Origin of the sequence: Collinsella sp. CLA-AP-H1 (assembly GCF_040092945.1) — a bacterium.
Classification (GTDB): domain Bacteria; phylum Actinomycetota; class Coriobacteriia; order Coriobacteriales; family Coriobacteriaceae; genus Collinsella.
Genome location: NZ_JBBNKO010000017.1, coordinates 1 through 47639 on the forward strand (window position 1 = coordinate 1; position 47639 = coordinate 47639).

A 47639-nucleotide genomic window follows, 5' to 3' on the forward strand; every position below is an offset into this window, starting at 1 on the left:
CCAGAGCATGGGGGGCACGCCCGGTCCCGTTCCGAACCCGGAAGCTAAGCCCCATCGCGCCGAGAGTACTGCGGGGTCAGCCCGTGGGAGGCCAGGGCGCCGCTGACCGGTGGACGGCACCGAGCCGCCATCGAACTGAGAAGGGGGAGGCCTCGCGGCCTCCCCCTTTTTTGCGTTAACACTTCACAATGTAGTTGCATTTCACCCGTGACCCGGTTGGGCTTATGGGAAACGAGCCTTTATTTAAAGACAATAAATCGAATCACAAGGGCAACTGCTATGACCACAATGATCAATAGCAGTAATTGGAGTCGATGCTGCTTACGTCGTTTACTTGATGAGACGAAGATGGTTTTCCCTTGTTTTGGCGCCTCGAGATAACGAGCCGAATGCGTTAAGGTTTGCTTAGGTCGAGGACCTCTTTGCTGCCGAGTTTTGGGCGTTTTCGTTGGGTCGTCATTGATTGCGCTGTTTTTTGATAACGGTGCATCTTTCAGATATACGGGATCGCTCGATGCGACGCCCATGTGCTTACGTCCCGTTTGGGCATCCTCGAGCGTTTGATATCGATTTCTCGTCACATACTCGGGCTCTGGATCATTAATGGGCTCTTGCGAGATGTGGGGGCGATGGAACCGTGACGGCTGCGTGGAAATATCTTCCCCCTGCGTCGGCATAAACATATTGTTCTGGTTTTTGTCGTCCATGATGCCCTTTAGCTCGTTACCAACAACGTGTACGCGCTCATTGTAAGCCCCTTGTTATTTCTAGCTGTGGACATACTCGTTATTTGAGCTCTGGTTCAAAGAACCTTAACCTTCCTAAAACCTAAGTCATACGCACTTAGATATGCTTATAGTATTGGACTCAAAAAACTTTATAGTCGATGTATATATGAGTACTGGGTGGGCATATATAAGAGCGTCAAAAGAAGTCCCAGTCACCTAGAAGATGACTCGGCAGTCCTATAAAGGAGTGGTAAACATGGCAAGCATGGTTCCTTATCGTTCGGTTTTTGGCGTTCGTCCCTCTGCAAGCTCGCTGTTCGATCTGTTTGATGATATGAGCGACCTAGCGAACAACTCGATTGCCTCTAAGGCGTTCCCCGTTGACGTTGAGGATAAGGGCGATGGCTATGAGGTCAAGGCTTATCTGACCGGTGTTGCCAAGGACGATATCGATGTCGAGCTTAACGAGGGCCGTCTGTCCATTAGCGTGAATGTCGAGGAAGACGAGGAGAACGAGGGCAAGAACTTCCTGCAGAAGGAGTTCAGCTCGTACAGCGCGACGCGTGGCGTGTATCTTAAGGACGCTTCGAGCGAGGGCCTCTCGGCTAAGTACGCTGACGGCATCCTGACCGTTACGGTTCCCAAGATCGTCGAGAAGAAGAACGTTACGAAGATTTCCATCGACTAACTTCGTTGGTGTTCTGCGCTATTAAAAGACAGCAAAAGGGGCTGGGAAGCGATTCCCGGCCCCTTTTGCTGTCTAGGACAGTCTATTGAAAGGTTGCTGGCCGATACTGGCTTGCGGGGCGTATCGAGAGTTTTCGCGATCCTTGGAGAAGGGTGGCGGAGCTGCCGACCTCGTCATCCAGGGTTGCGGCTAGAGCTTTGGCATAGCTTTTGACGGTAAGGCTCGGACGATTGTTATCTTGGCTGATATGCATGGCAATGAGCTGTTCGGTGCGATCGGTAACAAGTTCGCGCGCGGCTTCGGCGGCTTGGCCATTGGAGAGGTGTCCCCTTGCAGACAGGATGCGCTCCTGAAGAAAGCGGGGATATTCTCCCTCGCGCAGCATGGTCACATCGTGGTTGCTTTCGAGCGCGAGGACTCGACAATCTTTGAGGGTGTTCATGGCTTGGCTCGATAGCTCTCCGGTGTCGGTGGCAAACCCAATGGAATCATCGAGAGCATTGAATCGATAGCCGACCGGATTGATGACATCGTGTGATGTTGAGTAGGTTTGCACGTGGATGCCGGCAATGGATAGGTCGTCGCCGGGATCGAATTCCTCGACAGGCAGATGCGAAAGATTTTCTTTGTTCGAAAGAGTGCCCCTGCTGGCAAAGAGGGGGCCGTGCCAGTGCTTGCACCAGACATCGAGGCCCTTGATGTGATCACTGTGCTCATGAGTAATGAGAAGAGCCGAGACGTTGTCTGCCGAGAGCCCCAGTTCTGCCATGCGCTTTAATGTCTCGCGGCGAGACAGTCCGTTATCGACCATAATGAGCCCCTGCGGGCCCTCGATGAGTGCGCAGTTGCCTTTAGAGCCACTGCCGAGGATATGAAGGTGCAGACGAGACATAAGATTCCAAAGGATACAATGGGTGCGGACGAATAGAGGAGGAAGCAAATGCCTACGGTATCTCAGCATTATGGACACCATGCCGTGCCTGGGGCAGTCGATGAGACCCGGACGAGGCAGCAGGCTGCTCCTGTCGTGCTCATGGTATCAGGCGGCGCGGACTCGACGGCACTGCTTCTTATGGCGTGCACATCAAAGCTGGATATCCAAGACGGACGCGGTGTTGCCCCCATTGCTCGCGAGCGCCTGCATGTGCTGCATGTAAACCATCATCTGCGCGGCAAGGCGTCCGATGGCGACGAGGCCTTTGTGCGTGAGCTCTGCGCGAAATATGGTTTACCGCTGTGCGTGGAGCACGCTTATTTTGATGGGGAGTCGGGCAATATTGAGGCCGCGGCCCGCGAGGTGCGCTATGCCGCGGCGCGGAGGTATGTTCGCGAGCTCTGCGCCCAGACGGGGGCACCGCGAACGGCGGCTCGTATCTGCACCGCGCACACGTCTTCGGATCGCGCGGAAACGTTTTTGATGAACGCGATTAAGGGTTCGGGGCCCGCTGGCCTATCGAGCATTCCTCGCCGGAGGAATATCGTGGTGCGTCCCTTGCTCGACCTAACTCATGGCGAGCTCGTGGGTTATCTACAGGTACATGGTCAGCCGTGGCGTGAAGACGAGAGCAATGAGGATATCTCGTATCTGCGAAACTACGTGCGCCATCGAGTAATGCCAGTGGTGGCGCAGCGCAACGCGAGCGTCTGCAAGACGATTGGCACCGCCTGCGAGATCTTAGGCGATGAGGACGCGTTTTTGTCTCAGCTTTCGGCACAGGCGTTTCGAAGCTGTTTGCGCAAAGAGGCAGCGGGTGCGCTGGTGCTCGATGCCAGGCGCCTGGCTGCGGCCGAGGTGGTAATCGCGCGGCGCATCGTGCGACTGGCGATCAAACGCATCGATCCGGACGCTCGTCCCGAGATGCGACATGTGGAGCGAGTCCTTTCCTGCGTTGCCGAGGGCACCGGCTCGGTCACGCTTCCGGCGGGGATTGACGCACGCATTGAGTTTGGCATGCTGGCGTTTAAGGCGCCGGCGGCTCGCGAGGGCCTGGTCGCGGACTGGGTTACCGTACCCGGTCGTTTGCCGTTGGGCGGGGGACGCATGCTGGTCACAGAACCGATGGCTGTTGAGCCGGGATGCGATATCGTGCGCCGCGCCCGTGAGCTTGCGGCTGCCGGGGAAGTGACAGCTTTGGTAGACGCGGCTGCCCTGGGTTTTGCCGACAGCGATAGTGAGCGGATCCTGGCGGGCTCGCGTGGCGAGATCCCTGCCGAGGCGCGATTGGCGCGCCTGTGGGTGGACGGTCCCGCGCCGGGAGACGTGATGTGCCCGTTAGGGATGAGTGGCCGAAGCAAGAAAGTATCCGATTTGCTAGGCGAGGCTCGCATTCCCGTTTCCGAGCGCGCCGGCGTGCCCATGGTGAGGACGGCGCCGGGGGGTGCCGTGGTGTGGGTCGCCGGAGTTCGCGCGGACGAGCGTTTTAAGTGCACGGCCGCAACGCGCGTGGCATATCTGCTCCGCGTGGTCGATGCGGAATAGCGTCCCACGCCTGCTATTCTGTGCGACGTTGACGGTATTCCCGCGCTGATGGCGCACGGGCTGGTAAATTTACCCCGTGCGCTGCTAGAATGTGTAGTTCGCGTCCATACGGCGGTGTGTGGGCGATAAGCACAAGAAAGGGTTGTCATGGCTTCTCAACATCCGGATATCGAGAAGGTTCTGTTCACGCAGGAGGATATCGACGGTATCGTCTCTCGCCTGGGCGAGGAGATTACGCGCGACTACGCGGGTAAGGATCTGGTGCTGATTGCGGTCCTGCGCGGCGCCGTGGTCTTTATGGGCGACCTGATGCGTAAGATCGAGCTGCCGACCAACATCGATTTCATGGCTGTTTCGAGCTACGGCGACGGTGTGAAGTCCTCGGGTATCGTGCGTATCATTAAGGACCTGGATATCGACATCCGCGGTCGCGACGTGCTGATCGTCGAGGACATTCTGGACTCGGGCCTGACGCTCAAGTATCTGATGAAGAACCTCGAGAGCCGCAAGCCCGCTTCTCTGGAGGTCGCCGCCTTCCTGTGGAAGGACGTTGAGGACCGCGTCTCGGCCATCACGCCCAAGTATGTTGGAACCCATTGCCCCGATGCCTTTGTGGTGGGCTACGGCCTCGACTATGCCGAGCGCTATCGCAACCTTCCGTATCTGGGCATTTTGAAACCGGAGGTTTATTCGTAAGATGCCCGACGACCGTAACGACAACAATTCCCAGACTCCCCGGGACCCAAAGATCCCGGGGATGCCCGGAGGCAAGAAGCCCACGCGTACGGGCTGGCTGTATTTTATTTTGGCTTGCGCGCTTCTGGGCTACGCCTTCTTTAACATGGGCTCCGGCTTTGCCAGCTCCAGCAATACCGTTAAGCTCGCGACGAGCGAGATGGTCAGCGCCATCAAGCAGGATCGCGTCGAAGATCTGACCTATACGGTTCAAGACGGAAGCGTGACGGGTCATTACTGGAAGACGAAGAAGGACAAGGGCGATACGAGCGAGCTCAAGAGCTTCTCCTCGACCTATGTCGGCTCCGATTCGCTTGCCGAGCTCATGGCGGAGCACCCCGATACCAAGTACATCGTCAACACCAACGATCCCGATTTTTGGGGCGACTTGGCGATGAGTGTGCTTCCGACGATCGCCCTTATCGCCATCATGTTCTACTTTATGCGCCAGATGATGGGTGCCAACAACAGGAACATGCAGTTTGGCAAGACCAACGCCAAGACCAACGAGGCCACGCGCCCCAAGGTCAAGTTTGAAGACGTTGCCGGCGTGGACGAGGCAGTCGAGGAGCTCGAGGAGATCCGTGACTTTTTGAGCGATCCGGATCGCTATCGCAAGCTGGGCGCCAAGATCCCGCGTGGCGTGTTGCTGGTTGGCCCTCCGGGCACCGGTAAAACGCTGCTGGCCAAGGCCGTTGCCGGCGAGGCGGGCGTGCCGTTCTTTAGCATCTCGGGCTCTGACTTTGTGGAGATGTTCGTGGGCGTCGGCGCCAGCCGCGTGCGCGACCTCTTTAAGGAGGCCAAGTCTCAGGCCCCGTCGATCATCTTCATCGATGAGATCGATGTCGTGGGACGTCAGCGCGGAGCTGGCTTGGGCGGCGGTCACGACGAGCGCGAGCAGACGCTCAACCAGCTGCTGGTCGAGATGGACGGTTTTGAGGAGAGCGAGTCAGTCATCCTGATCGCTGCGACCAACCGTCCCGACATCCTGGATCCGGCGTTGCTGCGTCCCGGTCGTTTTGACCGTCAGGTTACGGTCGACCGTCCGGATGTGAAGGGCCGCGAGCAGATCTTGCGCGTGCATGCCGAGAACAAGCCGATGGACGAGGACGTTAAGTTTGAGAAACTCGCCCAGATGACCGTTGGCTTTACTGGCGCCGATTTGGCGAACCTGCTCAACGAGTCTGCGCTGCTGGCTGCCCGCCGCCATCGTTCCGTGATCTCGATGGACGAGGTCGAGGAATCGATGGAGCGTGTGATTGCCGGACCGCAGCGCAAGGGTCGCGTGATGACCGAGGCCGAGCGCACCACGATTGCCTACCACGAGAGCGGTCACGCTTTGGTGGGCCACATCCTGGAGCACTCCGATCCGGTCCACAAGATCTCGATCGTCAGCCGCGGTCAGGCTCTGGGCTACACGCTGCAGCTTCCGCAGGAGGACCACTTCCTCAAGACCAAGAACGAGATGCTCGACGAGCTCGCCGTGTTCTTGGGCGGTCGCGTTGCCGAGGAGCTCATGTGCGATGACATTACGTCGGGCGCGAGCAACGATCTGGAGCGCGCAACCAAGATGGCGCGCGAGATGGTCACGCGCTTGGGCATGAGCGAGGAGCTGGGCACGCAAGTGTTTGGCGAGGCGCAACATCAGGTGTTCCTTGGTCGCGATTACGCCGATCACCAGGATTACTCCGAGGAGACGGCGCGCCGCATCGATATCGAGGTTCAGCGCATTATGCGTGAGGCCCATCGTCGTGCGGTCGAGATCCTGGACGCCCGTCGCGATCAGCTCGATCTGATGGCGAAGGTGCTGCTTGAGCGCGAGACCGTCGAAGGCGACGCCGTGAACGCCCTGCTCGACAACGAGTGGGATGCCTACCTTGAGCGCGAGGGTGATATCCTGGCGGCCAAGGAGGAGCGCAATGCCAAGGCGGCCGGCATGCCGACCAAGAAGCGCGCGCCTCGTATGAGCGAGGAGGAGCTGGCGGCTGATGCCGCGGCCTTTGCGCAGGCGGCCATGCAGGAGGATGCCGAAGCCGCATCCGATGGTGCTGACGATGACCATGCCGTCAATGCCGGTGCCGACACTGACGCCGACAAATAGTCCTTGTAACAAAAGCCTCCGCGGGGAAACTTGTGGAGGCTTTTTCTTTTGAGCGATATGGGGCCGTCTGTTGATTGGGGACAGACTTAAATGAGCGTTTTCACGCATTTAAGTCTGTCCCCAATTAACATTGCTGCGGCACTTTGCTCGGCTAAAGCGTACAATAGCGCCTATGCGAAAGGGGAACAGATGATCAACGAAACTATGTATGCTCGCGGCGCGGAAAGCTCCATCATCCGTGAGATTTTTAGCTATGGCCTTGAGCGCAAGGCGCAGATCGGTGCGGAAAACGTATTCGATTTTTCGCTGGGCAATCCGAGCGTTCCGGCGCCCGCTGCTGTGGCTGAGTCGATTAAGAAGGCCCTGGAGCTGCCGAGCGACCAGCTGCACGGCTACACGCCCGCACCGGGCCTGCCGCAATGTCGTGCCGCTGTGGCCGAATCGCTCAACCGCCGCTTTGGCACGAGCTATGAGGGCAAAGACGTATTTATGACGGTGGGTGCCGCGGCTTCGCTCACCTGCACGCTCAACGCCGTTACGAACCCGGGCGACGAGGTTATTGTTATCGCCCCGTACTTTCCGGAGTATCGCGTTTGGATTGAGAAGGCCGGCTGTACGTGTGTTGAGGCGCTCGCCGATGAAGATACGTTCCAGCTGAGCGTGGACAACGTGCTCAAGGCGATCAGCGATAAGACGGCGGCCGTCATCATTGACTCTCCCAACAATCCGACCGGTGCCGTATATACATGCGACACGCTGACGCGACTGGCCAATGTTCTGCGCGAGGCCAACGCTCAGCGCGATCCCGAGAATCCGATTATGCTCATCTCGGATGAGCCGTACCGCGAGATTGTGTACGGTGCCGAGGTGCCTTGGGTGCCCTCGATCTACGAGCACACCATCGTGTGCTACTCGTATTCCAAGTCGCTGTCGCTGCCGGGCGAGCGCGTGGGGTGGATCTTGGTTCCCAACACCAATCCGCAGGCTGCCCGTCTGATGCCGGCTGTTGCGGGTGCTGCCCGTACGCTAGGTTTTGTATGCGCACCGGCACTCTTCCAGCGCGTAATCATCGATTGCATCGATGAGCCGAGCGATGTCGAGGCCTATGCGCGCAACCGCACCGCGCTTACCGACGCACTAGCGGAGTACGGCTACACCTATGTTGAGCCGGATGGTGCATTCTACCTGTGGGTGAAGGCGCTGGAACCCGATGCGAATGCGTTTTGCGAGCGTGCAAAGAAGTATGAGTTGCTTGCGGTTCCCTCGGACAGCTTTGGTATGCCGGGTTGGTTCCGCCTGGGCTATTGCGTGAGTTACGAAACGATTATCAATTCGCTACCCGCTTGGAAACAGTTGGCGGACGAGTATCGTTAAAAGTAAAGCGCTCTGCCTACAATGTTTTACGTGAAACGGGGTTTGGTGTTAAGCCAGACCCCGTTGTCATGGACGTTGTGTCTTTGGGATGGAGTGGTTTTACGACTATCGAAGGCTATGCGTACAATGAATATAAGCGACGGCCGTGCCAGATAAGGAGACCTGATGCCCTACCTGCTTTCTTGTGACATTCATACCCATACGATATTCTCTGCGCATGCATATTCGACCATTGAGGAGAATGTGTACTGGGCGGCAGAGCGTGGCCTGCAGGTGCTCGGATCTGCCGACCATCTGAGCTCTATGGTTACGGCTTGCCCCAATGACCTGCGCAGTTACCAATTCTTTATCAACCAGGATATCTGGCCGCGCATTTGGAGCGGCGTGCTGGTGCTGCGTGGTGCCGAGGCCGATATCGTTTCGCTGGACGGAAGCCTGTTTGGCGAGGACACTCCTGTCACGCTCGATATTGCCGGTGATTCGTACAGCCGTCAGCATTCGCTGTTCGATTTGGTTACGCGAAATTTGGATTATTTGGTTGCGAGCGTGCATAATCCGCAGATTGCTGAAGGCGCGACGCTGGCCCAGACGACCGAGATGTATATCAATGCCCTGGAGTACCCCAAGGTGTTCATGCTGGGTCACACGGGGCGTTCGGGCGTGCCGTTCGATATCGACGAGGTGCTGTTGGCGGCTAAGGCCAAGCACAAGATTATCGAGATCAACAACCATAGTCTTGAACACGGTGTCGACACTGAGCATTGGGCCGTATGCCGCAAGATCGCCGAGCGCTGCGCCGAGCTGGGCGTGGGCATTGGCGTGTCAACCGATGCCCACATTGGCATGGCCATTGGCAAGCTCGATCACGCGCGCAAGATGCTCGACGAGATTCACTTCCCGCTAGATTTGATCGTGACGCGCGACCGCGAGACGCTGCTGCGCGAGATGGCGGCAGCCGGCGTGTGCGATCTGCGCAATGGGATGTAGCGGAGTTTATAAACCAAGCGAAGGGGGCGGCCCAGGCGGGTCGCCCCCTTTCTTGTCCCAAAAATCTACTGAGGTCGGTTAGCGGCGTTCGAGGACCGCTACGGTTTCGGTGTGGTCGGTGTGAGGGAACATGTCGACGGGCGTGATCTTGAGCAGGCAATAGCCTCCGTCGAGGAGCTGATGCAGGTCGCGCTCTTGAGTTACGGGGTTGCAGCTGATATAGGTGATGCGGCGCGGCTTAAGCGCGCAGGCAGCTTCGAGGAACTCGGGCGTGGAGCCGGCGCGCGGCGGATCGATGGAAAGGACATCGACCCGCTCGTTGTTATCGGCGGCATCCAGGATGTAATCGGTGGCGTCGTCGACCATAAACCAAGCGCTGCGGGTGAGGCCGTTGAGCTCGGCATTGCGGCGTGCGTCGGCAATGCCCGCCGGGTTGCGCTCCACGCCGAGCAGCATAATGCCGATATCCTTGTTCTGGGCATCTTTAGCTGCGCAAAGACCGATGGTACCGCTGCCACAGTAGGCATCCATGAGCACATCGCCCTGGTGCAAATCCATGCCGTCGATAGCGAGCTGATAGAGCAGCTCGGTCTGTTGCGGGTTGGTCTGATAAAACGCGGTGGGGGAGATGTCGAATTCGCAGCCGAGCAGCTGGTCGCGCATGCATTCGGCGCCATAGACGATACGAGTCTCCTCACCCAAGATGGCGTTACCGGGACGTCCATTGATATTTTGGGCAACGGTGACGATATGCGGATCGAGCGCCGCGACGGCCTCAAAGAGCTCCTGTGCATGCGGTAAGTCACGCTGGGCGGTCACGAGCGTAACCATGACCTGGTCGGTACGCCAACCGCAGCGGATGACGGCATAGCGGAGCAAACCAAGATGCTTGTCCTCGTTAAAGGCGGGAATATGCAACCGCTCAGCTTCGCGTGCGATGCCGTTGAGAATCTGACGAGCGCCCGACGCCTCGACGGGGCATTCGGGTACGGCAACGATCTTGTGTGTGCCGCGCTCAAAGAAACCGCAACGGACAGCGCCCTCCTTACCGGGAGCAAAGGGAGTGGCAGCCTTATGACGAAAGCCACGCGGCGCAGGATATTTACCCGGGTCGCCAAGGGTGACGCCCATACCGCGAATAGGATCGACAGCAATGCTCTCGCGCTCACAAAGCTCGGCAAACAGCTCCTCCATAGCAGCCTGCTTAGCCGCCAACTGCTTCTTATAAGGACGATTGAGCGCCGTGCACCCACCGCAAGATTTCATGATCGAACAGGGAGACTTGGGGTCCACGGCCTTACGCGCAGACGAAACTCGATCTTTATGCGAGCGCTTGGAGCGAGTCTGAGATGCCTTATCCTCGTTCCGACGAGAGCCGGGACGCTTGGCCTTAGCCTTGCCCTTGGCCGACTTACCCTTCGCGTCCTGAGACGACTTGGATTTCTTAGAAGATTTTATCTCCTCTGACCCCTCAGCCGCCTCGATCAAAGCACGACGAGCCTTACGCTCCGCACGAGATTCTGCCATGAATTAACCCCACTAATTTACAAATTGAAATCTGAAAGCATTGTACCGTGCCAAGTTAGCAGACGATATGCAAGCGCCCATTTCATGTCAGCGATAAGTCCAACGATGTTTGCCCGGCGTGGGCGGGGAGCGGCGCGTAATTAAGTTTATCGCGAGTTCCGCACGCAAAGGAAAGCACTTAATGTGCTTTCCGTCTTGCGCAGGACTGTAGAGCAGGAAACTTAATTACGCGCCGCTCCCCGCCCACGCCGGGCAACCTCTCCCTTGTACTTTATCAAGGTAGAGTGTATGATTCTGGACGTTACACGACTCACTTTACTTAACTAAAGTGCCATCAAGGGGGAATACCATGAACACCGATATGTCTCGTCGTCAGTTTGTTGGTCTAGCCGGCTCGCTCGCCACGGTTCTAGGCCTTGGCCTGGTTGGTTGTGGCGGCGGTGCCGATAAGGGCTCTGCTGCCGGTTCTGCCGCAGCCAAGGATGTGAAGGGCGCTGCGGAGTCCAAGAAGCTCGTGGTGGGCTTTGATAAGTCCTATCCTCCGTACGGCTTTGTGGGCGACGACGGCGAGTACACTGGTTTTGACCTCGATCTGGCCAAGGCTGTCGCTGATAAGCAGGGCTGGGAGGTCAAATACGAGGCCATCGACTGGGACGCCAAGGATACGCTGCTTAACTCGGGCGCCATCAACTGCATCTGGAACGGCTTTACCATGGAGGGCCGTGAGGATGACTATACGTTCTCCGAGCCGTACATGCTCAACGAGCAGGTGCTGGTGGTAAAGAAGGATGCGGGCATCAAGAGCTGGGACGATCTTGCTGGCAAGACCGTGATCACTCAGACCGATTCCGCTGCGCAGGATGTGCTCGAGGGTGACCAGAAGGATCTGGCGGCGACGTTTGCCACGCTCGACACGATCGGCGAGTACAACACGGCCTTTATGCAGCTCGAGAGCGGCGCGGTCGATGCCGTGGCTTGCGACCTTTCGATTGCCCAGTATCAGCTTGCCGCCAAGCCCGATGCTTATACGCAGCTTGATGAGCCGCTGTCCAGCGAGCACTACGCCGTCGGCTTTAAGAAGGGCGACACCAAGTCGGCCGACGCCGTGACCGAGTCGCTCAAGGCACTCTACGAGGACGGCACGGTCAAGGACCTGTGCGACAAGTATGCGGATTACGGTCTTTCCTTCGACAACTGGGTTCTGAAATAGCGGCTTTCCCAGGCACCCGATGTTGCCGTTCAAACCGTCGCTTGCGTACATTTAGTACGCGGCGCTCCTCTTTCACGGCAAACTCGAGCACCTGGAAAACCCGCTTTAGCATTGGGTTTGCTGTTCTGTTGTCGCGAAAGAGAGCTTAGGTTGTCTATCCAAGTCATGATGCAGATGCTCGGCCAGGGATTCTTGGTCAGTTTGCAGTTGTTTGTGCTGACACTGCTGGGATCGATTCCGCTGGGAATCCCCGTGGCGTTTATGCGCATGAGCAAAATCGCGCCGCTTCGCTGGATTGCGCGCATCTATATCTCGGTCATGCGTGGCACGCCGCTCATGCTGCAGATGTTTGCCATCTACTTTGCCCCGTACTACGTGTTTGGCATTTCGCTCACGCCCGATTCCAAGTGGACGGCGTGCGTCGTAGCGTTCATCATCAACTACGCCGGTTACTTTGCCGAGATCTATCGCTCGGGCCTGCAGTCCATTCCGCGCGGTCAATACGAGGCAGCCGAGGTACTGGGCTATTCGCGCATGCAGACGTTTCTGTATATCGTGATGCCGCAGGTTGCCAAGCGCATTTTGCCGGCGATGGGCAACGAGATCATCACGCTGGTCAAGGATACGTCGCTGGCGTTTGCCATCGGCGTGGGGGAGATGTTCTCGACGGCCAAGGCGCTGGTCGCCTCGCAAGTGAGCATGGTGCCGTTTGCGATTGCGGCGTTGATCTACTGGGTCTTTAACTTTGTGGTCGAGATGCTGCTGGGCGCCGCCGAGAAAAAATTGGATTACTACCATGATTAATTCGGTAATGAATATAGCGAACGCGCGCAAGGCGTTTGGCGGCAATGAGGTGCTCAGGGATATCTCGCTCGAGGTCAAGCGTGGCGAGGTCGTGGCGATTATCGGGCCTTCGGGTGGCGGCAAGTCCACGCTGCTGCGGTGTGCCACGCTACTCGAGACACTCGACGGTGGCTCGCTCTCGTTTGGTGACCTTGCCGTTGCGACGGATGCGGGTTCGGGCGCGGTCTATGCGAAGGGCGATGTGCCCAAACAGGCGCGCTCGCGATTCGGCCTGGTGTTCCAAAATTACAACCTGTTCCCGCACTATACCGTGATGAAAAACATCATCGACGCGCCGATTCGCGTGCTTAAGCGCCCGCGCGAGCAGGCGGAAGCTCGTGCGCATGAATTGATTGCTCAGATGGGGCTTGTGGGCAACGAGAACAAGGTGCCGTGTGAGCTTTCGGGCGGCCAGCAGCAGCGCGTGAGTATCGCCCGCGCCTTGGCGCTCGACCCGGAGATCCTGTTCTTTGACGAGCCGACCTCGGCGCTCGATCCCGAGCTAACGGCCGAGGTGCTGCGTGTCATTAAAGACCTTGCCGCGCAGAATATGACGATGGTGATCGTGACCCACGCGATGCAGTTTGCGCGCGATGTTGCCGATCGCGTGGTCTTTATGGACGGAGGCCGCATTGTCGAGGAGGGTCCGGCCGAGCAGGTTATCAATCACCCGCGTGAGCAACGTACCCGTGAGTTCTTGAGCCGTATCGAGGGGTAGGCTCAGGTATTTATTCAACTATTAATTGAGGCGAAGCCGCCGCAGGTCTTACGGTCTGTGGCGGCTTTTTGTTTGCATCGACTGGGTTCAATAATCGCCTCACACGCTTGTCTCTTCCTCTCGCCGCCTGTATTCATACGTGCGCCGAAAGGTATGCATGGACAGCCGCCCGTGAGGGTAGGGTGGTGGCATAGGACATTTGGAGGGTGAGTCGGCTCGGCTGCCGACCATGCTGCTCCCGGGATGGCACCGACCGCGAACTCTCCCCGTTGGCGTCGCGCATTGCGCGCGGCCCTGCAAGGAGGTCATCATGGGTGCTCCCAAGACCGGTAACGTAAGGAACGTGGTGCTCGTAGGCCAAGGCGGGGTGGGCAAGACTTCACTCGCCGAGGCCATGCTCCACCTTTCCGGCAAGACCGCCCGCCTGGGCGGCCACGACGGCACCAAGCCCACGCTCGACTATGACCCCGAAGAGGTCAAGCGTGCATTTTCCATCTCGACGACCATCGCGCCGATCGACTGGAAGGGCGCGCGCATCAATGTGCTCGATGCCCCGTGCTACCCCGATTTTATCGGCGACGCCTTTGCCGCGATGAGCGTCTGCGAGACGGCTCTGTTTGTGGTCGACGCCGAGGCCGGCCCGCAGCCTACGACGGTTAAGCTCTGGTATGCCGCCGAGGACCTGCGCCTGGCGCGTGCGGTGTTCGTAAACCGCCTGTCGCGCTCCGAGGCCAGCTTTGCGACCACGATGGATCTGCTGCAAGAGCGCTTTGGCACGCGCCTGGGCGCCGTGACCCTTCCCTGGGGCGAGGGCGAGGACTTTGACGGCATCATCGACCTGGTGCGCATGAAGGCGCGCCATTGCAACGGCACCGAAGCCGTTGAGTCGGAGATTCCCGAGGAGTATCGTGCCCAGGCCGAGGAAGCCCATGACCATCTGTGCGAGCTGGTGGCCGAGGCTGACGACGAACTGATGATGAAGTACTTGGAAGGCGAGGAGACGCTGACGCAGGAGGAGCTTGAAGGCCTGCTGTCGAAGGCGATTGCCGAGCGCATCTTTGTGCCGGTCTTTGCGGGCGATTGCATTAAGGAGCAGGGCGTCAACTCGCTGATGGACGACATTGCCACATACTTCCCGGCGCCGACGGACTACGGCGAGATGCCGCTCATCGACGGCGATTCGCTCAAGATTTCGAGCGACGATGATCGTCCGGTGGCGTTTGTGTTTAAGACGTTGGCCGATCCGCAGCAGGGTCGCATCAGCTTTATCAAGGTGCTGACGGGTACGCTTGAGCCGGGCCTTGAGCTGGTCAACGCGCGCACGCGCAAGGGCGACCGTCTGGCTCACCTGTATGTGATGTGCGGCCGCGATATGACTGAGGTTGGCCATGCCTATGCCGGCGACATCATCGTGGCGCCCAAGCTGGCTGCCGAGACGGGTGACACGCTCTCGATTACCGGCAAGGTCGAGGCTGCGGCGTTTAAGTTCCCCAACTCGCAGTACCGCATTGCCATCGAGGCCGAGAATCGCGGGGACGAAGAGAAGCTCTACACGTTTATCGAGAAGGCATGCAAGGCCGATCCGACCATGAGCATCGATCGTGACGAGGAGACGGGCCAGACTATCATCTCCGCCGTGGGTGAGGCGCAGGTTTCGGTGCTGCTCAACCGTTTGGAGGATCGCACCAAGGTCGTGGCCAAGAGCGTGCCGATCCGCATTCCGTATCGCGAGACCATCCGCCGCACGGCGAGCGCCCAGGGTCGCCACAAGAAGCAGACCGGTGGCGCCGGTCAGTACGGCGACTGCTGGCTGCGCGTGGAGCCGCTTATTGGGCCCGACGGCACGAGCGACGGCTACGAGTTTGTGGATGAGGTCGTGGGCGGCCGCATTCCGCGCTCGCTGATCCCCGCCGTGGACAAGGGCGTCCAGGAGACTATGAAGGACGGTATTATTGCCGGCTACCCGCTTACGGGCATTCGCGTGGCTGTGTACGACGGTTCGTATCACAGCGTCGACTCCAACGAGATGGCGTTTCGCGCGGCGGCTCGCATCGGCCTGCGCAAGGCATGCGCCGATGCCGATCCGGTGGTGCTGGAGCCCATCGAGGAAATCACGGTGACTATCCCCGAGAGCTACGCCGGCGCCGTGATGGGCGACATCTCGGCATCGCGCGGTCGCGTGACGGGCATGGAGACCGATGAGCGCGGTGACACCGTGGTTATCGCGCAGGCGCCTCTCGCCGAGCTGACGGATTACTCGACGCGTCTGCGCTCTATCACGCGCGGCACGGGTGACTTTACCATGAAGCCCGCTGGCTACGAGCAGGTGCCTTATGACGTTCAGGCCAAGCTGGTCGAGCGCTATGAGGAGGGTCGCGCCAAGTAGCGTGCGATTTTGTCTGCAATGTAGGTGCTGACGAAAAGGCCACCCTGGGTAACCGGGGCGGCCTTATTTGATTCCTTGGGGACGGAGAAAAACGGATCATTTTAGGCTTTGGGGCAGCTTGGTCGGTCCTAGTCTCCCGAGGCCTGGTTGCGGCCGGTAGCGTAGTCGATCTGCACGTGCGGCTGCAGGTTGTAGCAGTACACGTGGAAGCAGAGGGTCTTGCCGTGGTCCTCGACCGATTGCGCCTCAAGGCGCACGCCGCGGCAGACAAGCTCCTCTTCGTTATACATGGGCGTAACGCGATAGAGCACGTGGTTGCCCGTATCGCGAATATAGTTGAGAATCTGCTCTTCAAACGGTAGCATGCCCGTCTCGTTGAGATAACGCGTGCCGGTGAGGAGATTTTTGCGGTTGGCGTTTTCGCCGCAGAGCGACCAGGCGATAAGGTGGCAGCGATTGTAGAGGCTCTGGCCCGGAATAAAGTCGTAGCGCTGCTGGTGCCAACCGGCAGGATGGATACGCGAGATATCGCCGCGCTCGCCTTGACCGAGTGATTCGGGGCCCACGCAGGCGAGCGCTTTGCGGGTGCGGCCCAGGCTGTCAAGCTTGGAGAACTTCTTAAAGCAACCCTCTCCTGTAGCGCGCTCGTATTCATCGAGCGTGAATGATGGTGTGCCGAGCGGGTGCGTGCTGTCGGCGCGCAGGGCAACGTAGGGGTTGCCGGCGTAGTCGGGAATGCTGCTGAGATAAACACCGCGGGCGCGGTTGAGGTCGGGGTTTTCGACCTCGTCGATGGGGGTGGTGGAGCTGTCCTCGGAAGCGGCATCACCGGTGTCGGGTGCGGCGGATTCGGAGCCATCGCCGGAGTCCTGGCTGTTTTGAGAGTCCGAGGAGATCGCTGTCCCCGATTCGAGTCGGGCAACCAGATCTGCCTCGTTGTCGGTGCGGCTGGGACTCTCGTTTTGCTTCTCGGCCAGAGCTACCGCCTGTTCATCGCTTTGCGGCGACAGCAGCTTGGGAGCTCCGTCGAGCGATCCCGTAAACAGCGCAAACCCCAGCACCACGGCGGTGCCGATGGAAAGGACTTGCTTGTAGGCGGACTTGCGCGACATTGAGGCTCCTGGATGGACGGTTGGGAATCTACCAGTCTAGCAGGAGCCGGCAGGGGCCGTTCTATCGAACAAATACTTAAGATTTGGGACAAACACTACTGATTAATTTGTCCCGCGGTCTAGATCGAGGTGGAGTCGAGCCAGTTGAGCTTGCACTCGAGAATGCGCTGCTCGCCGGGTTCGCTGCTGCCGTCAAGTAGGGCGAGTAGCATCTCGGCTGCTTCGCGACCTTCCTGGTCGACGGGCTCGATGATGGTGGAGACAGTCGGCGTGGTGAGATTAGTCCAGTCTTCGCAGTTGAGTCCCAAAAGGCCGATTTGCTGCGGAAGCAGATGGGCCATGGGCTGAAGCGCCTTGTAGACGCGGGGGAGCGCCCATTGGTTTTGGACAAAGATGAGCGTACGCTTGGCGGGATTGAACTTGAATTTAAAGTATTCGGTGAGCTCGTTGATTGACGGCTTGTTGTGATCGATGGGAATCGCTTTGTAGAGTTGTCCGTTCGCTGCCAGTGCCTCGGCATACCCCTGAAAACGCTCCATGCGGGTGCGCATCTCGGTCATGTTGGCGGCAATGGAAAAGAAGTCTTCGTAGCCGGCGTCGAGGAGTGCCTGTGTGGCGTTGTACACGCCGTCGTAAAGGTTGGTTTTGATCCAGCTGGTACCTGGGCTATAGATGGCCGCATCGAAAAAGACGACCGGCTTGCCGGCGCGTCTAATGCGGTCGTGCACGGCTTTGAAGTTTGCCGTGGGCTGGATGATAAAGCCATCGACGCCCAGCGAGAGCATCTTGTCGACGTACATGAGCTCGGTCTCGGGGTTAAAGTTGCTCGTGCAAACGACCGTCTGGTAGCCCGCGGGGAGCATGACCTGCTCCATGCCATTGAGAACGAGCCCCGCCCATTTGTTGGTGTTATCCAAAATGATGATGGCGATGACGTGGGTTTGTTTGCCGGTGAGCGTTTGCGCCTGGGCATTGGGAACGTATCCGAGTTCCTTAATTACGCGCGCGATTTTGTTCTGCGTCTTCTCGCTAAGCTTTTCTCGTTTGTCGTTGAGGTAATACGAGACGCTTGCCGTCGAGGTTCCCGCCTCTCGAGCGACGTCTGCGATCGTAACGCGCTGTTTTGCCACAGCGACTCCTTCCGACAGATGAGCATTTTCCAACATGATGACTTTGAGTCTTGGTGGGGGATACGCTTCGGTGAGCGACCTTTTCCTTTCATATGAGTATGCAACAAATGCGGTATACGGGTGGGGTCGAAATTTGTGACCGGCATGCGCATCTGCCGTCTACCGAGAAAATCAAATACTTCTTGACTTTTGAAATCGAGGGTAAAATAGCAGGATTCATTTTTGGTTAAACGCATAACTAAATCGCATAACCAACGCTCTGACCTGCGCGTTTACCGAAATAAGCTGGCATTAAGAAAAACGAGCACCTATATTGGTCTTGTCGAAAAGACAGCAAGTCCAAACGGCAGGGGATGCTCCGGAGGCCTCCGCAAACGGTGTCTTGCGCACGCAACTCTATGAAAAGAGGGAAGCAATGAAGATCGTAGGCGTTGCCGCCTGTACCGTGGGTATCGCCCACACGTATATGGCCCAGAAGGCGATTCAGGATGAATGCGCCGCCCGTGGCATCGAGTGCAAGGTCGAGGCTCAGGGTGGCCTGGGTATCGAGAATGAGCTCACGCAGGAAGACGTGGACTCCGCCGACCTGGTCTTGGAGTCCGTCGACGTGGGTGTCGAGAACGAGGACCGTTTTGAGCAGAAGATGGCCGAGGGCAAGTTCCTCAAGGTCGGTACTTCCGATGTGATCGCCGATCCGGTCAAGATCATCGACCAGGCTGTTGAGATTATCAAGGCGACGGGTGGCGCCGTTGACGCGCCCAAGGCCGAGGCCAAGGCAGAGAAGAAGGCCGTCTCCGCTGCCCCGCAGGCCCCGACACCGGCGTCCAAGCAGTCTATCTTTGCCGATCCTGGCAAGACGCTGCTCAATGCATTCAATACAGGCGTTTCCTATTTTATCCCCATTGTCGTTATCGGTGGCGTGTTCCTCGCCTTCTCGTTGGCATCCGGTACCGCCGGCGCCAACGGCATGGAGGTTACGAATCCGCTGATGGTGAGCCTTAACACCATCGGCATGGCCGGCATCTCCATGATGATCCCGGTGCTTGCGGCTTACATCTCCTACTCGATGGCCGGCAAGCCCGCGCTCGCCCCCGGTTTTGTCCTGGGCTACCTGGTCAACAACGCAGTCGTTACCCCTAACGGCAACAGCGTTTCGACCGGCTTCTTGGGCGCCATGATCATGGCAGTTATCTGCGGCTACTTTGTCCGCTGGATGAAGACCTGGAAGGTCAACAACACCATCCAGACCATCATGCCCATCCTGATTATCCCGATTCTGACCTCGCTTGTCCTGGGCATGGCCTATATCTACATCCTGGCCACGCCGCTTGGCTTTGTGATGGACTGGCTCACCGGCGTGCTCGGCAGCCTGCAGGGCGGTTCCGCAGTTGTCCTGGGTCTGGTCATTGGCGTTATGACCGCCTTCGATATGGGTGGTCCCATCAACAAGACCGCCTCGACCTTCACCATGGCCATCATGGCCTCCGGCATCTACGGTCCTAATGGTATGTTCCGCGTCGCCGTTGCCGTTCCCCCGATTGCCTGTGGCCTCGCTGCGCTCATCGCCAAGAACAAGTTTGATGACGCTGACCGTCAGATGGGCATCTCCGCGCTGTTCATGGGCTGCATCGGTATTACCGAGGGCGCTATCCCCTTCGCGGTCAAGGACCTCGGTCACACCCTTCCCGGCATTTGCATCGGCTCTGCCGTGGGCGCGGCGCTTGCCGCCTTCCAGGGTATCGACTGCTACGTCCCGCACGGTGGCTTTATCGTCGCCCTTGCCACCAACAACGTCGCGCTGTTCTGCCTGGACATCGTGATTGGCTCCGTGGTCGCCGCTGCAATCCTGATTGCCATGAAGCCCACGCTCGACAAGCAGGCCAAGTAAACCTTTAAGGACTCCGCACAACCGCCCCTACACAACAAAATCCATCCGTACTGATAGGGCCCACATCTGGGTCCCAGGGAACTTTTGTCAAAAATCCTCTGGAGAAGGAGAACAAAATGTCCAACCTCACCATCCGCCAGGCCGTTCAGGGCATGCTCAAGCTGCAGGATAGCGGCGATCACGCAACCATGGTCGGCATTGGCCCCATGAGCCCCAACCTGATTCAGGCCGTGTTCGAGCTTGCCAAGGACGAGGATTTCCCGCCCATGTTTATCGCCAGCCGCAACCAGGTCGATATGGACGAGATGGGCGCCGGCTACGTCAACGGTTGGGATCAGACGCGCTTTGCCGCCGACATCAAGAAGGTTGCCGACGAGGTGGGTTACACCGGCCCGTACTACCTGTGCCGCGATCACGGCGGTCCGTGGCAGCGCGACGAGGAGCGTAACGCCCACCTGCCCGAGGACGAGGCCATGGAGCTCGCCCGCAAGTCCTTCGTCGCCGACATGGAGGCAGGCTTTGACCTGCTGATGGTCGACCCCACCAAGGACCCCTACCAGATCGGCAAGGTTATTCCGCTCGACGTGGTGCTTCGCCGCACGATCGATCTTATCGACTACCTTGAGCAGTACCGTCACGAGCATAACCTGCCCGAGGTCGCCTATGAGGTCGGTACCGAGGAGACCAATGGCGGCTTGACCTCTACCGATAAGTACGAGGAGTTCATTTCTCAGCTGCAGCCCGAGCTCGAGAAGCGCGGCTGCCCCATGCCCACCTTTATCGTCGGTCAGACCGGCACGCTTACCCGTTGGACCGAGCAGGTCGGCCATTACAACTTTAAGAACGCACGCGAGCTCGCCGATATGGCAAAGCGCTACGGCGTGGGCCTGAAGGAGCACAACGCCGACTATCTGGATGACGCAACGCTGCTCGAGCACATCCCGGCTCACGTGACGGCCTCCAATGTCGCCCCTCAGTACGGCACCGAGGAGACCCGCGCTTACCTCAAGCTCTGCGCTACCGAGCAGATTCTGGTCGACAACGGCCTGTGCGACGATCCCTCCGACCTGTATCACACGCTGCTGGTCAAGGCTATCAAGACCGAGCGTTGGCGCAAGTGGATGACCGGCGACGACGTTAACCTGCAGGTTGACGACATTCTGGCCGACGACGAGCTCAGCCTGAAGATTCTGGATGTCTCCGGCCACTACGCCTTTAACGATCCCGAGGTCAAGGAGCAGGTCGAGAAGCTCTATCGCAACCTCGCTGCCCAGGACATCGACGGCAAGCGCTTTGTGATTGAGCACATCAAGCGCCCGATCAAGCAGTACGTCGTCGGTCTTAACCTCAAGGGCGTCACGAGCCGTATCGAGAAGGCTCTCGAGGACTAGGTAGTTTTTCCTACGCGACGCCGGGCCTGGGGCATGTCCCAGCCGCAGGCCCGGCACATAGGACAAAGGGACGCCCTCTTTGTCCTATTTTTTGAGTTTTGGATTCCTCCGAAGGAGTTTGCACCATGAAGTTCTTTATCGATACCGCCAACCTTGACGAGATCGCCGAGGCTAAGAGCTGGGGCTGCCTTGCCGGCGTCACCACCAACCCGTCCCTGTACGCCAAGACCGGCGGCAAGCTGGCCGACTTTGAGCCTCACATGCTCAAGATCGCCGAGCTTTGCGAGGGCCTGCCCGTGTCCGCCGAGTCCACCGCGACCACTGCCGAGGGCATGATCGAGGAGGGCAAGCGCCTTGCCGCCCTCGCCCCCAACATTGTGGTCAAGCTCCCCGTTTGCGAGGCCGGCCTCGCCGCCTGTCGCGCGCTGGCCGATGCAGGCGTGCGCGTCAACATGACGCTCGTCTTCTCGCCGACGCAGGCCCTTATGGCCGCCAACGCCGGCGCTCGCTACATCAGCCCGTTTGTGGGACGCTTCGACGACATCGCCGAGGACGGTATTTCGCAGCTCGACAACGTTGTGACCTGTGTCAAGAACTATGACTGGACCGGCAAGAACGTCGACGACACCGTCGAGATTATCACCGCTTCGGTCCGCACGCCCAACCACGTGACCCAGGCGGCTCTTCTTGGCGCCGACATCGCGACCGTGCCCATGGCCGCTCTCAAGAAGTGCCTGCATCATCCGCTGACCGACCAGGGCCTCGCCTCTTTTGAGGCTGACTGGCAGAAGGTCGTCGCTCAGGCTTAACGAGTGGATTGCCCCGGCATCGTGTCATCCGGTGCCGGGGTTGTTCTCAAGAGAGGAATTCGTATGACCAACCAGGAGCTGGCGAAGGTCGCCAATGAGGTCAGGAAGGGTGTCGTGACTGCGGTTCACGCGGCCAAGTCGGGACACCCGGGTGGATCGCTCGGTGCTGCCGACATCATGACGTATCTGTACTTTGAGGAAATGAATATCGATCCTGCCGACCCTCACAAGGCCGATCGCGATCGCTTTGTGCTCTCCAAGGGTCACGCGGCGCCGGGCCTGTATTCGGTGTTGGCAAATCGCGACTATTTTCCCGCCGAAGAGCTCGAGACGCTCCGTCATATTGGCAGCCGACTGCAGGGCCATCCCAACATGAACGACACCCCGGGCATCGATATGTCCACCGGATCGCTCGGTCAGGGCATCTCTGCTGCAGTTGGAATGGCGCTTGCCGCTAAGCACTGGGGCGACGGCTACCGTGTCTACACGTTGCTGGGCGACGGTGAGTGCGAGGAGGGCCAGGTGTGGGAGGCAGCCATGTTCGCCGGCAACCACGACCTGGATAACCTCGTCGCTATCGTCGATCACAATGGCCTGCAAATTGACGGCAGTATCGACGAAGTTAACTCGGCTATGCCGCTTGCCGACAAGTTCCGCGCCTTTAAGTGGCATGTGATCGAGCTCGCCGACGGTAACGACATGGCGCAGATTGCCGCCGCCTTTGCCGAAGCTCGCAAAGTGAGCGACTCGCCCGTGGCCATTATCGCCGAGACGGTGAAGGGCAAGGGCGTCTCCTTTATGGAAAACCAGGTGGGCTGGCACGGCAAGGCACCCAACGATGAACAGTTTGAGCAGGCCATGGCCGAGCTCGCAGCAGCAGGGGAGGAGCTCTAATGGCAGACGTCAAGAAAGTCGCCACGCGCGTTAGCTATGGCGAGGCGCTTGTCGAGCTGGGCAATGAGCGCGACGACTTTGTGGTCCTCGATGCCGACCTGGCCGCCGCCACGCAGACCGGCAAGTTTAAGGCTGCGCACCCTGAGCGCTTCTACGATGCCGGCATTGCCGAGAGCAACTTGATGGGGCTTGCCGCCGGCATTGCGACCACGGGTCACGTCGCCTTTGCGAGCACCTTTGCCATGTTCGCTGCCGGCCGCGCGTACGAGCAAGTGCGTAATTCCATCGGCTATCCGCACCTCAACGTCAAAATCGGCGCCACGCATGCGGGTATCTCGGTCGGTGAAGACGGTGCCACGCATCAGTGCTGCGAGGACATTGCGCTCATGCGCACGATCCCGGGTATGACGGTAATCGTTCCCGCCGATGACATCGAGGCTCGTGCCTGTGTGCGCGCCGCCTATGAGTTTGAGGGGCCGGTCTACATGCGTTTCGGCCGCCTGGCAACACCGGTCATCAACGACCGCGAGGACTATGAGTTCAAGATTGGTCGCGGCGTGGTTGTGCGCGAGGGGTCCGATGTGACCATCATCGCTTGTGGCCTCATGGTCGCCGAGGCGCTTGAGGCTGCCGAGGCGCTCGCCGCCGATGGTATTGACGCCGAGGTCATCAACATGCACACGATCAAGCCGCTCGATGAGCGCCTGGTGGTTGCCAGCGCCAAGAAGACCGGTCGTGTGGTCACTGCCGAGGAGCATTCGATTATCGGTGGTCTTGGCGAGGCCGTGGCCTCGGTGCTCGCGGAGCAGCATCCGGTGCCGATGCGACGCGTCGGCGTGCGCGATGTGTATGGCGAGTCCGGCCCTGCGGTCGATTTGCTGCACAAGTACGGTTTGGACGCCGACGGCATCGAAGCTGCGGTCAGGTCTGTGTTGTAAGGAAGGTTTCCATGGGATTTGTATCTGCCAACCAAGTGACGATCGGGTATACCGCCGCCTCGCGTGAGGACGCCCTGCATTATTTGTCCGAGCAGGCCGTCGAGCTCGGCTTTGCCGATGACGCGTCTGCCGTAGAGGCTGCCTTTATTGCTCGCGAGAACGAGGCCGAGACCGGCCTTGTCGCCGGTTTTGCCGTTCCGCATGCCAAAAGCGACGCAATCCACACGCCGGGCGTTGCCGTGCTTAAACTGGCCGAGCCCGTTGAATGGCCGAGTTTTGATGGGGTGCCCGTTGATGTTGCGCTCGCGCTGTACGTGCCCGCCGGCGAGGCTGGAACCACGCACCTGCGCTTGCTCTCCAAGGCTGCCGTGATGCTGATGGATGCCGGCTTCCGTGACAAGGTGCGCGCGAGCACCGATCCCGTTGAGATTGCGGAGCTCATCAATAGTGGACTCGAAGACTAGAACGGTCATCCCGTTCAATCAAACGATCCTTCTCCAAGGAAAAGGGCCGCGGCGCCATATAGGTGTCGCGGCCCTGTTTGCGTTTCTCCAGATAAAACCTGCCAAAATAAACCTGTCCCTTTTTGGCAGGTTAATCGGGGACTATTTCACCGCAACTTAGGGCACGGTTAGGAAGTGTGCACCTTAAAGAGTGGAGCCCATGATTAGAGAGGTCGCGCTCGTCTCTCTAAATGTCTCTCTAAAGAGAAGGTTGGTTAGAGAGATAGCATTAGGCAATCTAGCAGCGAATTCGATACATCTCTCTTAATGTCTCTCTAAAACAAGGCGCTTATCTCTCTAAAGTTAGAGAGATAAATCTATTGTTTTAGAGAGACGGAATGCCAAAATTCGTCCGTCAGCTACCATCTGCCAAAAATGGCGGATAAAGGGCTCATCGAAGTAATGGGTTCGTCGACGAGCCGCAACTGCCGCTATCGGAAGAAGTGGATGCAGCCGAGTCGCCCCTCTTGTGTCTCTCGAAGTTTGATGGGTGCTAGAGGGGCGACTGCCTCGCGATATTTTCCCAAGATAAAATCTGCCAAAACAAACCTGTCCCTTATTGGCAGGTTAGTTAACGCAGTGCAGGTTGAGCATATGCGAGCGAGCGGGCTCCGGGTGCGGTAAGGTGACGTGAAACAAGCGGGCGCTGACCTTTTGGTCGCGCCCGTGAAGTTGAACGTCAGATTGCCGTGCCCGGGGCCTGCGCAGCGCCGAGCGGTTACGCCGTTTGTAAAACGGCGTAGCCTAAAGATTCATGGCACCGTGAATGTAGGGGGTGACCTCGGGGGAGATATGGTCGCCGCCCAGCTCGCGCAGCGCGGACTCGATAACGGCGGGCAGCGGGGTCTTGCCCTTGTCGTCGATGGCGGCACCGCCGAGGGCGGCAATCTTGGCAACATCTGCGGGTGCGGCCTCGATATGCATGCAGCCGCCGATCAAGCGCGCGCGTACCTGTGCCAGATCAAGATCGTGCAGGTAATCCTCGCAGGCGCGGATTAAATCGACCTTCTCGCGCGTAAGCTCCTCGCCCGTGGGAACGCGCGTGGCAAGACATGCTCCCGCCGGCAGGTTCCAAACGGGATAGCCCCATGCGCGCAGCAGCTCGCGCTCTTCGTCCTTGGTAAAGCCGACCTCCATGAGAGGGGAGCGTACGCCGAGCTCTTTTGCCGCGCGCATACCAGGACGGTAGTCGCCGCGATCGCTTGCATTGCTGCCATCGATGACGGTGGGAAAGCCGAGCGACTTGGCGTGGTTGACGATGGCGGTAAAGCCGGCGTGCTTGCAATGGTAGCAGCGATTGGCATCGTTACAGGCTACCTGGGGGAGCTGCAGCTGATCGACCGAAAGATTGAGCACGGGGAGCTTAAAATGCGCCCCTTCATCAGCTTGCCCATCAACGGACTGCTCAAACGAAGTCTGTTCGGGCGTGCCGATGAGCGGCGTGGTGAGATGGACGAGGAGGGTATTGGTAGGCATGATGCGGGCGCAGACCGCGGCCAAAAAGCTGCTGTCGACACCACCGGAAAAGCCGATGGCGACGCGTCCGTATGCCAAAAGCAGCTGCTCGAGTGCTGCGAGTTTGTCCTGAAGCTCCTCTGCGGGTGCGGCGGTGTCTGAAAGCATGAAAGTTCCTTACAGTTATTAAAGCTCGGATGAAACTATAATCCCACCGAGCTGCTTGTCATAAGACTTCCAGCTATGTAACGAAAGTGCAATATGCTATATACGTTATATACAAGTTTGTAAGTGCGGTAGAGTGGTAGTAACACAATCCGGCGAGGGGGACCGATATGATCAAGGCTGTTATTTTTGACATGGATGGAACGCTGGTCGATACCGAGCGTTTGGGGATTAGGGCCTGGAAGGCAGGCGCCGCTGAGCTGGGGCTCGCGATTGATGATGCGCTGATCCATCAGTTTATCGGTCGCACGCTACCCGATGTCATGGACATTCTCGATAAGCATTACGGCAGCCACGAGACCGCCGAGGCGATCTATGTCCGCCACAAGGAGATTCGCGACGAGATGGTCAAGACCGATCTGGAGCTTAAGGCCGGCGCTGCCGAGTGCATAGGCGAGCTGTTGGCTGCGGGCTATCACGTAGGCCTTGCAACGTCATCGCGCCATGTTACGGCCGAGCGCAACCTTAAAGCATTCGGCCTCTTTGACAAGTTTGAAACGGTGACCTGCGGCGAGGACGTCGTGCATGGCAAGCCCGATCCCGAGATGTATCTGCTTGCCTGCGAGCGCGCGGGTTTTGCCCCCGAGGAATGTGCCGTGGTCGAGGATTCGCGCAACGGCTGCGTCTCGGGCATTACGGCCGGCTGCCATGTCTTTGCCGTTCCCGATATCGTGCCGCTGCCGCAAGACGTGGTGGATGGCTGCGAGGCCGTGCTCGATACGTTGTTCGACCTGGCGGCGGCGGTCAAGGCCGCGCGCTAGACAATTGCGGCGTTGAAACGAGCAATTGCCCACGTTTGCGCCTAAGCAAAAGGGGCCCGGCAATGGTCGGGCCCCTTTTGCTTAAGCGGCGACATAGCATACTTGCGGGCGTGCTACAGATACGCACCGAGGTTGATGGCCGTGGCGTCGGTCTGGGTGCTTGCCTGGGTGCTGGCGCGCTCCAGTAGGAACGGACGTACCAGTTCTTGGCGGTTGATATCCTCGGCGGCGGTGACTGCGGTGACGGTGCGCGCGGCAGAGCCGATGTGGACGTGCTTGGTCTTTGCCGGGGCCTTGTTCTCGATTTGCTCCATGAGCAATTGAACGCCCTTGCGGCCAATCTCGTAGCCCGGGGGCGCTACCGTAGTGAGCGGGACCGATCCGCTCCAAGCGAGCGGGTTGCCATCGCAACCTGCTACGCGTACTTCCCCGGGGACGGCGATGCCTTTGTCGACCAGCGCCGAGATAGCGCCCGAGGCCAGCACGTCGGTCAGACCGACGACAAAATCGGGGCGTTCGTCGGCGGGGCGCGCGGCGATTTGGGCGCCGATGCCGTAGCCGTCGGCGGCGGTATTCCATTCGCCGGCGTCGATGACTTCGATCTTGATATCGGGGTGTAGAGCGAGCGCTTTATGAATGCCAAGGACGCGCAGGGTGAGTTGCATAAATGCTGCTCGGCCGACGACGACAATATGGTGTGCGCCGCGGGCGATGGCGAGTTCGGCAATGATGCGACCCTGGGCCTCGTTGTCGGCCGCTACGTAGTAGCCGGGCTCGGAGCAATGGATGTCCAGGTGGACGATCGGCACGGGCATCTTGGCCATGACGGGGTGCCAGTCGGGGGATGCCATGGGCTGAACCATGACGCCGGACATCTGGGTGCCCATAAAGTAGCGCAGGTAATGGTCCTCGAGAATATCGTCGTTATCGGCGTTGGCGATGAGCAGGTCGTAGCCGTGCTTGCGGGCCTCGTTGTGGGCGCCGCTGGCGATTTGGAGCGAAAAGCCGTGGTCGAGACGGGGGAGCACCAGGCCAAAGGACTTGGTGGCGCCGCCCGCGAGCTGACGAGCGCTTTGGTTGGGCAGGTAGCCCAGTCGATTGATGGTTTCGTTAATGAGCTTGAGGGTCTCGGGACGCAACTTTTCGGGATGGTTGAGCGCGTTGGAAACCGTGCCCAGCGAAACCCCGGCTTCGCGCGCGACGTCGCTGATTTTAACCTTTGCCATAGCGGCCCCTTTGATGCGTTTCAAGTACAAGCCAGATTGTAGCATCCTAAACCTACCAAAAAGGGACAGGTTTATTTTGACAGGTTTTATCTGGGGAAACGCCGTTGCCAGCGCGACCAGCACGAAGGGGCAGGCACCTTTGTGCTGGTTTGGACCGGCTGGACGTGTGTGCATCGGGTGGTATCTAAGTTGAGATACCACTTCTGGTATATCAGCTTGTGCTTGCGTGAGTACAATACTCGAACGTTATACGTCTCAGCGCCCCTTGTGCGTGGACGTCTTGCAGTCACGCGAACGAAGGGATTTATCCTATGTGCGGAATTGTCGGCTACACCGGCTCTGATATTGCAAAGAACATCCTGGTTACGGGCCTCAAGCGTATGGAGTATCGCGGCTATGACTCCTCGGGCGTCGCGCTCGAGGTGGGCGAGGGTGCCGCGGCGCACCTCGACGTCATCCGCCGCGTGGGCAAGGTCGCGGGCCTGGAGAGCGAGCTTTCCAACATCGACAGCGACGCTACCTGCGGTATCGGCCATACCCGTTGGGCCACCCACGGCAAGCCCTCCGTCGTTAACGCTCACCCCCACACCAGCTGCGACGGTCGTATCGCCATCGTCCACAACGGCATCATCGAGAACTTCGCCGAGCTGCGCGAAGAGCTGGAGGGCCGCGGCCATCACTTTAAGAGCGAGACCGATACCGAGGTCTTCGCGCATCTGATCGAAGAGGCTTATGCCGAGACGCACGACCTGATGGCCTCCGTGCGCGAGGCTTGCACCCACGTGGTCGGTGCCTATGGTCTGGCCGCCGTGTGCGCTGACGAGCCCGGCGTGATCGCCGTGGCCCGCAAGGATTCCCCGATCGTGGTCGGCGCGGGCGAGACCGGCGCCTATGTCGCCTCCGACGTCATCGCGCTCATCGACGCAACCCGCGACGTCGTGGTGCTCGAGGACGGTCAGTTTGCCAAGCTCACGCCCGCAGGCGTCGAGTATACCGACGAGGCCGGCAACGTGATTGAGCCCAAGGTCACCCACATCGACTGGGACCTGGACATGGCAGAAAAGGGCGGTTATCCCGACTTTATGCTCAAGGAAATTCACGAGCAGCCGCGCGTCGTGCGCGACACGCTGGTCGGTCGTATGACGCCGGCCGGCGAGCTCGACATCGACGAGCTGGGCCTTTCGCTCGAGGAGCTCAACGACATCGACCGCGTCTACGTAATCGCCTGCGGCACCAGCTATCACGCCGGCCTCATTGCCAAGAATCTCATTGAGGGCTGGGCTCGCATCCCCACCGAGGTGGAGGCGGCCAGCGAGTTCCGTTATCGCAACCCCATCATTACGCCGACGACGCTTGTCGTTGCCGTGTCCCAGTCGGGCGAGACGGCCGATACCCTTGCCGCCATTCGCGATGCGCGCATCAAGGGTGCCAAGGTCTTCGGCATCACCAACGTGGTGGGCAGCCCCGTGGCGCGTGAGAGCGACGGCGTCATCTACACCAAGGCCAACAAGGAGATCGCGGTCGCCTCGACCAAGAGCTTCATCGGCCAGGTCGTGAGCCTTACGCTTTTGGCTCTGCTGCTGGCGCAGGTCAAGTACCGCTTGACCACCAAGCAGGCGCGCATGCTGTTCCGCGAGCTTTCCGATACGGCCGAGCAGATCCAGTGGATTTTGGATACCCAAACCGAGGCCGTGCATGAGGCCGCCCTGCTGTGCAAGGACGCGCAGTCGGCGCTGTTCGTGGGCCGTGGCATGGGCGCCGCTATTTCCTACGAGGGCGCGCTCAAGCTCAAAGAGGTCAGCTACCTGCACGCCGAGGCCTACGCCGCCGGTGAGATGAAGCACGGCCCCATCGCCCTGATCGACCCGGGCTTCCCTGTCATCGCTGTGGCCACCAAGAGTGCCACCTACGACAAGACCGTGTCGAACCTTATGGAGTGCAAGGCGCGCGGCGCCAAGGTCATCGTCGTTGCCACCGAGGGCGACGAGGAGATCAACAAGATCGCCGACTGCATCATCCGCGTGCCAGCAGTCCGCGACGTGTTCAGCCCCATCACGGCGAGTGTCCCGCTGCAGCTGCTCGCCCGCGAGGTCGCCATCCTGCGCGGCTGCGACGTCGACCAGCCCCGTAACCTGGCGAAAAGCGTTACTGTCGAGTAGTTGGTTCCGCCGTTCTAGCGACTAAGGCCCGGCTCCGCATTTGACGGAGCCGGGCCTTGTTGCATTTGCACAGATAAAACCTGCCAAAATGAACCTGTCCTTTTTTGGTAGGTTAGCGGAGCTTGCTGGTCTCGAAGTACTCGGGGAACTGGTCCAGGACCTCGGTTTGGTTGCGGAACATCATGTGCAGGTGCTTGCTGACCAAAAAGCTCGCTTCGATGGGGTCGCGACCGGCGATAGCGCGGCGAATCTGCTTGTGCTCGTTCACGATGTCCTGATTGTCGAGAACCTGCGTGGCAGCGCGCAGCCAGCGGAAGCGCTCAAGGTCGGCATTGGTCTCTTCGAGCCACGACCACACGGTGCTGCGACATGCGATGCTAAAAATCATGTGATGCATGAGGTTGTCGCTCAAAAAGAAGCCGATGCGATCCTCCTCGGCCATGGCCTTTTCCTGCAGCACGATGGCGCGGTCGAGCTGCTCGATGCCGGCCGACGTGGCGCGCGCACAGCACTCCACAATCACCTGCTTTTCCAGATGCTCGCGGATGTAACAGGCACTCTCGGCAAGGGTGAGGTTGATGGGTGAGACGTAGGTGCCGCTCTGGGGCACGGTGCGCACCAGGCCTTCCTGCGCCAAGCGAACCAAAGCCTCGCGCACGGGCGTGCGACCCATGTCCAGGTCATCGCAAAGCTGCTTGACGCCCAGCTTTTCGCCCGGCTTGTAGTCCAGGTAGACGATTTTGCGTCGAATGGTGTGGTAGGACTGGTCCTGTAGGCTCGTTTCCTGCTCGCCGACGTGCATCGATTCTTCCATAGCGCCTCGCAACTGTTCTATCAAACTCATATGTCAGTTGTTAATTATGCCGCGAATCAGCTCTCCGCGGTGGGTAATTCGGCTGTTGCCTGAGAACTATAGCGGCATCTTAGTCTGTGTTTGCGCAAGGCTGTGCTCAATGTTGCCGTATCATAAGCCGTCGCAAACGTGAAATAGAAAGAAGGAATCCCATATGCAACTGGCAAATATCGTACGCGAGCGCTGGAAAGGCGTCTTGTTCTGCCTGATCATCGCCATTCCCGCGACGTTGCTCGGCAAACAGGTTGAGGTGGTCGGCGGTCCGGTATTCGCCATCCTCTTTGGCATGGTCCTGGCGCTCGTCTTTCCCAAGAATCGTCGCGAACAGCTCGCCGCCGGCGTCACCTATACGTCCAAAAAAGTCTTGCAGTACGCGGTTATCCTGCTTGGCTTTGGCATGAACCTCTCCCAGATTCTGTCCAAGGGCGCCCAGTCGCTGCCGATTATCGTGGCGACAATCTCGACCTCGCTTGTCATCGCCTTTGTGCTCTGCCGCGTTATGAACGTGCCGGGTAAGATCGCGACGCTTGTGGGCGTGGGTTCGTCGATTTGCGGCGGTTCTGCCATCGCCGCGACCGCGCCCGTCATCGACGCCGACGATCACGAGATTGCCCAGGCCATTTCGGTCATCTTCCTGTTTAACGTTATCGCGGCGCTCGTGTTTCCAACGCTCGGCGGCATGCTCGGGCTGACCAACGAGGACTTTGGCCTGTTTGCCGGCACCGCCATCAACGACACCTCGTCCGTAACGGCTGCGGCGAGCGCTTGGGACAGCATGCATCCCGGCGCCAATGTGCTCGAGAGCGCCACGGTGGTCAAGCTCACCAGGACGCTGGCCATTATTCCCATCACGTTGGTCCTCGCATGCTGGCAGATGCATCTGGCGCGCAAGGACGGCGGCGACGCTAAGAGCACGTTCTCGCTTAAACGCGCGTTTCCCATGTTCGTGCTGTTCTTTGTGCTGGCGAGCGTGATCACCACGGTGCTTCAGCTTCCCGCGTCCTTTACGGCGCCCATCAAGGAGCTGTCGAAGTTCTTTATTGTGATGGCCATGGCGGCTATTGGTTTTAATACCGATATCGTCGAGCTGGTCAAAAAGGGCGGCAAGCCCATCGCGCTGGGCTTTTGCTGCTGGATTGGCATTGCGTGCATGAGTTTGGGAATGCAACACGTGCTGGGAATCTGGTAGAGAAGTAGCTTATTTGCGTGCTGCGTGCTGGTGAGCGCATTCTCACGGTGGAGCGATAGGAGCTCTTGCGGGTATGGCTTGTCCGCAGGTTTATAAGTCCCGAAGAGCTCTTATCGCCCCGCCAGGATGGCGATGCGGGGCAACACCTATACTCGCAGGACGGCGCTTTCTGCCCTATAGTGTTTGGTGAGCAATATCGTTCAATTTTGAAACACTCGGTCGTGCGACCGTCGGCGGTTGCACGTCGCCGCGGACAGGGGCAAATCATGGATAGCAATGCCAAGCTGAACATCTTGACCGATGCCCTAGCTGCTGCCGGGGCCTCGGCATTGGCAATCGATGCGCGTGGGGACGTCGCGATCTCGACCATGAATGACGCGGCGCTTGAGCGGGATGTGGCGGCTTTTGTCGCTGAGCGTCTCGACCGTATAGGAGACGGCGCGCGTCTGGTTATGGGGCGTGAGGGTACGCGCCTGAGCCTGACCGTTCGCCCCACCGACAAAGAGGGCGGGAGGCTTTGGGTCGTTGTGGTCCGCGAGGTGCGCGGTGCCGCGGCGCATGCGGGCATCGAGTGGCTCAACGCCGACGAAGTTGAGGTCCGCTATGAATCGAGCGCGTACGGCATCGTTGAGGGGGCGGCCTCGGTGGCTGTACCGGTTACCGAGAGCTATGCGCGCGGCGTGCCCCTTATGCTCGAGGGCGAGCTGGGAGCGGGTCAGGTCGAGATTGCCAAGCGCCTCTATCTGGATGGCCCTTTTGTCGATCAGCCCTTTGTTTCCGTCGCGCTCGATGAACTCACCGATCGCGGTTGGCGCCATGTGCTCAAAAGCTCCGAATCGCCGCTGTTCCAAACGGGGCTGACCCTTTGCATTGAGGGCTGGAATGCGGTTGGCCCCCAGCGCCTCCGCGAGCTGGTCTCCACGATGGCTGACACCGCGTTGGCGACGCGCTGCCATGTGGTGCTGACGGCGAATGACATGCCGGGCGGTAGCGAAAGTGATCAAGCCGCCTTTGTGACCGAACGCTTCGCCTGTGCGGTGAGCGTGGCGCCGGCAATCGTCGAGCAGGGGGCCGCGTCGACGAAGGTCGCGCGCTATTTGGAATATCTCGCTGATGTATTTGGGACGGCAGCGCCCACGCTGTCTGCCGCGGCGACGAAGACGCTCGATGCTTACCGCTGGCCGCGCAACTATCTGCAGCTCCGCGAGGTCTCGGAACGACTGTATATATTGGTGGGGGCGGGCACGGTGGACCGCGCTGTGGCGGAGGAAGTGCTCGCCCAAGAGGACGTGATTAAGACCGCAGCCTTTGGCGCCCCGACGCTCGAAAGCGACCTGTATATCCTGCGACCGCTGGCCGATACCGAGCGAGATATCGCGCATCTGGTTGTAGATCATCTCCACGGCAACCGAACCCGTGCGGCGGAGGTACTGGGCATAAGCCGTACAACGCTGTGGCGCTTGCTGAAGGACGATGACCGTTGAGCGAGGCGCCCGTGACCGCGCGCGACGCGTGTGCTACAGTCCAAAGCGTTATTGTTTCGATTTGGTTACGGCGTGCGAGGGCATATGGCTGAGACTTCAAAACCGAGCCGCAGAAGGCGGAGTGCCGCGCCGGTCAACCGACGCACGACATCGGTGACGTGGGGTAAACACGCCTCGGGGTTTGATGGCTCGTTCAAGCGCACTAAATACGGCTATCCTTCGGCAAGCGCCCGCTTGGCAATGCAGGCAGAGTCCTCGCTGTGGGGCCGCAAACGCGTGGTGGGCTCAAAGCTCAAGCACGACGGAACGCTCGGTTACATCAGCCGCGGGGCGGCTCGCCGCAGTGGACTCAATCCGGCTGGTTGGCATCGTTATGTTCCGATCGTGGCCGTCGTTGCAGTGATCGTCATCGCACTCGCTGCGCTTGGCTACGCCGGCGGTGGCGCCAACTTGGACGCAGTGTTTAAATCGCCCGAGCTCGCGCATGCAGGCACAGAAGTTATCGAGGGCGCTCAGACCCAGACAGGCGTCGCGCCCCAGCGCGGCATCGTCGCGGCGGCCACCACCATCGCCGATGCTCAAAAGGACGAAGACAAGCAAGGCGACGACGCCGAAACGACCCAGACAAGCGAAGCGACGACAACTCAAATATCAACATAGCTTGCCGGCAGAAGGGGACGTTCCTTTTCTGCCGGCAGTTTGGGACACTCCTGCGCTACTTGACGTACACCACGTTGTTGCGGCGCGGTTTTGCCTCGGGTAGCGTGTCCTCGGCGTAGCCAAGAATGCAGTTACCGACACCGCGCAGGTTGCCGTCGGCGGGCAGGCCCCAGCTGGCCAGCAGCTCCAGGCCCTCGGGCGAGTCAAAGACCTCATGCGCGCGGTGAATCCAGCACGAATCGACAGCCAGTGCATAGGCGGCGTTGAGCAAGTTGCCCATGGCGAGCGAGCCGTCTTCCAGATGTGTGGGCACGCTGCGGTCAACCAGCACCACCACAACGGTCTTGGCGCCATAGAAGGGGTCGCTGTTGCTGTCCATGACCTGGGCGTTGAGCTGTGAGAGACGCTCGACGGTCGCGGGGTCGGTGACGGCGACAAACGTCACCGGCTGGCGGCCCATGCCGCTCGGTGCATATTGGCCGGCTTCGATAATCCGTGCAAGCTTTTCGGCCTCGACGGGACGATTGCTGTATTTGCGGCAGCTGCGGCGGTGAATGAGTGCTTCGATAGTCTCCATGGTGTCTCCTTGCGGTGGCGTTGCAGATGCCCCGTTCATACCCGTCGAGCTTAAACGATAGACGGTCAATTGCCCGGCCAAAAGGATAGATTCCAATTGGGAAAGTAGGTTTGCATAAAAGTACCTTCAGAATGTGACAAACAAATGGGATGGTTAAACGTTTTATCCCGTCTACCCTGCGCTTTTTTACCACTTGCCTAAATGACGAACGCATAACCTTTGATAAAGGTTTTACTAAAGGAGTACCAACGTTTATCAATGCGCCGTGGTGGCGCCGGGCCAGGAGGTAACATCATGTTCCAGGCTGGAGATGTCGTCGAGACCGATTTCGAAGGATTTCTGAAGCTGCTGCGTTCCAAGACGCGCGCTTTCGTGTCGATCAACGATCACGAGTACTACATCACGCACACCGATGGCTATTGGCGTGTTCAGGATTGCGAGGCCCTCAACGACAAGGGCCACTTTACTGACTGCTCCGAGCTGGTCAACACGGTCTGCGAGGTCGTCGAGCTGCCGTGGATTGCCGGCAAGAGCCTGCATGACAGCTTCTCGGGTGCTACGGTCTATGAGGCCGTCGCTGCTTAACAGCCAACACTCGATATTCTCTCGCAACCGCCGGCGCCGCCCCCGCGCCGGCGGTCTTTTTTGTCGATATGCTTATGTAGAGCCGACCATAAACAACGAGCTTGTTGACGATAGTCAAAACTCGGACTAATGTAGAGATATTAATTGGTCAAAACTCGGACTATCGAATGGTGGGAGAGATGAATAGTGCAGTTAGCCCGGTCGATTTCGACCGGATGCTCAACGGGCTTGACCGTATCTATTCGGAGTTCGCGCGCGCCTGCGGTCTTTCGGACTGCGCCTACTGGATGCTCGTCGACACGAGTGCGGCGGGCGGAAGCGTTGCCGTGAGTCGGCTGACGAGTGAATGGTTCTACAGCAAACAGACCATCAATTCGGCGATCAAGACGCTTAGGGCGCGAGGGCTTGCGACGTTGGAGTTTGCCGAGGGCAGTCGTAAGAACAAGGTTGTGCGACTGACCGAAGAAGGCGTGCAGTTTGCCAAGCGCTACGCGTTGCCGGCGCAAAAAGCCGAGCAACAGGCATTCGAGGCGCTCGAGCCGTGGGAACAGCGCGAGATCATGCGCTTGGTCGGTAAGTTCTCCCATGTTCTTAACGAAGAGTGCGAGGCATTTAAACGGCAAGTGGCCGCCGAGAACGAGGCTGACGATAAGGGCGAGGGGGACACATGCGACTCTTAATGAGGTTTATGAGGCCGTACCGCGGTCTGATTGCGGTGACGCTGTTTGCGGTGCTGATAGATAACGTCGGTACGCTGTTGGTTCCCACGATGCTGGCGAACATGGTCAACACCGGTATTACCACGGGCGACATCGACTATATTTTACGCAACGGCCTGTACATGCTTATCGCGACCGGCATGGCCAGCGGCGGCACGGTGTTGGGCTGCTATCTTTCGGCGCGCCTGGCCGCCAACGTGGCCTGCGATATCCGCAATGCCGTGTACGACAAGTCGCTCGAGCTGTCCGCCAGCGACTTTGAGCGCTTTGGCACGGGTTCGATGATCACGCGCTCACTCAACGACATCAACGTGATTCAGCAAGCTGTCCTTCAGACGATTCAGTTGGTGCTGCCGGTGCCGTTCTTGGCCGTGGCAGGCATCATTTTTGCTTGGTTCATCGATCCCGCCATGGGCACGCTGCTTGGTGTGGTCGTTGCGATCGTGCTGGTGGCGGCGGTCTTTACGGTGGCTAACGCCGCGCCGATCTTTATGCGCCTGCAGAGCTTTATCGACCGCATGAACGTGGTGCTGCGCGAGAACATCGTGGGCGTGCGCGTCATCCGCGCATTTAACAAGGAGCGCCACGAGGAGCAGCGCCTGGACGAGGTGTTTAGCGATTACGCGGCCAACGCCATCAAGGTCAACCACCTGTTTGTGGGTCTCGACAGTTCCAGCTTCTTTTTGATGAATATCGCCGAGGTGGCGGTGCTGTGGGTGGGCGGCAACCGCGCGGGCGTCCACGCCATGCAAATCGGCAGCATCTCGGCCGTGTTGGAATACGCGATCTTGATCCTGTTCTTTGTGATGATGGCGCAGATGGTGATTCTGACGCTTCCGCGCGCTGCGGCGTGCCTCAACCGCGCGCAACAGGTGCTCGAAATCGAGCCGAGCATCGTGGACGGCAAGGCAACGCTGGGCGACGGGGCGCCTGAGTCCGCAGATGGTGCCGACGCGGTTGCCGTGTTCGACCATATGTCGTTCCGTTTTGACGATGCCGACGAGGATACCCTGTGCGACCTGAGCTTTGCCTGTCGCCGTGGCCAGACCACGGCGATTGTAGGCTCAACGGGCTCGGGCAAGTCAACGGTGGCCAAGCTCTTGTTGCGTTTCCACGATGCCACGAAGGGCGCCATTCGCCTGAACGGCGTTGACCTGCGCGACCTTTCGCAAGGTGAGATTCGCGGGCATATCGCTTACGTGCCGCAGAAGGCGTGGCTGTTCTCGGGTACGGTGGCGAGCAACCTGCGCTTTGGCAACGAGGGCGCGACCGAGGCTGACATGCTCCATGCGCTGGAGGTTGCCCAGAGCACCTTTGTGCTCGATCAGCCCCAGGGGCTCGATACTCCGGTATCCCAGGGCGGCACGAACTTCTCGGGCGGTCAGCGCCAGCGCCTGGCGATCGCCCGCGCACTCATGAAGCATGCCGATCTATATATCTTCGATGACAGTTTTTCGGCCCTGGACTTTAAGACCGATGCCGCCCTGCGCCATGCGCTGCAGGACGAGACGCGCGATGCCGCGGTGCTCATCATCGCGCAACGTATCTCGACTATTTTGCATGCCGATCAGATCGTGGTGCTCAAAGACGGCGAGATCGTGGGCCTAGGCACGCACGACGAGCTCATGGAAACCTGCGAGGTGTACCGCGCTATCGCGGAATCGCAGATGAAGGGAGGTGAGTAGCATGACCGAGGAGCTCAAGAAGCAGGGCGGCGTTGATGACGCCGCTGCCGCGGGACTGGTCGAGGAAACGGCTGCCGTGGCACCCGAGCTGGATGACGCCGCCAAGGCTGCAGCCGAGCGCGAGGCTCGCCGCCAAGCGCTCTACGAGGAAAACGAACGTGCCGAGGACGAGCGCGCCCGCGCCGAGGCAGAGCGTATGCGCGACGTGGACGATGAAGACGAGGACGAGACGCCTCGAGATACCTGGGCGACGGTGCGCCGCCTGTGGAGCGAGGCTGCCGGCGACCATTGGCGCTTCTATATCGTGTTCGCGAGCATTGTGTTCTATGCCATCTTTAACACTGCTGCGCCGGCATATAGCGCCCGCGTGATCGATGAGCTGTGGAGCCACATTCAGGTGGCGTTTGCCAACGACACCACCTTCAACATCACCTGGGAGAACTGCGGCAGGACCATCTTCATCTACTTTATGATCTGGACGGCCGCTGCCTCGTTCTACGCGCTCCAGAGCTTTTTGATGTCGAGCGTTGCCGAACGCCTCAACCTGTGCCTACGCAACCGCATCGCACAAAAGCTCAACCGTCTGCCGCTTGCCTTTTTTGACGCGCATCGTCCCGGTGAGGTCGTCAGCCGTGCGACCAACGACTTGGACAAGATGTCCGAGAGCATGCAGCGCGGCTTGCTGCAGCTTCTGGTGTCGATCGGTACCGTGGTGGGCGCCGTGAGCGTGATGTTCGTGTTTAGCGTGCCGCTCACGCTCGTCTTTTTGTTCTTTACGGCGTTGTCGCTGCTGGTGACCAAGGTGGTCTCGCGCCGCACGCATGACGTAACCGGTGAGCGCCAAGAGTGGGTGTCCAAGATTACGAGTGCGGTCGAGGAAGGCTACTCGGGCCGTCTGGTGATTCGCGCGTTTAACCGCGAGCGCCAAAGTTCTGCCGAGGTGCACCAGGCCTCGGGCGAGCTGGCACGCGTGAGTGCCAAGGCCGACTTTATGATTAACGCCGTCGGCCCCGCGGTGCGCTTTATCGGCCGCCTGGCACAGATCGTGATTGCGATTGTGGGCTGCAGTATGCTGGTTGCCGGCCACATGACCGTCGGCGTGTTCCAGGCGTTCTTCCAGTTTATCTACGAGGCATCTGAGCCCATGACGCAGCTGTCGTTTACCTTCAACTCGCTGCAGAGCGCGCTGGCGAGTGCGGAGCGCGTGTTCGACCTGCTCGATGAGCCCGAGATGGAGGCCGATCCGCTGCCGGACGAGGCCGCCAAGCTGCCGGGCAAGGTCGAGGGCCGTGTCTCCTTTGAGCATGTGCGCTTTGGTTATTCGCCCGACAAGCCGCTTATGCGCGACGTGTCGTTTACTGCCGAGCCGGGCCAGAAGATCGCGGTGGTGGGAACCACGGGCGCAGGCAAGACGACGCTCATCAACCTGCTCATGCGCTTCTACGAGATTGACGGCGGGCGTATTACGCTCGACGGCGTGGATACGAGCCGCATGGATCGCGGCGAGCTACGTCAGCAGTTTGGCATGGTGCTGCAAGACGCCTGGCTATTCGATGGCACGATTGCCGAAAACATCGCCTACGGCTGCCCCGAGGCAACGCGCGACGAAATTGTGGCCGCCGCTCGTGCCGCGCAGGTCGACTTCTTCGTGCGCACCATGCCGCAGGGCTACGACACGCGCGTGGCCAACGATGCCGAAAGCATCAGCCAGGGCCAGCGTCAGCTGCTGACCATCGCACGCGTGCTGCTCAACAACCCGGCGATTCTCATCCTGGACGAGGCGACCTCAAGCGTGGACACGCGTACCGAGCTTGCCATCGGCCGTGCCATGGACGCGCTTATGCGCGGGCGCACGAGCTTTGTGATCGCGCACCGTTTGTCGACGATCGTCGATGCCGACCTGATCTTGGTCATGGACCACGGCAATATCATCGAGCAGGGTACGCATAAGGAGCTGCTGGCTGCCGAGGGTGCCTACGCCGACCTCTATCTGAGTCAGTTCGCATAATGTGACAAAGGGACAGTCCCGCATGTCACATCAAAAGGAATGGCGCGCCGGGGATTGATTCCCTGGCGCGCCTTTTGCGTCGGTGCCGATGTCGTTTTGTGCCGCTTGCGTTCCTAACGTTCGTCCACGAGCTTGGCGACGAGGGCCTTGAGCTCGGCCACCTCTCGCTCGAGTTCCTTGACGCGGCGGGCATTCTCGGTGATGCCCTGGCGGTTGAGGGCGGACTGCTCGGCGGCGTCATCGGGCATGTACTCGCGATGCTGCTTGGCGTCGAAACTCTCCTCGAACACACGGCAACCGTTGCGCTTGATGATACGTCCCGGCACGCCCACGACGGTGCAGTTGTCGGGGACGTCCTTAACGACGACCGAGTTGCCGCCGATCTTGACGTTGTTGCCGATGCGGATGTTGCCGAGCACCTTGGCGCCCGTGCCCACCGTGACATTGTTGCCCAGGGTGGGGTGACGCTTGCCGGTCTCGTTGCCGGTGCCGCCGAGCGTGACGCCCTGGTAGAGCACACAGTTGTCGCCCACAATGGTGGTCTCGCCGATGACGACGCCCATGGCGTGGTCGATAAAGAAGTGCTTGCCAATCTGCGCGGCAGGGTGAATCTCGACGCCGGTGATGTGGCGGGTGATTTGCGAGAGCACGCGGGCGAGCGAGCGATGACCGTGCTCCCACAGCCAGTGCTCGGGCACGTGGTTCCACTTGGCGTGCAGGCCAGGATAGGAAAGGAAGATGACCAGACCGTTTTGCGCGGCGGGGTCCTGCGCCTGGACGGTCTTGATGTCCTCGCGAATGGTATTGATAAAGCTCACCGGCCGCCCTCCCTTAGCGCCATGGCAATGCGATTCAATAAAGTATAGCGATTCGCTAGGGATTAAAAAGGACAATCTTGGCGGCTTTGCGCTACAAGTGTCAGTTATGCAAACTTGCTGGTAATGGAGTCATGCTTTTGTGGGGTTGCGCACGAGGGGGCACCGCAACCGTATACTGGTCAACTTGGACGTATCCGCGCCCACAACTGAGAGGTTTTACTTCATGGGTTTCATCAATTTTATTGCCGAGCTGCTTAAGGACCCGCGCACCGCGATCGCCAGCTGGATCGCCGCCGGCCCGCTTATGGCCTACGGCTGCGTGTTCCTGATCATCTTTATCGAGACGGGCGTGGTGTTCTTCCCGTTCCTTCCCGGTGATTCGCTGCTGTTCGCCTCGGGTTTCTTTGCCCACAACGGCGGCTTTAACATCGTGGCGCTTCTGGCCACCGCATGGGCCGCTGCCATTTTGGGCGATCAGTGCAACTTTATGATCGGTCACTTCTTTGGCCGCAAGATCATCGCTTCGGGCAAGGTTAAGGCCATGACGCCCGAGCGCATCAAAAAGTCCGAGGACTTCTTGGACAAGTGGGGTCACCTGGCCATCTTCCTGGGCCGCTTTTTCCCGTTTATCCGCACCTTTGTGCCCTTTATTGCTGGCATGGGCGGCATGCACTGGCGCAACTTTGTCGTCTTTAACGTGCTGGGCGGCATTACCTGGTCGACGGTCTTTACGCTGCTGGGCTACTTCTTTGGCGGCATTCCCTTTGTGCAGGAGCACTTTGAGCTGCTGATTATCGGCATCGTTGCCGTGTCGATCATCCCGACCGTGGTCGGTCTGGTTAAGGCCAAGCTGGGCAAATAGAACGCCTAGCTCGAGCCAGCGCGCAGACCGTACAGTTGAGGCCCGTCACTGCTTACGGTGGCGGGCCTCTTTAGCTTCGGTCAAATGAAAATACTTTAGTTAGTTAAAGAAAAACGTTTTATCAGATGCGTGCGGGGAGTACAATCTCGTGCATGCGAATCGACGTGCCATCGGCTTTGATGCTGCTCGCGTGTCCCGTCCGGCTCTACGCTCCGGGCGTGCGACGTTGCGACGCGGTCGGCCTCGGTCCTTGCGTGCGGGTTCGCGAGTATGCAACTGTGTATGTAAGGAGCGACATATGACTGTCGAGAAGAAGGATATCGATTGGGGTAGCCTCGGCTTTGGCTACATGAAGACCGATTACAGCTACGAGGCTCATTGGAAGGATGGCGAGTGGGACGAGGGCGGCCTGACCACCGACCACACCCTGCATGTCTCCGAGTGCGGCGGTATCTTCCATTACTGCCAGGAGGTCTTTGAGGGCCTGAAGGCCTACACCGCCGAGGACGGCAGCATCGTCTGCTTCCGTCCCGACATGAACGCTGAGCGTATGTATAACTCTGCCCAGCGCCTCGAGATGCCCCCGTTCCCCAAGGACAAGTTCGTTGAGGCCGTCAAGCAGGTCGTTTCTGCCAACGCCGCCTGGGTTCCGCCCTTCGGCTCCGGCGCGACCCTGTACGTGCGTCCGTTTATGATCGGCTCCGGTGACGTGATCGGCGTGGCTCCCGCTCCTGAGTACACGTTCCGCATTCTCGTGACCCCGGTCGGTCCGTACTTTAAGGGTGGCCTCAAGCCCGTCAAGCTGCGCGTTTCCGAGTATGACCGTGCCGCACCGCACGGCACCGGCAACATCAAGGCCGGCCTCAACTACGCCATGTCCCTTAAGCCCACGATGGAGGCCCATCGCGAGGGCTATGCCGAGAACCTGTATCTCGACTCCGAGTCCCGCACCTATGTCGAGGAGACCGGTGGCGCCAACGTCCTGTTCGTGAAGGAGGACGGCACCCTCGTCGTTCCTCAGTCGCACACCGACTCCATCCTGCCCTCTATCACCCGTCGTTCGCTCGTTCAGGTTGCTCAGGACCTGGGCATGACCGTCGACCAGCGTCCCGTCGAGTGGGCCGAGGTCAAGGCCGGCACCTTTGTGGAGTGCGGCCTGTGCGGCACCGCTGCCGTCATCTCCCCGGTTGGCGAGATCGACAACAAGGTTTACGGCGCCGACGAGACTGTGACCTTCCCGGCTGGCTACACCGAGATTGGCCCTGTGATGAAGAAGCTCCGCGAGACCCTGACTGGTATCCAGTCTGGTGCTGTCGAGGACAAGCACAACTGGGTTTACACCGTCGCGTAAGCTGTCTTAGCTGTCCGGCCCGAGGGCGACCTTCCTTTCCGGCGCGTCCTCGGACATGAAAGAACCTCCGCTGCGCACTTTGTGCGGCGGAGGTTCTTTCGTCCTGCGGAGTGCGCCGGAAAGGAAGGTCGCCCTTTTGTTTTGCTTCGCGCCATGTGGGGGCGGTGGCGACGTGCATTTTTGCGAGTATTCTGCAATCGAAGGCCCCTGCATACCGGCTTCGGGCAAAAAATCGGGAGTTCTCGATGTTTTCTACGAATGATGGGTGGGGTTACGGGCTGACAGCGTTTGATTTGCAGGGATATTCGCGGTCTTTGGCATTTGTCGTGGCGCCCGAAGCCCTTGGTTATGTTGAATACTCCTAAAAATGCACGACGCTTAGAGGGGGACCTTCGCGAAAAAGGAAACCGCCCCGTCGAAGTGTGCATTCGACGGGGCGGTTTATGCATTTGGCCGATTAAGGATGCGCTGTCAAACTACTAGAACTTGACGGTCGGGGCCTGGCGGGCTGCTTCAGCGGCCTCGAAGCCCTGGCGCTCCTTAAACTGGAAGATGCCAGCAAAGATGACAGCCGGGAACGTCTGAATGGCGTTGTTGTAGCTGAGCACGCAGTCGTTGTAGCTCTGGCGTGCATAGCTAATCTTGTTCTCGGTGTCCTCGAGCGATGCCTGCAGCTGCGTAAAGTTGGTGTTTGCCTTAAGATCGGGATAGGCCTCGGCCACAGCGAAGAGCTGGCGCAGTGCGCCGGTCAGCACGTTGTCGGCTTCCATCTTGGCCTCGGGCGTGGTGGCCTTGACGGCGGTGTTACGCGCGCTGATCACGGCGGAGAGCGTCTCCTGCTCGTGCTTGGCGTAGCCCTTGACGGTTTCGACCAGGTTGGGGATCAGGTCGTTACGGCGCTGCAGCTGCGTATCGATGTTCTGCCAGGCGTTATCGATGCGGTTACGCTTGGTGACCATGTTGTTGTAGATGCCGGCGATGGCGCAGACAATCACAATGACAACAACGATGCCGATGATGACGGTAATCATGATGTCTCCGTTTCGAATGGCCGCGGCGGCATGCGCCAGCTGCCGTTGGTATAACGCTACTAGTATACCCGCAACGTTTTACCGTGCCGAACTTTCCGGTAAGCGTTGTGTTTTCGGCGGGGTTGGCACCGGGGCAAAGCGCGCGAGGTACAGGTGTAAGATATGCGACAGATTGACGAGTGTTGTCTTTGTCCTGAGGATGGCGATACCAGTGGACCTTCGCATCAAGAAAACCTACCGCGCCCTGTTCGATGCCTTTACCGAGCTTCTCGAGGAGCATCGGTTTGAGGACCTGACGGTCGCCATGCTGTGCGACCGGGCCATGATTCGCCGCACGACGTTCTACAAGCACTTTCGCGACAAGAACGATTACTTTGCCTTTTATATCGATGAGCTCATGTCGGGCTTGCCGCAAAAACAGCCCGATGAGGCCGGCGCAGTGTCTGCCGAGGACGTGCGCGCGCTTCGGCACGCGATTTTGGACGATGCCATGGATTTGATTCTGACGCACGAGCGGCTCATGGATAACATTTTGGCAAGCAGCATGTCGGGCATGTTGACCAACGTTATTTGCGACCGCATTGCCCGCTCCATCCGCGAGCGTGTGATGAACGTGCTTGCCGAGGATGCCCTGGCCCCCGTGTCACTCGAGACGACGTCCGAGTTTGTCGCCGGCGGTATTATTCGTCTTTTCACGATATGGTGGGAATCGGGCCACGATCTTGAGCGTCGACCTGAGATAGCCGACGTGGTCGATGCGTTGTTTGAGCGGACCATGACACCGGTGCATCACTAGGAGTGGCGGAGAGAGGGGGATTCGAACCCCCGGAACGCTCTCGCGCTCAACGGTTTTCAAGACCGCCGCATTCAACCGCTCTGCCATCTCTCCGTGAGTCGTAATGATAGCATCGTTTTGAATTTGCAACAGGGAAGGCGAACGATGACGATCACCGAAATCGACGAGAAGTTCATGCGCGAGGCGCTGGCGGAGGCTCGCGCCGCCGCTGCGGTGGGCGAGGTGCCCATCGGAGCCGTAGTGGTGCGCGACGGCGAGATCGTCGCGCGGGCGCATAATCGTCGCGAGCTCGACCAGGATCCTTCGGCTCATGCCGAGTTTGCGGCCCTGTGCGCTGCCGCTCGGTCGCTCGGTCGCTGGCGCCTTTCCGATTGCACGGTCTATGTAACGCTCGAGCCTTGCTGCATGTGCGCGGGTCTTATGGTCAACGCGCGCGTGGGACGCTGCGTGTATGGCGCGAGTGATGCCAAGGCGGGCGCGTTGGGATCCCTATACGATTTGAATGCCGACTCGCGCCTGAATCATCGGTTTAACGTGACGGCTGGGGTCCTGGCGGATGAATGCCGCGAGCTGCTGAGTAGCTATTTTGGCGGTCTGCGCGGAGCGGGTGGCGCTGATTGCGGTTGCGGTGCCGATCTTGAAGCACACGCCGCTCACGCCGCAGCGCTTGCAGGTGCCGGTGAGGATGCTGGCACGGCGGTTGACTTTGGCCCTGCGTGCCGCCGGCCTCGCCGTGTGCTGTTGGCGATCGACTCCTTTAAGGGCAGCGTGTCGAGTGCGCAGGCGGAGGCGGCGGTTGCCGAAGGCGTGCGCCGCGTTTGGCCCGATGCCGAGGTGCGCGCATTGCCGCTGGCAGATGGTGGCGAGGGAACGCTCGATGCCGTTGCCGCGTGCGGCGGTGAGATTGTGACCTGCGAGGTTGCGGGACCCTTTGGCGATGGTGTGCCTGCCCGGATGTTAGTGGACGGCGAGCACGAGTCGGTTGTTATTGAGATGGCCGAAGCAGCAGGCATCGGGTACTCACCTTGCACGGAATCGGCGGCGCTGGCTGCTACAACCTATGGCGTGGGCGAGCTGATGCTCCGTGCAGCTCGTGTCGGGGTAAAGACTATCTATATTGGTTTGGGCGGCAGTGCCACCAACGACGGTGGCGCCGGCATGCTGCAGGCGCTGGGCGCGCGTGTGGTCGATGATCAGGACTGCGATGTCGCCCCCGGTCTTGCGGGCCTTGAACACGTGTCGAGTATCGATTTGACGTCAGCGCTTCGTGCACTGAGCGGCGCTCGTATCGTTGTGCTTTCGGATGTCGAGAATCCGCTCGTGGGACGCCGCGGTGCGCTGGCGGTGTTTGGCGGGCAGAAGGGCCTGCCGACGGATGACGCTGAGGCGCTGCGCAGGTACGACAGCTGGATGGTCGGCTACGGTCGCCTGCTCGATGCGGCAATTACCGGGGTGCGGGCTCAGGGATTGTTGCGCGTGCCCGAGGGTGCTCGGACATTTGGCTCGGTGCTCGGAGTGCCCGGTGCCGGTGCCGCAGGCGGCCTGGGTGCCGCGCTGCTGGCGCTCGGGGCGGAGCTGCGTTCGGGCGTGGAGACGGTGCTCGATCTCGTGGGGTTTGACGAGCGCGTGCGCGATGTCGACCTGGTCATAACGGGCGAGGGCAATATGGATGAGCAGTCCGCCGCCGGTAAGGCGCCGGTGGGTGTGGCTCGCCGCGCCAGGCGATATGGCAAGCCGGTGGTCGCCGTCGTGGGCGGCCGTGCTGACAACCTGAACGCGGTATATGAGCAAGGTATCGACTTGGTACTGCCGATCTGCCGCAAGCCCATGCCTCTCGACCAGGCGCTCAATCCTCAGGAAGCCACAACCAACCTCATCTTCGCCGGTGAGTCAGCCGCCCAAGCCTACGACCTCGCTCGCCTCTAAAACCCATCCCCTCGATAAGTTGCGGTGAAATACGGAGCGTTTTTGCCTTAAAGGGGCCAATTCAGTCCGTATTCCACCGCAACTTCGAGAATGTCCATTCGAGGCTGGCTGCCTTGGGTCTCGAGCCGGACCGTCTGTCATGAAATGTGGCAATCTACTACGTTTAACGGAACACCCTCGACCATCCCGGATTTTGTGAAATTAAAACCGCAGGTAGAAAGCTTGCCGATTTTCGAAAAAGCCGGCTATGGTTGACCCCTGTGGCCTAAACGTAGTAGATGGGCCCTTTCTGTGGTGCGGCACCAAGCCGGTCATTTTGGGATGGGACTATTTTGACTACTCATTGGCTGCTCTGACAATCGGGCTGCAAAAGTAGTCAAAAAAGCCCCGTCCCAAATTAGCTACCTTGCTCTGGCGGGCGGGAGCAGGTAAGATATACCGAGCGCCTAGCGCGTTCGATGGGTTCGGATGACGACATGTTCCGAATCTGGTCAGGTCCGGAAGGAAGCAGCCATAAGGAGCCTCTGTCGGGCATCCGAATCCATCGAGCGCACGGGCTTTCTTTTTGCGCGGTTTTACCAAACCGCGCAATGCTCGACGCTGCGCGCCACCCAGAGCGACAATTTGTCATTCAAAAGGCAAGGCATGACCAGAAGGTCTATGCCTTGCCTTTTTCATGCCAACTTGTTCGCTCTGGGTGGCGCTCGCTCATATGACCCAATCCGCTGTCAAGAGCCACAATGGCCCCGCCGACCGCTTGCAATCGGTCGGCGGGGCCTGCCGTTGAACCCGTCCCGGTCCGCCCCCGGCATGTCGTCGACGCCTTCG

Annotated in this window: 40 protein-coding genes, 1 tRNA gene, 1 rRNA gene and 1 other RNA gene; 31 read left to right on the top strand and 12 right to left on the bottom strand. The window is 59.4% G+C overall.

Features of this window, described 5'->3' with window-relative positions; translation table 11 throughout:
- Nucleotides 1-108: ribosomal RNA gene (gene rrf / locus AAAV44_RS08580) — 5S ribosomal RNA — on the top strand; the annotation flags it as partial.
- 131 nt (nt 109-239) lie between these two features.
- On the opposite strand, the gene AAAV44_RS08585 is transcribed toward rrf, so the two are convergent.
- Nucleotides 240-707, bottom strand: a complete 468-nt coding sequence (locus tag AAAV44_RS08585) for a hypothetical protein (protein ID WP_349115340.1) — start codon at nt 705-707, stop codon at nt 240-242.
- Between the two features lie 277 nt (nt 708-984).
- Here AAAV44_RS08585 and AAAV44_RS08590 point away from each other — a divergent pair, with 277 nt between their 5' ends.
- Nucleotides 985-1416, top strand: coding sequence for an Hsp20 family protein (locus AAAV44_RS08590; RefSeq protein WP_156063448.1), 432 nt, complete (start codon nt 985-987; stop codon nt 1414-1416).
- A gap of 82 nt (nt 1417-1498) precedes the next feature.
- On the opposite strand, the gene AAAV44_RS08595 is transcribed toward AAAV44_RS08590, so the two are convergent.
- Nucleotides 1499-2308: an MBL fold metallo-hydrolase gene (locus AAAV44_RS08595; protein ID WP_349115341.1), complete on the bottom strand. Its 810-nt coding sequence runs from the start codon at nt 2306-2308 to the stop codon at nt 1499-1501.
- A 48-nt stretch (nt 2309-2356) separates the two neighbouring features.
- On the opposite strand from AAAV44_RS08595, the gene tilS reads away from it, so the two are divergent.
- From tilS to AAAV44_RS08620, 5 genes are all read left to right on the top strand, one after another.
- A complete protein-coding gene (tilS, locus tag AAAV44_RS08600) occupies nt 2357-3895 on the top strand; it encodes a tRNA lysidine(34) synthetase TilS (protein ID WP_349115342.1) in 1539 nt (512 codons plus the stop codon).
- A 147-nt stretch (nt 3896-4042) separates the two neighbouring features.
- Nucleotides 4043-4591 (top strand): hypoxanthine phosphoribosyltransferase, encoded by a 549-nt coding sequence (gene hpt, locus AAAV44_RS08605; protein WP_022093938.1) that lies wholly within the window; start codon nt 4043-4045, stop codon nt 4589-4591.
- Between the two features lie 61 nt (nt 4592-4652).
- Nucleotides 4653-6731, top strand: a complete 2079-nt coding sequence (ftsH, locus tag AAAV44_RS08610; RefSeq protein ID WP_349115343.1) for an ATP-dependent zinc metalloprotease FtsH — start codon at nt 4653-4655, stop codon at nt 6729-6731.
- A 189-nt stretch (nt 6732-6920) separates the two neighbouring features.
- Nucleotides 6921-8105, top strand: coding sequence for a pyridoxal phosphate-dependent aminotransferase (locus AAAV44_RS08615; RefSeq protein WP_196025543.1), 1185 nt, complete (start codon nt 6921-6923; stop codon nt 8103-8105).
- Between the two features lie 165 nt (nt 8106-8270).
- Nucleotides 8271-9092, top strand: a complete 822-nt coding sequence (locus AAAV44_RS08620; RefSeq protein ID WP_195920144.1) for a phosphatase — start codon at nt 8271-8273, stop codon at nt 9090-9092.
- Nucleotides 9093-9170: 78 nt separating this feature from the next.
- On the opposite strand, the gene rlmD is transcribed toward AAAV44_RS08620, so the two are convergent.
- Entirely contained in the window at nt 9171-10619 is a 1449-nt protein-coding gene (gene rlmD, locus AAAV44_RS08625; RefSeq protein ID WP_349115344.1) for a 23S rRNA (uracil(1939)-C(5))-methyltransferase RlmD, read from the bottom strand.
- 349 nt (nt 10620-10968) lie between these two features.
- On the opposite strand from rlmD, the gene AAAV44_RS08630 reads away from it, so the two are divergent.
- From AAAV44_RS08630 to AAAV44_RS08645, 4 genes are all read left to right on the top strand, one after another.
- The gene (locus tag AAAV44_RS08630) at nt 10969-11829 is read left to right on the top strand and encodes a transporter substrate-binding domain-containing protein (protein ID WP_349115345.1); all 861 of its coding nucleotides are present in this window, start codon (nt 10969-10971) and stop codon (nt 11827-11829) included.
- A 165-nt stretch (nt 11830-11994) separates the two neighbouring features.
- Nucleotides 11995-12633, top strand: coding sequence for an amino acid ABC transporter permease (locus tag AAAV44_RS08635; protein ID WP_035138726.1), 639 nt, complete (start codon nt 11995-11997; stop codon nt 12631-12633).
- Entirely contained in the window at nt 12626-13390 is a 765-nt protein-coding gene (locus AAAV44_RS08640; RefSeq protein ID WP_349115346.1) for an amino acid ABC transporter ATP-binding protein, read from the top strand. Before AAAV44_RS08635 ends, AAAV44_RS08640 begins: the two co-directional genes overlap by 8 nt.
- A 310-nt stretch (nt 13391-13700) precedes the next feature.
- Nucleotides 13701-15776: an elongation factor G gene (locus AAAV44_RS08645; RefSeq protein WP_022093945.1), complete on the top strand. Its 2076-nt coding sequence runs from the start codon at nt 13701-13703 to the stop codon at nt 15774-15776.
- A gap of 128 nt (nt 15777-15904) precedes the next feature.
- Here AAAV44_RS08645 and AAAV44_RS08650 read toward each other — a convergent pair whose 3' ends face one another.
- Both AAAV44_RS08650 and AAAV44_RS08655 read right to left on the bottom strand, forming a co-directional pair.
- Entirely contained in the window at nt 15905-16888 is a 984-nt protein-coding gene (locus AAAV44_RS08650; protein WP_349115347.1) for a DNA/RNA non-specific endonuclease, read from the bottom strand.
- A 119-nt stretch (nt 16889-17007) separates the two neighbouring features.
- A complete protein-coding gene (locus tag AAAV44_RS08655; RefSeq protein ID WP_040359542.1) occupies nt 17008-18018 on the bottom strand; it encodes a LacI family DNA-binding transcriptional regulator in 1011 nt (336 codons plus the stop codon).
- Nucleotides 18019-18433: 415 nt separating this feature from the next.
- Here AAAV44_RS08655 and AAAV44_RS08660 point away from each other — a divergent pair, with 415 nt between their 5' ends.
- The 6 genes from AAAV44_RS08660 (at nt 18434) to AAAV44_RS08685 (ending at nt 24402) form a co-directional block, all read left to right on the top strand.
- Complete coding sequence (locus tag AAAV44_RS08660) at nt 18434-19906, top strand: fructose-specific PTS transporter subunit EIIC (RefSeq protein ID WP_070097143.1); 1473 nt, start codon at nt 18434-18436, stop codon at nt 19904-19906.
- 116 nt (nt 19907-20022) lie between these two features.
- The gene (locus tag AAAV44_RS08665) at nt 20023-21297 is read left to right on the top strand and encodes a class II D-tagatose-bisphosphate aldolase, non-catalytic subunit (RefSeq protein WP_349115348.1); all 1275 of its coding nucleotides are present in this window, start codon (nt 20023-20025) and stop codon (nt 21295-21297) included.
- Nucleotides 21298-21422: 125 nt separating this feature from the next.
- A complete protein-coding gene (gene fsa / locus AAAV44_RS08670; protein WP_349115349.1) occupies nt 21423-22106 on the top strand; it encodes a fructose-6-phosphate aldolase in 684 nt (227 codons plus the stop codon).
- 63 nt (nt 22107-22169) lie between these two features.
- Nucleotides 22170-23000: a transketolase gene (locus AAAV44_RS08675; RefSeq protein ID WP_349115350.1), complete on the top strand. Its 831-nt coding sequence runs from the start codon at nt 22170-22172 to the stop codon at nt 22998-23000.
- Complete coding sequence (locus AAAV44_RS08680) at nt 23000-23938, top strand: transketolase family protein (protein WP_161162226.1); 939 nt, start codon at nt 23000-23002, stop codon at nt 23936-23938. Before AAAV44_RS08675 ends, AAAV44_RS08680 begins: the two co-directional genes overlap by 1 nt.
- Before the next feature lie 11 nt (nt 23939-23949).
- Nucleotides 23950-24402 (top strand): PTS sugar transporter subunit IIA, encoded by a 453-nt coding sequence (locus AAAV44_RS08685; protein WP_349115351.1) that lies wholly within the window; start codon nt 23950-23952, stop codon nt 24400-24402.
- A gap of 783 nt (nt 24403-25185) precedes the next feature.
- On the opposite strand, the gene AAAV44_RS08690 is transcribed toward AAAV44_RS08685, so the two are convergent.
- The gene (locus tag AAAV44_RS08690; RefSeq protein ID WP_349115352.1) at nt 25186-26064 is read right to left on the bottom strand and encodes an ATP-dependent sacrificial sulfur transferase LarE; all 879 of its coding nucleotides are present in this window, start codon (nt 26062-26064) and stop codon (nt 25186-25188) included.
- A 167-nt stretch (nt 26065-26231) separates the two neighbouring features.
- On the opposite strand from AAAV44_RS08690, the gene AAAV44_RS08695 reads away from it, so the two are divergent.
- Nucleotides 26232-26882: an HAD family phosphatase gene (locus tag AAAV44_RS08695; RefSeq protein WP_349115353.1), complete on the top strand. Its 651-nt coding sequence runs from the start codon at nt 26232-26234 to the stop codon at nt 26880-26882.
- A 113-nt stretch (nt 26883-26995) separates the two neighbouring features.
- Here AAAV44_RS08695 and AAAV44_RS08700 read toward each other — a convergent pair whose 3' ends face one another.
- Nucleotides 26996-28108, bottom strand: a complete 1113-nt coding sequence (locus tag AAAV44_RS08700; RefSeq protein ID WP_349115354.1) for a LacI family DNA-binding transcriptional regulator — start codon at nt 28106-28108, stop codon at nt 26996-26998.
- A gap of 311 nt (nt 28109-28419) precedes the next feature.
- On the opposite strand from AAAV44_RS08700, the gene glmS reads away from it, so the two are divergent.
- Complete coding sequence (gene glmS / locus AAAV44_RS08705; protein WP_035138734.1) at nt 28420-30267, top strand: glutamine--fructose-6-phosphate transaminase (isomerizing); 1848 nt, start codon at nt 28420-28422, stop codon at nt 30265-30267.
- Nucleotides 30268-30379: 112 nt separating this feature from the next.
- Here the strand turns inward: glmS and AAAV44_RS08710 are convergent, their stop codons facing one another.
- Entirely contained in the window at nt 30380-31081 is a 702-nt protein-coding gene (locus AAAV44_RS08710; protein ID WP_050766156.1) for a GntR family transcriptional regulator, read from the bottom strand.
- Between the two features lie 193 nt (nt 31082-31274).
- Here AAAV44_RS08710 and AAAV44_RS08715 point away from each other — a divergent pair, with 193 nt between their 5' ends.
- The 3 genes from AAAV44_RS08715 to AAAV44_RS08725 all read left to right on the top strand — a co-directional run bounded on the left by AAAV44_RS08715 (nt 31275) and on the right by AAAV44_RS08725 (nt 34453).
- Nucleotides 31275-32309, top strand: coding sequence for a YeiH family protein (locus tag AAAV44_RS08715; protein ID WP_349115355.1), 1035 nt, complete (start codon nt 31275-31277; stop codon nt 32307-32309).
- 266 nt (nt 32310-32575) lie between these two features.
- A complete protein-coding gene (locus tag AAAV44_RS08720; RefSeq protein ID WP_349115356.1) occupies nt 32576-33793 on the top strand; it encodes a helix-turn-helix domain-containing protein in 1218 nt (405 codons plus the stop codon).
- Between the two features lie 84 nt (nt 33794-33877).
- Nucleotides 33878-34453 (top strand): hypothetical protein, encoded by a 576-nt coding sequence (locus AAAV44_RS08725; RefSeq protein WP_156327681.1) that lies wholly within the window; start codon nt 33878-33880, stop codon nt 34451-34453.
- 55 nt (nt 34454-34508) lie between these two features.
- On the opposite strand, the gene AAAV44_RS08730 is transcribed toward AAAV44_RS08725, so the two are convergent.
- Entirely contained in the window at nt 34509-35030 is a 522-nt protein-coding gene (locus tag AAAV44_RS08730; RefSeq protein ID WP_349115357.1) for a nitroreductase family protein, read from the bottom strand.
- A gap of 294 nt (nt 35031-35324) precedes the next feature.
- Between AAAV44_RS08730 and AAAV44_RS08735 the strand changes: the two genes are divergently transcribed.
- The 4 genes from AAAV44_RS08735 (at nt 35325) to AAAV44_RS08750 (ending at nt 40027) form a co-directional block, all read left to right on the top strand.
- The gene (locus AAAV44_RS08735) at nt 35325-35615 is read left to right on the top strand and encodes a hypothetical protein (protein ID WP_006235631.1); all 291 of its coding nucleotides are present in this window, start codon (nt 35325-35327) and stop codon (nt 35613-35615) included.
- A gap of 179 nt (nt 35616-35794) precedes the next feature.
- Nucleotides 35795-36295, top strand: a complete 501-nt coding sequence (locus AAAV44_RS08740) for a MarR family winged helix-turn-helix transcriptional regulator (RefSeq protein ID WP_195521051.1) — start codon at nt 35795-35797, stop codon at nt 36293-36295.
- Entirely contained in the window at nt 36295-38019 is a 1725-nt protein-coding gene (locus tag AAAV44_RS08745) for an ABC transporter ATP-binding protein (RefSeq protein WP_349115360.1), read from the top strand. The genes AAAV44_RS08740 and AAAV44_RS08745 overlap by 1 nt, the downstream gene beginning before the upstream one ends.
- 1 nt (nt 38020) lies before the next feature.
- Nucleotides 38021-40027: an ABC transporter ATP-binding protein gene (locus AAAV44_RS08750; protein ID WP_349115358.1), complete on the top strand. Its 2007-nt coding sequence runs from the start codon at nt 38021-38023 to the stop codon at nt 40025-40027.
- A 113-nt stretch (nt 40028-40140) separates the two neighbouring features.
- Here the strand turns inward: AAAV44_RS08750 and cysE are convergent, their stop codons facing one another.
- Nucleotides 40141-40845: a serine O-acetyltransferase gene (gene cysE, locus AAAV44_RS08755; RefSeq protein WP_035138740.1), complete on the bottom strand. Its 705-nt coding sequence runs from the start codon at nt 40843-40845 to the stop codon at nt 40141-40143.
- 223 nt (nt 40846-41068) lie between these two features.
- Here cysE and AAAV44_RS08760 point away from each other — a divergent pair, with 223 nt between their 5' ends.
- Together AAAV44_RS08760 and AAAV44_RS08765 are read left to right on the top strand one after the other, a co-directional pair.
- Complete coding sequence (locus AAAV44_RS08760) at nt 41069-41707, top strand: VTT domain-containing protein (RefSeq protein WP_138113555.1); 639 nt, start codon at nt 41069-41071, stop codon at nt 41705-41707.
- 298 nt (nt 41708-42005) lie between these two features.
- Nucleotides 42006-43058, top strand: coding sequence for a branched-chain amino acid aminotransferase (locus AAAV44_RS08765; RefSeq protein WP_035138743.1), 1053 nt, complete (start codon nt 42006-42008; stop codon nt 43056-43058).
- Nucleotides 43059-43537: 479 nt separating this feature from the next.
- On the opposite strand, the gene AAAV44_RS08770 is transcribed toward AAAV44_RS08765, so the two are convergent.
- A complete protein-coding gene (locus tag AAAV44_RS08770) occupies nt 43538-44089 on the bottom strand; it encodes a LemA family protein (RefSeq protein WP_082421874.1) in 552 nt (183 codons plus the stop codon).
- A gap of 211 nt (nt 44090-44300) precedes the next feature.
- Between AAAV44_RS08770 and AAAV44_RS08775 the strand changes: the two genes are divergently transcribed.
- Entirely contained in the window at nt 44301-44885 is a 585-nt protein-coding gene (locus AAAV44_RS08775) for a TetR/AcrR family transcriptional regulator (protein ID WP_158557017.1), read from the top strand.
- 3 nt (nt 44886-44888) lie between these two features.
- On the opposite strand, the gene AAAV44_RS08780 is transcribed toward AAAV44_RS08775, so the two are convergent.
- Nucleotides 44889-44978, bottom strand: a tRNA-Ser gene (locus tag AAAV44_RS08780).
- Nucleotides 44979-45029: 51 nt separating this feature from the next.
- Between AAAV44_RS08780 and tadA the strand changes: the two genes are divergently transcribed.
- Nucleotides 45030-46811 (top strand): tRNA adenosine(34) deaminase TadA, encoded by a 1782-nt coding sequence (gene tadA, locus AAAV44_RS08785; protein WP_349115359.1) that lies wholly within the window; start codon nt 45030-45032, stop codon nt 46809-46811.
- Between the two features lie 455 nt (nt 46812-47266).
- An RNA gene (ffs, locus tag AAAV44_RS08790) (signal recognition particle sRNA small type) lies at nt 47267-47362 on the top strand.
- The last annotated feature ends 277 nt before the right edge of the window (nt 47363-47639 follow it).

What these genes read in the sequence shown, in the direction of transcription:
- AAAV44_RS08585 (WP_349115340.1), bottom strand. Translation starts at nt 707, where the DNA reads ATGGACGACAAAAACCAGAACAATATGTTTATGCCGACGCAGGGGGAA.
- AAAV44_RS08590 (WP_156063448.1), top strand. Translation starts at nt 985, where the DNA reads ATGGCAAGCATGGTTCCTTATCGTTCGGTTTTTGGCGTTCGTCCCTCT.
- AAAV44_RS08595 (WP_349115341.1), bottom strand. Translation starts at nt 2,308, where the DNA reads ATGTCTCGTCTGCACCTTCATATCCTCGGCAGTGGCTCTAAAGGCAAC.
- tilS (WP_349115342.1), top strand. Translation starts at nt 2,357, where the DNA reads ATGCCTACGGTATCTCAGCATTATGGACACCATGCCGTGCCTGGGGCA.
- hpt (WP_022093938.1), top strand. Translation starts at nt 4,043, where the DNA reads ATGGCTTCTCAACATCCGGATATCGAGAAGGTTCTGTTCACGCAGGAG.
- ftsH (WP_349115343.1), top strand. Translation starts at nt 4,653, where the DNA reads ATGCCCGGAGGCAAGAAGCCCACGCGTACGGGCTGGCTGTATTTTATT.
- AAAV44_RS08615 (WP_196025543.1), top strand. Translation starts at nt 6,921, where the DNA reads ATGATCAACGAAACTATGTATGCTCGCGGCGCGGAAAGCTCCATCATC.
- AAAV44_RS08620 (WP_195920144.1), top strand. Translation starts at nt 8,271, where the DNA reads ATGCCCTACCTGCTTTCTTGTGACATTCATACCCATACGATATTCTCT.
- rlmD (WP_349115344.1), bottom strand. Translation starts at nt 10,619, where the DNA reads ATGGCAGAATCTCGTGCGGAGCGTAAGGCTCGTCGTGCTTTGATCGAG.
- AAAV44_RS08630 (WP_349115345.1), top strand. Translation starts at nt 10,969, where the DNA reads ATGAACACCGATATGTCTCGTCGTCAGTTTGTTGGTCTAGCCGGCTCG.
- AAAV44_RS08635 (WP_035138726.1), top strand. Translation starts at nt 11,995, where the DNA reads ATGATGCAGATGCTCGGCCAGGGATTCTTGGTCAGTTTGCAGTTGTTT.
- AAAV44_RS08640 (WP_349115346.1), top strand. Translation starts at nt 12,626, where the DNA reads ATGATTAATTCGGTAATGAATATAGCGAACGCGCGCAAGGCGTTTGGC.
- AAAV44_RS08645 (WP_022093945.1), top strand. Translation starts at nt 13,701, where the DNA reads ATGGGTGCTCCCAAGACCGGTAACGTAAGGAACGTGGTGCTCGTAGGC.
- AAAV44_RS08650 (WP_349115347.1), bottom strand. Translation starts at nt 16,888, where the DNA reads ATGTCGCGCAAGTCCGCCTACAAGCAAGTCCTTTCCATCGGCACCGCC.
- AAAV44_RS08660 (WP_070097143.1), top strand. Translation starts at nt 18,434, where the DNA reads ATGAAGATCGTAGGCGTTGCCGCCTGTACCGTGGGTATCGCCCACACG.
- AAAV44_RS08665 (WP_349115348.1), top strand. Translation starts at nt 20,023, where the DNA reads ATGTCCAACCTCACCATCCGCCAGGCCGTTCAGGGCATGCTCAAGCTG.
- fsa (WP_349115349.1), top strand. Translation starts at nt 21,423, where the DNA reads ATGAAGTTCTTTATCGATACCGCCAACCTTGACGAGATCGCCGAGGCT.
- AAAV44_RS08675 (WP_349115350.1), top strand. Translation starts at nt 22,170, where the DNA reads ATGACCAACCAGGAGCTGGCGAAGGTCGCCAATGAGGTCAGGAAGGGT.
- AAAV44_RS08680 (WP_161162226.1), top strand. Translation starts at nt 23,000, where the DNA reads ATGGCAGACGTCAAGAAAGTCGCCACGCGCGTTAGCTATGGCGAGGCG.
- AAAV44_RS08685 (WP_349115351.1), top strand. Translation starts at nt 23,950, where the DNA reads ATGGGATTTGTATCTGCCAACCAAGTGACGATCGGGTATACCGCCGCC.
- AAAV44_RS08690 (WP_349115352.1), bottom strand. Translation starts at nt 26,064, where the DNA reads ATGCTTTCAGACACCGCCGCACCCGCAGAGGAGCTTCAGGACAAACTC.
- AAAV44_RS08695 (WP_349115353.1), top strand. Translation starts at nt 26,232, where the DNA reads ATGATCAAGGCTGTTATTTTTGACATGGATGGAACGCTGGTCGATACC.
- AAAV44_RS08700 (WP_349115354.1), bottom strand. Translation starts at nt 28,108, where the DNA reads ATGGCAAAGGTTAAAATCAGCGACGTCGCGCGCGAAGCCGGGGTTTCG.
- glmS (WP_035138734.1), top strand. Translation starts at nt 28,420, where the DNA reads ATGTGCGGAATTGTCGGCTACACCGGCTCTGATATTGCAAAGAACATC.
- AAAV44_RS08710 (WP_050766156.1), bottom strand. Translation starts at nt 31,081, where the DNA reads ATGGAAGAATCGATGCACGTCGGCGAGCAGGAAACGAGCCTACAGGAC.
- AAAV44_RS08715 (WP_349115355.1), top strand. Translation starts at nt 31,275, where the DNA reads ATGCAACTGGCAAATATCGTACGCGAGCGCTGGAAAGGCGTCTTGTTC.
- AAAV44_RS08720 (WP_349115356.1), top strand. Translation starts at nt 32,576, where the DNA reads ATGGATAGCAATGCCAAGCTGAACATCTTGACCGATGCCCTAGCTGCT.
- AAAV44_RS08725 (WP_156327681.1), top strand. Translation starts at nt 33,878, where the DNA reads ATGGCTGAGACTTCAAAACCGAGCCGCAGAAGGCGGAGTGCCGCGCCG.
- AAAV44_RS08730 (WP_349115357.1), bottom strand. Translation starts at nt 35,030, where the DNA reads ATGGAGACTATCGAAGCACTCATTCACCGCCGCAGCTGCCGCAAATAC.
- AAAV44_RS08735 (WP_006235631.1), top strand. Translation starts at nt 35,325, where the DNA reads ATGTTCCAGGCTGGAGATGTCGTCGAGACCGATTTCGAAGGATTTCTG.
- AAAV44_RS08740 (WP_195521051.1), top strand. Translation starts at nt 35,795, where the DNA reads ATGAATAGTGCAGTTAGCCCGGTCGATTTCGACCGGATGCTCAACGGG.
- AAAV44_RS08745 (WP_349115360.1), top strand. Translation starts at nt 36,295, where the DNA reads ATGAGGTTTATGAGGCCGTACCGCGGTCTGATTGCGGTGACGCTGTTT.
- AAAV44_RS08750 (WP_349115358.1), top strand. Translation starts at nt 38,021, where the DNA reads ATGACCGAGGAGCTCAAGAAGCAGGGCGGCGTTGATGACGCCGCTGCC.
- AAAV44_RS08760 (WP_138113555.1), top strand. Translation starts at nt 41,069, where the DNA reads ATGGGTTTCATCAATTTTATTGCCGAGCTGCTTAAGGACCCGCGCACC.
- AAAV44_RS08765 (WP_035138743.1), top strand. Translation starts at nt 42,006, where the DNA reads ATGACTGTCGAGAAGAAGGATATCGATTGGGGTAGCCTCGGCTTTGGC.
- AAAV44_RS08770 (WP_082421874.1), bottom strand. Translation starts at nt 44,089, where the DNA reads ATGATTACCGTCATCATCGGCATCGTTGTTGTCATTGTGATTGTCTGC.
- tadA (WP_349115359.1), top strand. Translation starts at nt 45,030, where the DNA reads ATGACGATCACCGAAATCGACGAGAAGTTCATGCGCGAGGCGCTGGCG.